Origin of the sequence: Enterococcus pseudoavium NBRC 100491, from assembly GCF_001544295.1 — a bacterium.
Taxonomy (GTDB): Bacteria; Bacillota; Bacilli; order Lactobacillales; family Enterococcaceae; genus Enterococcus_A; species Enterococcus_A pseudoavium.
Map to the genome: position 1 here is coordinate 57,393 of NZ_BCQF01000008.1, position 43,407 is coordinate 100,799.

The window sequence follows — 43,407 nt, forward strand, 5'->3', positions numbered from 1 at the left end:
CAGTGATTTTTATATAAATGATATCTTTCAAACTTCTTGCAATAGCTGTTTAATTTCCTTTGGTTTTGCAACCCGGCCACTAACAACTAATTTATCATCAATAATCAACCCTGGAGTCTTCATCACACCAGCTTTCACGATTTCAGCCATATCTTCGACTTTTGTAATTGTTGGTGTCATACCTAACTCTGATACTGCTGTTTCCACATTTTCTTTTAACTTTTGACAGTTTTTACAACCTGGACCTACAATTTTGATTTCCATAATTATCTAATCCCCTTATTGTTTTATAAAGCTACACTATTGAAAGTAAAGCCAATCAATAAAATACCTACAATACAAATTGTGATAAAGATCCCTAACAATTTAGGTTTAACTACTCTACTTAACATGATTAATGACGGCAAAGACAACGTTGTGACAGACATCATGAATGCCATCAAAGTTCCCACTGGCACCCCTTTTGAGAATAGTGCTTCTGCTATTGGGAGAACACCAAAAATATCTGCATAAATAGGTGCCCCAATTAAGGTCGCAATAATCAGCCCAAACGGATTATTATTACCTAGAATGCTTTGAATAAAACTGGTCGGAATCCAATTATGAATGAGCGCACCAATCCCAACTCCAATTAATACATAAAGCCAGACTTTACTGGCAACCTCTTTCACTTGCCCCCAACCATAAGACATTCTTTTCTTAATGGTATAGGTTTCAACTTGGCTAAGACCTTCCTCCATTTCGCGAATATAATCTTGAACTTCATTCTCTAGGTGTAATTTATCAATGAGTGTACCTCCAATTACAGCTAGCAGTAATCCTAAAAGAACATAAGCTACCGCAAATTTCCAGCCGAAGAAAGACATTAACAAGATAATTGAGGCAATATCAACCATTGGTGAGGAAATAAGGAAGGAGAAGGTTACTCCCAAAGGTAATCCAGCGGTTGTAAACCCAATAAAAATTGGAATGCTAGAACAACTACAAAAAGGCGTAACAGTTCCCAAAAGTGCTCCCAGTAAATTCCCCTTCCAACCTTTTAAGCCACCCAACAATACTTTGGTTCTTTCAGGTGGAAAAAAAGTCTGAATAACCCCCATGACAAAGATTAATATTGTTAATAAAATAAAAATCTTAATTGTATCAAACAAAAAGAATTGAAGACTTGCCCCTATCTTGCTGTCTAGCGAAAGCCCAAAACACTCAATTAATTTCCCCATCAAATCATTTAGCCAAACCATTTTTAATAATTGGTCGCTAATCCAAGTCCACATACCTTCCCCCACCCCTTTTTGAATTACACATTTAACTGCTTCGATAATTCAATCATTCTCTTTTCGATTTCATCTCTTGTGTTTCGGAAGGCACTTCTAATTTCTTCTTCAGATCCTTTTGCTTTAGCGGGGTCTACTAAATCCCAATGAAGGTGAGTGCTTTCCTTTGGAATCATGGGACACTTATCTGCTGCGTCACCGCAAAGAGTGATAATCATGTCGGACTGATTAAAGTAGTCCAAATCAATCAAATCAGATGTTTGATTCGAAATATCGATTCCAGCTTCATCCATTATAGTCACTGCTCTAGGATTCAAGCCGTGAGTTTCAACGCCAGCACTTCGAATCTCCCAAGAATCGTCTAAGTATTTTTTTGCAAATCCTTCCGCTATTTGACTTCGACAGGAATTACCTGTACATAAGAAATAGATTTTTTTCATTCATTTTCTCCTTTTGTCGGGAACCAATCTTTCGTTCCATTGATCAATTTTACTAATAACAACATAACAGGCACTTCTGTCAGAACACCTACTGTTGTCACTAGCACAACTGGTGAATTGACACCGAAAAGCGTAATTGCTACGGCAACCGATAATTCGAAGAAGTCTGAAGCACCAATCAAAGCTGCTGGCGCTGCCACATTATGAGGCTGTTTTGTCCATTTACAAGTAAAATAAGCAAAGTTTGCGGTAATAATATTTTGTAAGACTAAAGGCACGGCAATCATGAGAACGTGAAACGGGTTGTTTAAAATAATATCCCCCTGATAAGTAAAAATGATTACCAATGTCAATAACAAGCCAATCGTTGTAATGGAGTCAAACTTTGGTAAGAAGCGATTATTAAAGTAATCAATTCCCTTACGTTTTATCATGAAGTATCTCGTCAATGCCCCACCAATTAACGGTACTAGCACAAATAGTAGTACAGAAGCAAAAAGAATATTCCATGGTACAAACACATTATTTACTCCTAAAAGGAAGGAAACAATTGGTACAAATAGGACAATGATTAATAAATCGTTAATTGATACTTGAACCAAGGTATGTGCTGGATCACCTTTTGTAAGGTTTGACCAAACAAATACCATAGCGGTACATGGCGCTGCCCCTAACAAAACCGCTCCCGCCACATAGTCTTTTGCTAAGTTTGCTGGGATAAAATTGCTAAAAACAACATAAAAGAAGAAAGAGGCTAAGCCAAACATCAAGAACGGCTTAATTAGCCAGCTTGTAATGCTAGAAATCATAATCCCCTGATATGTTTTTCGGACGTTCAGTATTGATTTAAAATCGATTTTCATCATCATTGGGAAAATCATAACCCAAGTTAAAACGGCAATTGGAATGTTTGTATTTAACACTTGATAGCTTTCTAATCGGTCTGCGACACTAGGTAAAAACTTTCCGATTAGCATGCCTGCTGCCATACATAACAATACCCAAACTGTTAGATACTTCTCGAAAAAATTTATTGCAGGTTTTTCAGTTACTTCCGTAGATACATTGTTCATCCATAAGGCTCCTATCGTTTACTAGCTAATTGATTTTTCTTTGATAAGAAGTTCCTTCAAAATTACTAGGAAATCCTCAACAAAATCTTCCTGTAAAGCGTAATGATGCCATTGACTTTTTTTCGTTACTTTGACAATTCCTGCCTTCTCTAAAAGCTTCATGTGGTGTGATAATGTCGGTTGAGTAAAGTCAAAATGCTCCAACACTTCACATGCACAAAGAGAGTCAGCTGTAGAAAGTAAGTCAACAATTTTCAGCCTTTTTGGATCAGCTAAGGCTTTCATGATGGTAGCAATCTGTTCATAGTTTTCCATGGAGGACCTCCTATTGAATTGTATATAGATAATTATCTATATACAATATAGATGAACGCCTATATACGGTCAAGCGTTTCTGTCTTTTTATTTTCAACATCGTCTGGTAAAAATCTCTATCGCAAAGTTTTTCTAGCAAAGTATCTCTGGTAGAAAAACGTGGTAGAAAAAATAAAATAACACAAAAAAAGCGGCTTTTCAGCCGCTTTTGGTAGAAGATTGGAAAACTCAGATAGAAAAAGAAGGATTTTTAGCTCTTTAGAACGTTGATAAATCCCCATTCTCGCTGAGTTTTGCCATTATCTCCTATACATCTTAAATTCCAAATACAAATCATTATAGATTCCTAGATATTCTGGTCCTAGATCTTTATAGACTTCTAAATGACTGATCGTAGCATCATCCGGATAAAATTGTTTATCACCGGAGATACTTTTCGGCAACATCGCCAACGCTTTTTTATTAGGTGTCGAGTAACCAATGTATTCAGCATTTTGTTTGGCTGATTCAGGTTTCAGCATGAAATTTATAAAATCATAGGCACCAGTTTTATTTTTGGCGGTCTTGGGCATCACGATATTATCAAACCAGAGATTAGAGCCTTCTGGTGGAATCACATAATGCAAGTGTTGATTTTCTGCCATCATATCAGCGGCTTCACCGGAAAAGGTCACGGCCACGGCACTTTCTTCGTTGGCCATGTACATCTTGATCTCATCGGCGACAATCGCTTTAACATTGGGTGTCATCCCATTCAATTTCTTTATGGCTTGATTTAATTGGGAGCGATCTTTGCTGTTGATGGAATAACCGAGACTGGTCAATGACAAGCCCATGACTTCACGTGCACCATCGATCAACATGATATTATTTTTTAATTCTGGACGCCATAGATCATCCCAGTGTTGGATTTTTTCTCCTGAGACAAATTTGTCATTATAAACAATTCCTAACGTGCCCCAGAAATAAGGGATCGAGTATTTATTCTCTCGATCAAAATCCAAGTCTAAAAAGCGTTGATCAATGTTTTCCAGCCCTTTGATTTTTGTATGATCCAATGGCAGCAATAATTTTTCTTTTTTCATTTTTTGAATCATGTATTCACTAGGAATGGCGATATCGTAGGCCGTTCCCCCTTGTTTGATTTTTGCTTCCATTGCTTCGTTGGAATCAAAGGTCTCATAATTGACTTTATAGCCATATTCTTTTTCAAACTGTTTGATTAAATCAGGATCAATATAATCGCCCCAATTATAAATATTCAGCACTTTGGAACTGGCATTAGAGGAGTGGTTCAAACGAACAACCCACAATGTCAGCAAGAGGATAATAACGATGACACCGATAAACAGTGATTGTAATTTTCTCATTTCAGCACTGCCACCTCCTCAAATTCTCGTTTACGTTTACGAGCCTTCTTCGAGGTATCGCGACTAATAAAGTAATAGCCTACGACTAAGATAAGCGAGAAAATAAAGACCAGCGTCGATAAGGCATTGATTTCTAAACTAATTCCCTGGCGCGCTCGTGAATAGATTTCCACCGACATGGTCGTGAAGCCATTACCAGTCACGAAGAATGTCACGGCAAAATCATCTAATGAATACGTAAAAGCCATGAAATAACCGGCGATGATTCCCGGTGTCAAAAACGGTAAAATAATATTGGACAATACTTGAAAGTTATTTGCTCCCAGATCTCGCGCCGCATCGATCATCGAATCGTTCATTTCTTTCAGCTTTGGCAAGACCATCAATACCACAATCGGAATACTGAAGGCGATATGAGAAAGCAAGACACTGACAAAGCCTAACTGAAAGTTCTTCAAGACACCGCCCAGCATCGTGAATAGAATCAAAAAGCTAGCCCCGATAATGACATCTGGTGAAACCATCAAGATATTGTTCAGACCTAATAAAGTATTGCGAGAACCCCGCTTCTTCGTATAATAGATCCCCATCGCGCCAAACGTTCCAATTATCGTCGCCAGTAACGCGGATAAAAAAGCCAAGATAAAAGTTTGGAGTACGATTCCAATCAAACGGCGATCAGCAAAAAGATTTTGATAATGTTCCCAAGTAAAGCCAGTGAAGTTGCTCATATTACCACCGGCATTAAAAGAATAAAAAATTAAATAAAAGATCGGGATATACAACAAAACAAAAACGAAAATCAAATAAAGATTGGCCCACGAAAATTTTCTTCTCTTCATTTCACCCGACCTCCTTTTCTTTTTTCACCAGTTAGCATCATTACGATGAACATTGCCACGATCAAAATCACACCGATCGTTGAACCCATCCCCCAGTTTTGAGTGACTAAGAAATGTTCTTCGATTGCAGTCCCCAGTGTAATCACACGATTTCCTCCAATCAAACGGGTCAACATGAATAATGAGAGTGACGGGATAAAGACAGCCTGTACGCCACTTTTGACTCCATTCAATGACAAAGGAAAAATTACTCGTCGGAAAGTATCAAAATTATTTGCTCCTAGATCACGACTCGCACTAATCAACGAAGGATTGATTTCCTCCAAAGCATTAAAAATCGGCATAATCATAAAGGGCAGCTCAATATAGGCTGCAACGAACATAAAACTAAAATCAGTAAATAGCAGCTGTTTTTGTCCGATGCCAATGAAGCTTAAAAAGTCATTGACGGAACCATTAGCACTAAAAATCCCAATAAAAGCATAGGCCTTCAGCAATAGATTGATCCACGTCGGCAAGACCACCAATAAAAGCAGCAACTGACGATGCTTCAGCTTGGATAAGAAATACGCTGTGGGATAGCTGATTAAAAGTGTCATCAAAGTAATCAAAAACGCAAACAACACGGAATTGACTGTCATCATCAAATAAGTTTTTGACGTCAAATAAGTGTGATAATTACTCAAAGTAAAATTGCCGTTCATATCAAAGAAGGATTGATAAACAATTAAAATAACTGGTGCGATCACAAAAAATAGCAACCAGAAAAAATATGGAATCGAATATAGCCGACGCATATTTTTCACGATAGTCCCCTCCATTCAAAAAGTCTGGAAAATACCCAGACAGTCTTAATCTTCATAACTTTCTAATCGAGCTTCGAAGTCTTCTTCGCTTTCATTAAAGCGCATCACGTGAATGTCCTCCGGCTCGAAATACAGCCCGACTTTGCTGCCGATCTTGGCTTTCTTCGTTGAGTGGACCATCCACTCATTGCCATCGGAGTCGATCCCGTTCATTTCATAGTGGACCCCCCGGAATAACTGGCTATCAACGGTCACAACTAATTTGCCTTTTTCTGGCGTCGTCAAACTTAGATCTTCCGGCCGTAAAACGACTTCAACCGGTTCGTTGGGGCGCATCCCGCCATCGACACATTCAAATTCCTTGCCGACAAATTTCACTAAGTTATCCTCTAACATCTCACCCGAAACGATATTACTCTCACCAACAAAATCGGCTACAAAATGATTGATTGGTTCATCATAAATATCCACTGGTGTGCCACTTTGCACGATCCGGCCTTTATTCATAACAAAAATCTCATCACTCATCGCCAAGGCTTCTTCTTGATCGTGGGTAACGAAAATAAAAGTAATCCCTAAACGTTTTTGTAATGCACGCAATTCATATTGCATATCTGTTCGTAATTTTAAATCTAATGCCGATAATGGTTCGTCTAACAATAAAATCTTCGGTTCATTGACGATGGCACGAGCAATCGCGACACGTTGCCGTTGCCCTCCAGACATTTCAGTGATCTCACGATTCTCATACCCCGGCAATTGGACCAGCTTCAAGGCTTCTAAGACCTTTTTTTCGATCTCTTGTTTTGATAATTTTTTGATTTTTAAGCCGAAGGCGACATTATCAAAAACATTCATATGAGGAAACAAGGCGTAATCTTGAAAGACCGTATTGACTTGTCGTTTATTGGCTGGGATATCATTCATGCGCTTATCTTCAAAAAAAATATCCCCTTCACTCACATCCGTAAAACCGGCGATGATTCTTAAAATCGTTGTTTTTCCACAACCGGAAGGACCAAGCAGCGTATAAAAACGGCCTTCTTCAATATCAAAATTGATTTTTTTCAATACGGGATCATCATCGTCGTATCGTTTAATAACATTCTTAAATGAAATAATTGTGTTTGCCATGACTTCACGTCCTTCTATTATAAATAAGATTCGGTGGCGACGATCATCACTTTACTGATCCCTTTCGCCTGATTTTGTAAACGATGAGGCTTGGTAGCTTCGTAATAAATACTCTCACCTTGTTCTGCTTCGTACAATTCTTCTCCGAATTGCAACGCAACCTTACCTTCCAACACATAGATAAAAGTCTCTGACAACGAGGGACTAAATTGTTTATATTGGCCCTTTTTATCAAAGTTCAGCAAGATCGGCTCCATTTCCTTTTCGTTTGATTCGGGAATCAACCACTTAATATGATAACCGTGTTCCTCGTCACTGTAAAAAGTTGTGTCTTTCTCTTTGTAAACGATCTTTTGATCTCCCTTTTTCTGCCTAAAAAAATCCTCCGGTGTAATGCCTAAGACTTCTAAAATATCGAAAAAGGTCTCCATCGACGGTGAGCTGAGATCTCGTTCTAATTGAGAAATATAGCCCTTCGAAAGATCTGTGCGTTCCCCTAATTCTTCTTGGGTCAAATTTTTTTGAATTCTAAGATTTCGCAATTTATCGCCAATCTTCATCAGCTCAGCCCCACTTTCTTGTTTGCTAATAGTAAACTTATTGTTTAATAGCACCATTCAAGTATACGAACTTTTAATTAAAAATCAAGCATTCTAAAAAAAATCTTTTCATTGATATTTCGCAAATAATTCGGAAAAGAAAGTTGCTTTTTCTTTCATTTTCGCTAAGATAGTAGTAACAATTTGTTTAAATATAAGGAGGTACCAAAATTATGACTTATCGTCAGTTTCGTGTAATAAATCAGGATACTTTCCATACTGCAATTGAAACATTTACTAAACCAGAGATCGACGAACACGAGGTTTTAATCCAAGTTGATTATTCTGGAATCAACTATAAAGATGCGCTAGCTACGAAAGCGAATACAGGCGTCCTAAGAGATTATCCTATGACACCAGGTATTGACTTGGCGGGAAAAGTACTAGAAACGAAAGATGCGCGTTACGCTATTGGGGATCAAGTGTTAGTGACCGGCTATGGTCTAGGAGTCAAACAAGATGGTGGCTTAAGCGATTTACAAGTCGTTCCAGCTGATTGGATCGTTAAATTACCGCAACAGCTTTCGGCTAAACAAGCAATGACTTTTGGTACGGCCGGATTTACCGCGGCCTTAGCTGTCGATGCTTTATTGACTCACGGGCTAACTGACCAAAGCCGTGTCTTAGTAACCGGCGCGACTGGTGGTGTTGGGGGATTTGCTTTACATTTTCTAAAGCAGATTGGCTGTCAACAAATCATCGCTTTGAGCCGCAAAGAAGATCAAGCCGACTACTTGAAACAATTGGGGGCAACAGAAGTGCTTTCGCCTAATGCCTTGTTCCCTGAAAAAAGTCGACCATTGAACAAACAATTAGTTGATTTTGTAGTAGATACGGTCGGTGGCGACACGCTTTCCCAAGTCATTCCTTTCGTCAATTACGGCGGTAGCTTAGCCATCTGCGGCAATGCTGGCGGCATCAAGTTGACTACAACGGTTCTCCCTTTCATTTTACGCGGAGTAAATATATTGGGAATTGATTCAGTCGAAGCTCCAATGGAAAAACGCCAAAAACTTTGGCATAAAATGGCCAATGAATGGGCCTTATCAGAAACTATTCAAGCCCAAGAAATCACTTTAGATCACGTGCAGGAAACAGCGGACGCGTTACTAGCCGGCAAACATGTCGGACGAACGATCGTTAAGCTAGAGGGAGAAAATTAAATGCGAATCTTAATTACATCCGGTGGTACTTCGGAGAAAATCGATGATGTTCGGGCAATCACCAATCATTCCAGCGGCAAATTAGGAAAAGCAATTGCAGAAAGTTTTCTTAAAGAAGGCGCAGTGATCGACTTGATTACTACTCGTCAGGCCGTTTTACCCGTGGGGGATAATATCCATCCTCATTATATCGAGACGACGGCCGATTTAGCCAAAACATTAAAGGCATTGATGACCACTCATTCCTATACAGCAGTGATCCACAGCATGGCCGTCAGTGATTTTACGCCAGAAAGTTCTGTCACCATCGAAGATTTGGAGACTACGGTGGCTCAAAATCCAGCTGACCTCCCCGCTGCACTGTCAAAAATCGAAGCAGAACGCACGGAAAAGAAAATTTCTTCTGATACTGATCGTTTAGTGATTGTTTTGAAGAAAAATCCTAAAATTATCTCTTTAATTAAAGACTTACAACCGAAAACAATTTTAGTTGGCTTCAAGCTGCTTGTGGATGTACCGATGCTTAAATTGTTGGACGTAGCTGAGAAAAGCTTAGAAAAAAATCGAGCGGATTTTATTTTAGCAAATGATCTAGCAGAAATTCACGGAGAGACGCACCATGGTTATCTGATCGATAAACAGCACCAAGTCAAAGAAGCCCACACTAAGAATGAGATTGCCACTTTAATCAAACAAGAAGTCATGAAGTTGGAGGAAGCGCAATGAAAAATATTTTGTTAGGCGTCAGTGGCAGTATTTCTGCCTACAAAGCAGCCGATATCACAAATGAACTAACTAAAATGGGCTATCACTTGGATGTTGTGATGACTAAAAGCAGCACTAAATTCATTACTCCTTTGACAATCCAATCACTTTCCCATCGTCAAGTGCATCTTGATGTGATGGCTGAACCGGATGCGGCGTTGATCAATCATATCGCTTTAGCCAAAGCGGCTGATCTTTTTTTAGTAGCTCCCGCTTCTGCCAATACCATTGGCAAACTGGCTAACGGCATCGCCGATGATCTATTATCAACCGTTGCCCTTGCGTTATTGCCAGATACACCTAAGATCATCGCACCGGCAATGAACACTTATATGTACCAAAATCCGATCGTCCAAAGAAATTTGGCGACTTTAAAAGAAGTTGGCTATGAAGAAATCGTTCCTAGAGAGGCTCTACTAGCTTGTGGCGATTACGGTCGCGGTGCCTTAGCCAATGTTTCTGATATTGTCCATGTTGTAAATTCAAAACTAAAGGAGTAACTAAATGAAAGAAAACAATGTAAGAAGCTTTACTTTGACCGCCATGTTTTTAGCAATCATGATTATTTTGGCGGTCACCCCGCTTGGGTTTATCCCGATTGGTCCGATCAATGCAACGACGATGCATATTCCCGTGATCATTGCTTCGATCGTCCTAGGCCCACGAATTGGTGCCGGACTAGGAGCCGTCTTTGGAGTGATTAGCTTGACGCGGGCAACCATCTTAATCACACCGATGTCCTTTGTCTTCTCACCTTTTATCGCAAATCCTTTGACGAACCAAGGTGACTGGCGCGCTATTATTGTAGCTATTATTCCTCGTATCTTGATTGGTGTTGTGCCTTATTTTGTTTATAAAGGACTTCATCACTTATTGAAACAAAAAGCGCGACCAGTAAGCTTATTTGTCGCTGGCGTTGCAGGTTCCATGACTAATACGATTTTAGTCATGAATTTAATCTTCTTTTTCTTTAAAGACAGCTATGCCAATGTTTTGCAAATAACAGCTGATGCTGTTTACGGGGTAATCCTAGGTATTATCTTCGGCAGTGGCTTGGTAGAAGCAGCTGTGGCTGGGATCGCCACCATGGGAGTCTGTGCCGTTCTCTTACGACTAATGAAGAAATAAAAAAGACTTGGCAGCACTCGCTAATGAATGCTGCCAAGTCTTTTTTATTTAGGTTCTTCTCCTAAGATTCGAACTTCCGTTTCAAGTGTAACATCAAATTTTTCTTTGATGGTCTGTTGAATATGAGCGATCAGCTCAATATAATCCGTTGCCGTCGCATGATTGATATTCACGATGAAGCCAGCATGTTTTTCAGAAATTTGTGCTCCACCCCAAATCAACCCCTGTAAGCCAGCATCTTGAATTAATTTTCCGGTGAAATGTCCGACTGGGCGTTTAAAGACACTCCCACAAGAAGGGTATTCTAAAGGTTGTTTTAGTTCTCGCAACTCGGTTAACTCAGTCATCCGTTTTTCAATCTGCTGATGATCGCCAGGTGTCAGCTTAAAGCGAGCACTTAAAACGATCGCCGGTTGTTCTTGGATCGCTGAATGACGGTAAGAAAAATCCATTTGATCTTTATACCAAGTTTCAAAAGTACCATCCGCTAATAAGACATCTACTGATTCAAAAACGTCTTCCAATTGACCATCGTAAGCCCCGGCGTTCATGAAGACCGCACCACCAATACTGCCTGGGATACCACAAGCAAATTCAAATCCGGTCAAGGAATGATCCAAAGCAACGTAAGTCGTATCGATCAACTTTGCCCCCGCTTGAGCTGTGACAATATTTTCTTCTACGCGAATCGTAGTCATATCCGTCAACATAATAACTACACCACGAATACCGCCGTCACGCACGATCAAGTTACTAGAATTCCCTAAAACAATCCAAGGAACCTCATTTTGACGACAGTAATCGACTAAAGCTTTTACTTCTTGATTGTCTTTCGGAAATGCTAGAGCGTCCACCGGGCCGCCAGTCTTTGTAAACGTATAATTCATTAATGGTTCGTCCAAAAGGATTCTTAAATTCGGCAAGGCATTTATTAAGTCTGTTGTTTTCAATTTCTCATACCTCTCTGACCCCAAATGGGGGATTTTAACATCCTTGCTATTTTATCACGCAAGAAAAAATCTTTCCACCCTTTAAAGCTGGTGACGAATATGCTGTTTCAGCATCCCTTCACAGAGTTCATGGCTTAACAAAACATCCTTTTGGCGCAAGTTCACCGTTTCATTTGAAACTGCCGCGATAAATGCTTTTACCAATTGTTCAAAACCGCGTTTTTCCAATGTCGTCACCCAATCGCCAAAGCGTTGGAGTTCTTCGACTTGTCCCCGCTTAATCGTCAAATCAGTCAATTGATCTAAAAATAGCGTTTGTTGCGGCGCGCTAACTTGATAGCGTTCCAGCTTTCCTCCACTCATTAGATCCATCGACAGGATACATTCGGTGGTTGCTGTTGACAGCTGCATTTGCGCAAAAGTCATCTGTCCGGCTTCCTCACGAATCTTGGAATGGACAGACATAATCTCGTCGTCTAATAAATATACCGCCGTATCGACCAAATGAATAAACAAGTCATAAATGCCGTATTGAGTGTTCATGGCATGATCCGGTTCATTTTTTTGCAGCTGAATCACCCGTTTATTTGGTAGTTGCTTTAACTGATCTACCATCGGTGCAAACCGGCGATTGAAGCCCACCATGAACAACAACCCTTTTTCTTCAGCGAGTTTCTGCAGTTGACGAACCTCCTGAAAGTCTTCACTAACTGGTTTGTCGATAAATACTGCTATACCAGCATTCAAACATTTTTGAGCCGTCTCAAAATGAGCTTTCGTTGCCACATGAATAAAACAAGCTTCGATTTTTTCAGCTAATAATTCATCAATGGTCGTAACAGTGTGGGAAAAGCCATATTCTGCTGCAATCTTTTGCCGCACTGCGTTATTACGAGTGGCAAAAATAAATTCTGCTTTCTGCCGCAGTTTAGCATAGGTTGGCAAGTAAGCTTTTTGGGCGATTCCGCCAATACCGATAACTCCGATTTTCATAAGTAGGACCCCTTCTTTAAATAAATTTTTTCAAAGCAGAAAACACTCAGCTGAGATTCTTTGCTTTCCCGCTTTTTTTCGTTACAATTAGTCCATGAATAACTCATCATTCAAGGAGGAATGTACGGTGAAATTAATTTCTTGGAACGTCAATGGCTTACGCGCCGTGATGAAAAAGAATTTTATGGATGTTTTTAACGAATTAGATGCAGATTTTTTCTGTCTACAGGAAACCAAACTGCAGGCTGGACAAATCGAGATGGATTTACCCGGTTACTATGAATATTGGAATTACGCGGAGAAAAAAGGTTACTCCGGCACTGCAATTTTTACGAAACACAAACCAATGAATGTCACTTACGGCCTTGGGATCGAAGAACATGACCAAGAAGGTCGTGTGATCACGCTAGAGTATCCCGAATACTATGTGATTACCTGTTATACACCTAATTCCCAAAATGAATTGAAACGGCTAGACTATCGCATGACCTGGGAAGAAGCCTTCTTAAATTATTTAAATGACTTGAAAGAAAAGAAATCCGTCATTTTCTGCGGAGATCTCAATGTTGCCCATGAAAAGATCGATTTAAAAAATTGGAAAACCAATCAAAAAAATGCCGGCTTTACGCCACAAGAACGAGAAAAATTCAGTATCTTATTAGAAAACGGCTATCTTGATACCTTCCGCTATTTTTATCCAGACCAAGAAGGGATCTATTCTTGGTGGAGCTATCGCTTCAATGCTCGGAAAAACAATGCTGGTTGGCGGATCGACTACTTTGTTGTTTCCGAAGACTTAAAAGAAAAATTACAAGACGCTAAAATCCACACCGAGATTTTTGGCAGCGATCATTGCCCCGTTGAACTTGATATCAATCTTTAAAAAGTTTGAAACTTTTGGTTTTGGACTTTCGCCGCTGAAAAAAATATGGTAAAACAAAGGCGAAGAGGTGAATCTGTTGAATTTTATCGCGATGGACTTTGAAACAGCCAACTACCAAGCACATAGCGCCTGCTCGTTGGCCTTAGTCATGGTCAAAAATAGCCGAATCGTTGGTGAATACTACTCCTTAATCAAACCAGAAACCGATTTTTTCTGGAAAAATATCCAAATCCATGGGATTCACCCAGAAGATGTGGCCGATGCGCCTAAATTTCCGGAAGTCTGGCAAGAGATCCAAAAATATTATCAGGAGAATCGTTTGATTGTCGCCCATAACGCTGGTTTTGATACAAAAGTTTTAGCGGGCTGTCTCGATTATTATGACTTAAAGCAACCCTCTTATCTTTCTCTTTGTACTGTGCGAACCAGTCGAAGGTTATTCCCTGAAATGCCAAATCATCGCCTGAACACGGTTTGCGAAAAACTAGCGATTCCCTTGGAGCATCATCATGATGCGCTAGAGGACAGTCGGGCCTGTGCCAAGATCCTACTTTATCAAGAGGATCACTTTGGAGTTGATCCTTTGAAAAAATTAGTTTTACCCATGTAAAAAACGTTAAACGGCTGTTTCGACTGAAGCAGTCGTTTTTTAATTGATTAATTTACTCATCAATAAAACGTCTAAGAAGTTTCCCTCGACATCCCGCGCGCCGCGGACCAGCTTGGCTTCTGTCGCAAATCCAAATTTTTGATACAAGTGAATGGCTCGTTGATTTCTTGTTTGAACAGTTAACTCCAAACGCCGCAATGGCGAAGCCTGCTCACTCCAATCAATCACTTCATCTAATAATGCCGTTCCTAGACCGATCCCCCAGTATTCTTTTAAGATACTGATCCCGATCTCACCGATATGTGCAACCGTATATTCGGAAGCCGCTTTAACAGAAGCCATTCCGAGAATCTTTTCATCCGCAAAGGCTAAGAGCAGCAAATTATTTTCACTTTCATAAAGGTCGGCTAATTGCAGACTTAATAAATCTTCTGGCAAACCTAGACCCACTTCATCCATAATCAAAAAATCTGTTTCCGCGGCAATTTGCTGACTGACTCGTAACACTTCCGCCGCATCAGCTGGGATTGCTTCTCTCAATGTGATCTCAACTTCACTCATCAGCTGCCCACGCTTTCAAAATTCGCCCTTCAAATTGTTTAGCTTGCTCACCCTTCGCAATTAAATCCACTCGCCGTAAATTTTCATCCTGACCATCTTTGGCTAAAATCAATTCTAAATAGTCTTCTGGCAAATAATCACCTAACTGTTGTCCCCATTCGATGACCGAAAGACCCTCCCCTTCAAAATAATCATCTAACCCTAAATCATCGGCACCCGCTTCGATCCGGTAAACATCCATGTGATAAAGCGGTAAACGGCCTTGTTGATACTCGCGAATGATCGTATAGGTAGGGCTTTTAATCATTTGATCAATTCCTAAACCTAAGGCAATCCCCTTTGTTAGAGTCGTTTTTCCAGCTCCAAGATTGCCAGTTAAAACTAAATTATCGCTGGGCTCTGCCACTGTGCCAATAATTTTTCCTAATTTTTCAGTTGCTGTCGTATCTGCTAACGTTATCACGCTGTTCTCCCCTCATTTCTTACTACCAATTTAGTATAACGATTTAGGCATTAGGAGAAAAGAAAAAGATTCTTCTGTAAATTAATAACGACAAAAAAACAGACTAAGCGACTGGCTTAGCCTGTTTTTTGTCATTAATTTATCCATAAATTACGTTCTTTTCCTGAATTTATGAGATCTTTTTCCCAAGTAATAACTCCACGTTATGTGACCCTTTTTTTATAATCCAGCCTAAAATCAAGACCGCAACAAGCGAGATAACAATCAGTACAAAACCGATTATCCTAAGTGTTTGATGAAAGTTTGCTCCAAATAGAATCAGGGTTAAAGCTATCGAAGATAGAATCAGCATATTCCGTACCCAACGTTTCAAATTCTGGAGCATCTTCATTTGAAATTTGACTTCTTCTATATAAGCTTCTTTTGTTCGTTGATCCATTATCTGACAGCTCCTTGCTAAACTCGATTATTGATAGACTAGTATTGCAAGCCAGGGTTAAAGAAGCCGATCAATACACCGACAAAAGCAATAACTACCAATAATAGCATTACTTTGACTGGCGACAAGCCCTTTTTAGCTAATAAATACCAGCATAAGAAAACAAACACGGCAGTTAGAAATCCTGGATAAACACCATCTAGTGTTTTTTGTAGATCTAAGAAGGGCTCTTTCGCGCCTTCCGCAGTCATTGTAAAGGCTGTTTTAATTGACACCCAACTTGCCGCAACGGATCCGATTACAATTCCACCAATCAACGTGATAGATTCACGAATCGCATCGCCTTTAGCACCTACTAAAAAGTCAACGGCTTTCCCACCAAGATCATAACCTTTGAAATAAATGAATCTCATACCAAAGTATGCAAATAAGTTCCAAGCAATAATGTAGAAGATCGCCCCTAAAGGTGAACCTCCATTTGACATCCCTAATGCAATCCCCAATAAAATTGGAATAACTGTACCGACAACTAGCGAATCGCCGATCCCGGCAATCGGTCCCATTAGACCGGCACGCAACCCATTGATTGCCTCATCATCTACATCCTCAGCACCTGCTGCTCGTGCTTCTTCCAAACCTGCAGTAATACCAACAACTACTGCTCCTAACTGCGGCTCCGTATTAAAGAAGGCAGTGTAAGTCTTAATTGCATTTAACTGATCTTCTTTTTTCTCGTACAGTTCTTCAATGATTGGCAGCATCGAGCATAGATACCCAAACGTCTGCATATGCTCCTGTGAGAAGCAAGTCAAATTTCCATAATACCATTTATGAAAGGACTTGGATAAAGTCTTCTTAGAAATCTTTTTCTCCATCGTTAAATATCCTCCTCATCATCATCGATTGAAACACCCGCAGTAGCTACTTTTCCCATTTGGATTGATTTGATTCGATAATTAATTAGCGCAAACATCCCAGCAATAACGGTTGCAGATACCAAATTGATTCCTAAAGACGCTGCCAAGGTGAATCCGAAGAAAAATGGAATAAAGTCAGTAGGCTTCGTAACAATTTGTTTTAACAAAATCGCAATCCCGACAGCGGGCAATAAAGAACCTACCGTAAATAAAGTTTTCATTGCTAAACCGTCCATTGGAAGATAATCCTTGATTAAATCAACCATTGGTGCGCCCATTCTACACATAACTAGTGTTGGAATAAATGAACAGATTAAATGTGAGATCCATGGCAACCCATAATTGACAAGATTCAATTTTTTCAGGTCACCTTTTTCCACCGCATTCCAACCAATGTGCTGCCACGCCAAGTTAATTGTCGCAGTCCCATAAAATAAGACCGTTCCTAAAGTACCAACCATCGTCCCAAAAGATGTCGCTAATGCTGCTCCATCTGGACTTGCTGCATCAATGCCATAACTTTTCAATGCGATCATTGCTAGAGGAATCCCAATATAACTAACGGCACGAACATCGGCAGAGACTGTTCCTCCAGGAGTTACTAATGCGATATAAACTAACTGCATGGCTGCCCCAACTAAAATTCCGGCTTTTAAATCTCCTAAAACGATTCCGCAAATCAACCCACCGACTAACGGACGTCCAAGTGTATAATTCCCGATTGATGTACCACCCAACCCAGGCATACTTGATAAACAAGCAAACAGCCCTAAAATTGCTGCTTGAATCCAACTAATCTCCATAGTGTGCTATACCCCTTTCCAATTTTAATAACCAAATTTTCCTTTGAATTTACTCCATGAGCCGATTGAAACATCTGGTAGTAACGAGAACTCAATCTCATAGCCTGCCTGACTCAACTTTTCAAAAGCATCCGCCTCTTCTTGTGTGATACTTTGATTGTTTCCTAACTTAACCGCACCCTCACGATCGTTACAGGGACCAACGATAATTTTTCTGATTCCTGGATCAAAACCATCTTCCACAAAAAGTTTACACATATCAATTGGATTTTTAGTAATTAAAAAATAGCGTGAATCACTGTCTAATACTTTTTGTGACTTTTTGATAAATTCATCCATACCCCATACAAACGTTTTTTTCTCACTGGCAGCTTTATAAGCAGCCTTTAGCACATCATTAGAAGCGGCTTTGTCGTTAACAGCAATCAGACCGTCACAGGGATACTCTTTTGCCCAACGAGTCGTTGTCTGCCCATGAATGATCCGATCATCAATTCTTACAAATGAAACTGTCATAATTTATTCCTCTCCTCGTTATATTTCGTCTTCTAGATCTTCTTTGACTAATTGAAATTCTTTAAGTGCTTCCTTGGCCTCACTCGTTACCTGTCTGACTAATTCTTCTCTTGTAAGTGAATCTTTCATCAACGCGGTTGTTACTGCTAAAGGTAAATTCATACCACCAATCACTGACAGTTTCTCTGCCAACCCTTTTTCTGTTAAAAGAGTCATTGCAGTAGTTAAGGGTGAGCCCCCAATAATATCTCCCAATAAAACTACTTCACTATTTTCAGGAATATCATTGATTAATACTGAAAAATTCTCCGCAAATTCATCCACTGACTGACCATCTTGCAACCCGCATGATAAAACTTCCTCTTTTGGTCCAACTAACATCTTTAAAGCATCGGCCAAACCGTCAGCTAATTTCCCATGGGAAACTAGTAACAGATATTTCATTTCCATCCCTCCTTGTCTTTACACGTATAGCTTAACAAGAAAGCCTTTCCATTCCATCTGTTGTCTGTCATATCTTTTTCATGAATTTTTAACAAATTGACTATGACAATTGTCACCTTTTATTTGTAAATTGGTCTACTAGCTACTATTTCAGAAAAAGAGTCCTTCTTATGACATTGCATTTTCGCTACGCATCTCATCAAACTAAACGGTTTGTACTATTTTTTGTTTGATCAACTTAAAACTGCTTCATATGGAATAAACCACGGAAAGTTTGACTGGCAAAAAAACATGACCTTTTTAATAAGGTCATGCAACAAAAGGCTATTCTTTTAGATATTGGTCTACTTCTCGTTGGAGTGTCAATAGCGAAATATCCATGTCTTCGTTCGAGTTGATGAATTGTTGTAAACTCGTATCGATAATCTTCAACGCAGACTGGTATTTTTTAAACTGGCTATGGTTGACGGTCCCTTCCATCACTTCGTTCAAAAGATGGAGATCCACCATACTGTCTTTCGTATCTTCATTAATCAATGAAATCGTCTGATCAGAGCGCGTGACTTTCTTTAAAGGTGACAGTCCTTGCGAATACTCGATCAAGTTTTGTTGAACTTTTTGATCATAGCACAACGTTTTCAAAAATTCCCAAGCCAGTCGAGTATGTTTTGTATTGGCTGACATTCCCATGAGTAGCGTAGAAGTTTGACTATTTCCTTCACTCCCGCTAAGTGTCGGCATTTTTACACAGTCCCACTCAAAATTTGAATATTTCTTTACCCGCCAAGGATAAGGTTTATAGGTTCGATACTGTGCTAACGGCATCGGGGAAAATGCAATATCTCCTCTATCAAAATCATCCGCATTTACCGGGTACCCTTGATTGAGCTTTTGAAGTTTTCGAACAAAGTTAATGGCCTGTTTGAAAGAATCTTGGCTAAGATAACTGTTGTAGCCCTCTTCATCAAACACTTTACTTCCATGAGCAAAAACAGAGTCTAACCAATCGTAATCATAATAACCATATTGATCAATGACCCCATCTTGATTGCTATCTTTTGTGACTGCTTTAGATATTTTATAAAAATCATCCAAAGTCCAATCATTACTAGGAAGCGGTATCCCCTCTTTTTCTAACAATGTTTTATTCACAAACATTAACGTGGGGTTGCTCTCATAGGGTAATGCGTATTGGCTTTTTTGAAAAACACCAGATTGAATCGCACTCTTGTAGTACTCTTTTTTATCAAAGTCTTGGTCCCGTGCCATTAAGCTGTCCAAATCCTTCATCGCTCCTAGTGAACTAAGCGTATTGAAGTCTTCGCTCGGTACTAAAAAAACATCTGGTTCTTTCCCAGCAACGATCTTTTCCGATAACCAAAGAGAGTAATCTTCTTTTTGCACACCGCTATCATAGACAATCTTAACATTCGGATGTTCCTTTTTGAATTGCGCGATCGCATCATCAATCACTTGGTAACTATTGCCATTCGGAACATCCCAATTACTGCCAGCAAATACGCCTACCGTAATCGTTACTGGTCTGCGAGAATAACTTACTCCAAGAATGGCTGCTAAAACGGCTCCCAAACCGATCATTATTCCAATAATCTTTTTATTCATTATCAAAACCCTTTGCCGTTTGTCCAGATTGAACCGCCCAAATAGCTAATTGCGTTCGATCGCGTAAATTTAGTTTCGTGAGGATCGAACTCAAATAATTTCGGACAGTCCCTTCTGATAGGAACAATTTCTCAGCGATTTCTTTATTAGATAAGCCATAACCAACCTGTTGCAAGACTCGCCATTCTGGTTTGCTAATCGCTTCGGTATCTTTTTTGTCAACTTTGATCGTGTAGTTATTTTGATTCATCTTGGAAAAGGAACTAAAAACTTTCATCGCAATATCCGGATTGATCATCGCGCCTCCTTGATCCACAGTCAAAATCGCATGATACAGTTCATCCATCCCGACTCCCTTGAGTAGATAGCCGCTGGCACCATATCTCAAGGCACTAAAGACAAAATCATCATCATCAAAGGTAGTCAAAATAATAATTTTGGTTTCCGGATAGGTTTCCTTGACTGCTTTCGTACATAAAACACCGTCCATATTAGGCATCCGAATATCCATCAAGATAATATCGACAGGCTGCTGCTTCAAACAATTCAATACCTCAACACCATCGGCGGCTACACCTACGACAGACAGGTCAGAATGACTTGATAACACAACTTTCAATGACTCTCGGATCAACTCCTGATCATCGGCAATAAGAACTCTAATCATATTGTTCTCCTTTCTGAATAGGTATTTTCACTACAGTATGGAAACCAGCCTTTCCGTCAAAATGGACCTCACCGTTGATTACAGAAACACGCTCAACCATCTGCTTCAGTCCAAATCCGTAATGGAGGTCAGTCGTTCCCACACCATTGTCCTTAATATCCAAATAAATTAAGTCTTCTTCTTGGTAAAAACGGATGATCAGGCTTGTTGCGCCGCCATGTCGCATCGAATTGGTCATACTTTCCTGGATTACCCGAAACAAGACATCTTCTTTGATCGATTCAAAATCAAGATTACGCAATTGATAGTCCAATTCAACTTTCAAATGTGACACGCTAGTGAATTCAGAGATTAATTTCAGCAACGCACCTTTGAACCCCTGTTCTTCAAGTGCTCCGGGACGCAGTTTATTCAAGGAATTTCGGACTTCACCGATTCCTTGCCGAATTACTTTTGCCACAATCTTCAATTGTTTCTTTGTTTCTGGAACATCCTTATCAATCATCACGATACACGCATCTACGCCAGCAGCTATACCGGTGAGGGCGTGTCCTAACGTGTCATGGATCTCCCGAGCAAGCCGTTTGCGTTCGTTCCGCTCACCCATTTTTTCGATCGCTACTGAATAATTTTTCAATTCGCGATTGACTTGGTTGATCATGTCTAACTCTTTAGCAATTTTTTCATTTTCTTCCAGTTGATTAGTAATATATATAATAATAAATCCAATAAAAATCAGAATATTCAGTGTCACCAGGACACTTTGGATCGCAAACAGGACACTCCGCGTATCCATGTCGTAAATCTCAAAGAAGGTCTGGGGATTATTCATCGGGATCACAGCCGACGACACCTCATAGCTGGATAATAAGTATAAAATGATCAGTGCTACCAAGATCCAGCGCGAGGTAGAGTCCTTCCAATGGTAAATACTATCGCAAAATACTAAGAGGACAATCCCGTTATAGCCCATATTGAAGAGGTACATTAGCCCAAAACAAATTGCGAGTTGCGAAACTGTAAATACTACATCTAATAATTTATGATTGCGCGCAATGATTGTTCGATAATACATTAAAACAATCAACAAAATGAAAAGTAAAATCGAGGCAAAATAGACAATCTCAGGATTGAGGGGAACGTGATTGACTCTATCTAAAAAATTGCGTGCCATTCGATGATCGATAACATATTTCGTACCTACCAAGTAAACGGTCCCAAAAAAAAGCACAATGATAAAATTTAATGCCGTCATAATATTCTTGATGTTCGTCAATGAAATGTTATATTTTCTGCTCATCATTGCCACCCGTTTCCGTCATAATCCTCAACGTTCTTTGATGTTATTAGCTTCACTTTTACGACTACTTCGGATCTTCCATTGCCTTTTAGTAATTGGTACATCTCATCAGCAGCGATTCGTCCCATTGAAATCGGTGACTGAGCCACTGTTCCGACCACATTGGAACTGCTAGTGATTAAAGATTTTAATTCAGGCGTACCGTCCACTCCATAGACCTTTACTTCGGGGCGATCCACTTCTTCTAATGCTGCAATCGCTCCTAAAGCACTCGGATCGTTCAAAGCCATGACAACATCCACATCTGGCGTTTTCTTGAGCATTTCCTCCATCAAGGGCATCGCCTTTTCCAACTGACCTTGGCACTCTCCTTGATTAACAACTTGATACTGCTCATGTCCTTTGATTGTCGCTAAAAAACCATCGATGCGATCTTTAGCTGATTTTCTGGCTGTATGTTTTAATAAAATTATCTTCGCTTGCTCAAAGCGCGCCATCATATCCTTGGCACACTGGACCCCTGCATCATAATTATCTGAGACCACAGTCACATTGACTAACTCAGAATTTTTAACTGGCGCATCCACGGCAATAATTGGAATACCTGCCTTTTTCGCTTTTTCTAAAGCCGGTTTGACCGCTTCCGAATCAATTGGGTTAATAAAAATTCCATCCACCTTTTTATCAATAAAATACTGAATTTGTTCATTTTGCTTTTTAATATCCAAAACAGGATCCAAAGTAATTAAGGCATCACCACTGTTTTCAATTACTTTCCATAATTCATTATTAATTACTTCATAAAAAGGATTATTCATGGTCATAAAAGACACGCCAAAAACACGATTTTGTCTGCTTGGATTCTTATAGCCTAAAGAGTAAATGCCAATCACACTTATAAAAATTAGAATAGCTGCACCAACCTTGATACTCCAATGTCTTTTCATCAGCGCCTCCTATAAAGTAAGTAATAGAAAAAACTATGCCTCATTATTATCATACACTATTATAGAAGGCGTATCCTAGTGACATATGTAAGATTTTTTAGGAGATTCAATTTATCTTTCCTCCCTGAAGTAGAGCAGATAAAAATGGCATAAACTAACCCTCTTTCCTTTTATTATTCAGACTGATGTGCAAGCTCAATCGTAATGTTTTCCCCAAATATTCGATGGATTTCAGAGGACCAACCCGATCATCCAACGAAACTGCGTACTCCTTATTTGGATTGAACAACTTTCATTTGCCGCATACTTTGTTAAATTACGCAAAGTAGACTAACAAAAAAACAAGAATTCAAAAAATGAATTCTTGCTCGCTATCTCTTTACTATTTGAACGTGATTTCTTCTGATGCTTCTACTGATTGTGATTGAATCGAATAAGTATCTGTCACACTTGGAAACAGAACCATGATCGTGCTCTTTTTCCCTTGCGACTTCAAATACTCTCGATCAACGACAGCCAGCTTCGTCTTTGGCGTGACCTTATTGGTTTCACTAACAAGAATCTCAAATCCTTGACCTTGTAACTCAACCGTATCAATACCAATATGGATCAGAACCTCTTTCCCATCACTCGTTTCAAGCCCAATCGCATGCTTGGTTGGAAAGATACTGGTCACTGTTCCTGTAATAGGAGAAAAAATCTCATTGGATGTAGGTTCAACCGCAAAACCTGGTCCCATCATCCCCTGAGAAAAAACCGGATCGCTTACTTCGGATAATGGTATCAATTGTCCATCTGCCGGACTGCAAATGGTTGATTGACTCTTCTTTTTAAACATAGAGAACATTTTTATACTCCTTTCATCCTCAGCGCAATAAATAGGATAATTGCCGTAATTAAACTAATAAATCCAATCGCAAAATAGAAAATAACCCTTATATTGCTTGAAATGGGACGATTTTCTGCGAACGTGTTTCTATTATAAAAATAGCATAAAGCAGCACCAATAATATTTCCGGTCAGTACTTGCTGAAACAAACTAAAAGTTAGAAACCGTTTCTCAAAAAAAGTGTGTGTATCACTTTGAGAACCAATAAAATAAAGACAAGCTGCTTGAAAGAGCATTAAAAATGAGAGTAATAATGCTAGCGTCAATCCTGGAAGCTGAAAAATCAGCTGCTGGATGGTCACCTGCTGATTGAAACTTACTAAAAATAAATAGAAATAGAAGAGCACCGGCATAAGTATCCAGTAGCCAAGCAACACATTTCTTCTGATTCTCAAAGATTTAAGCGCTATCATTTTGAATTCTCCTTTTTTATAATAAATTCTGAATTATTTTTAGATCGGTGAATCTGTACTTTTACCAAGTGTATAAATGCCATATGACCGAAGCAAATAGTCCATTAAACAGCTTAGTCCAATCAAGGATTGAGATTGCAGTCTTCTTCTGCCGATAACGAAAAAGTCACAATAGAAATTTAGATGATGCGTACTGTGACGCGCAAAATAGTTGTCCCCGACTGCCGTGACCGCCAATACCGGAATTTTACGAACCTCAAATGATGTCAGATTTTCTTTAACCTCGTCCGTTTCTCCACTTAATGAAGCAATCACTACACAGTCATTTTGAGTAATCATCGGCATTACCATGTCTAATTCTGTTTTGTTTGGTAAAACCAGCGCACGTTTGTCAACCGCTAACAGCATTTTATAAAACTCATCGATGATATTTTTTTGAGAAAAGCCAGTCGCATAACAATAAATCGTTTGGCTTCGATCAAACATCTCGTTGATTGGTTCCAAGTTGACTGACTGCATATAGTCCAATGTTTTTCTAATATCATCGAATTGCTTTTCGAAAATATCTTTTTCACCGTGCTCCGCTTGGTTATTCGCTTCAGAATGTCTTAAGAAATATTTCAATTCCGAATAACCAGAAAAACCTAATTTCTTAGTCGTTCGCAGGACAGATGATTTAGATGCGTGAACCAAATCCGCCAACTCCATGATTCCTAAGGATCGAACCTTCTCAGGATTGGCAAGCATAAATTGTAAGATATCTTTATCTAATTCACTCAGTTCTGCAAAATGCTGATGAATCAACTGTTCTAATGTCATAATGATCCTCCTCCTACACTATTATACGTGAAGGAGGAGGAAAAAATGAATTTTTTCACAATAACTAGTTTAATTCTGGCCAAAATTCTTTATTCGCTTCAATCAGATCATCCAATAGTTCTTTGGCTATTCGTGCATTTGGTACGATTTTTGACAGTGCTAAAGCTTGGTATAGTTTTTGATAAGATTTTTCTGCCCAGGCTTCGACGACTAATTTTTCAACGGCCACCTGTTGTTCCATCAAGCCTTTTTGGAAACGCGGAATCTTACCTTGAGTCAATGGTTCTGGTCCATTACTGCCCACGACACATGGTACTTCGACCATCGCTGTTTCATCAAAATTGACGATTGCCCCTTCATTTGGCACGATCAGCAACATTCTTTCATGGGTGTTATAAGCGATTGCCCGTGCTAAGTCAACGATGTAACTTGCATGTTCATCGACTTCCAATGAGGATCCTTCAGCCGTTCCCGCTTCTGAAATCCGATCACATTCGCTAAATACATGCTGTTCCCGACCTGCCATAACTTCATTTGCCCGGGTAAATTCAGGATTGGTATGAGCAACTTCATCTTGTGGATAGAAATAATATTTCAAATAGGTATTCGGTAACGTATCTGGATCTAGCGCGTAAACCTCTTTTGCTTTCGCAAATGTATGCATCCAGCTGGCATCTGTATGCTGAGAGTCTTCAATCTCTTCTGGTAATGAATAGCCGTGATCTTTGACATGTGCTTTGATTTGCGGCATCAAGTCATTGCCTTCTTTGTCGCGAATATCTGTCCACCAGCCAAAATGATTCAAGCCATAGTAACGGATAACCATTTCTTTACGTGACTTCAACCCAATCGAATGTGCCATCCGTTCTTCGATTCCTACTGGCATATCACAGATATTGATGATTTTTGATTCTGGTCTTAATTTTCTAGTTGCCTCAGCCACGATTGCCGCTGGGTTAGAATAGTTCAACATCCAAGCATCAGGTGAATATTTTTCCATATAATCTACTAACTCTAATACTCCGCCAATTGAACGCATACCATAAGCAATTCCACCAGGTCCGCAAGTTTCTTGACCAACTACTCCATATTTCAATGGGATTTTTTCATCTTTTTCACGCATAGCATACAATCCAACACGAATGTGGGCCATCACAAAATCTACATCTGTAAACGCTGTTTCTGGATCCGTTGTAGCGACGAACTTGATTTCTGGTGCGCGTTCCTTTAATAAAATTTCACAGGCATTTGCCACATGATCTTGACGTTCTTCCAGATTATCGTAAAACTTGATTTGTCTAATTGGAAATTTATCCAAGTTATCTAAAAGCATCAATACAATCCCTGGTGTAAATGTACTTCCTCCGCCTGCAATGACAATTGAAAATTTCTTCATTTCTAAAATCTCTCCTTTAATTTCTTAGTTTTCTGTATCCATCAGCGTTTCAAACTGCTCTCTGACTTGCGGCACATCTAGCCCGACGATGACCTGAAATGCATTGCCGTTTCGGACAACACCATGGGCTCCACCTGAACGAAAGACATCATCTGGTTGAACAAGCTTTTCGTCTTTAACGGTAATTCTCAAGCGAGTCGCACAGTTATTAACCTTATCAATATTCTCTGCTCCGCCAAATCCGTCCAGATAAACAGCTGCTTGTTCTGTATATTGATTCGCACCTTCGAGTACAGGTGCGTTGCCGCCTTGTTTTTCTTTGTAATCTTTTTTCGAATAGAGCTTGATATCCTGCGTGTTCTCTTCCCGACCCGGTGTTGCTAGATTGAATTTTAGGATCAAAAAGCGGAATACGAAGAAGTAAATAGCAATAAAAGCTAGCCCAATGAAAAGCTGGATAAATATCATACTCTTATGATTTTGAAATAATGGAATCCAAACTTTTGCCAATAAATCGATGAAGCCGCCGCCCATATCACCTACAACTCCGAAACCATACATCGTCGCGGCCATCGTTGCAGCTAAGAACGCATGAACAGCAAATAGTGGCGGCGATACGAATAAGAAGGTGAATTCCAGCGGTTCCGTAATCCCAGCCAAAACTGCTGTCAAAGTTGCGGGAATGAGGATTGCCAAGACTTTTTTCCTATTTTCTGGTTTAGCAGTGAAGTAGAAGGCCGCCGCAATCCCAGGAGATGCAAAGATTTTTGAATTGCCATGTAAGGCAAAACCACCCTCTGGGAATAATTGTTTCAATGGCGTCGTCGTTTGCGCAAACTCTTGCAAGTGACCCATCCAGTATTTGGTGATTCCTTCTTCCACAACAGCAGGACCATAAACAAATGGTGTGTATATGAAATGATGTAGGCCTGTCGGTATCAAGATTCGCTCCAAGAAAGTATAAAGCCAAACCCCGAAGATTCCTGCACTAGCTAAAAATCCTTGTAGTGATCCGATTCCTTGCTGAACTTTCGGCCAGATCAAACAAATTAGAAAAGCGATCGGTAGCATCGCGAAGAAGCCTAAAATAACAATGAATGATGATCCTTGAAAGATCCCTAGAAAATCGGGCAGTTTCTTTTCAAAATAACGATTGTGTAGAAAAACAACAATTGCTGAAATAAAAATCGCGCCTATAATGCCGGTATCTAATGTTTTGATTCCACCAATTAATTTCATTCCGCTGCCGCCTCCAGGATCAGCTGCGAAATCTACACCGAAGAAATCACCAAAGTACTCCAACATCGATGAGATAAAATAATTACAGGTGGTGTACACTACAAAGGCCTCCATCGCTGCTCGAGCATTGGCCTTTTTTGCTAAACCGATCGATAACCCAATCACGAATAGCAGTTCCATCTGATTAAAGACTGTCCACGCACCGTTCTCAACTATACTCCAAATGGAATACCACGTTGTTCCTTCACTTGCGATGCTGCCAACAAGCATGGGATTTTTGAAAATGATACAAAGTGCCACCATTATCCCGGAAAATGAAAATAATAGTACAGGGGTAAACATGGCCCCTCCAAAGCGCTGAATCTTTTCCATCATGACAAAAATACATCTCCTTCCAATAATTTCTTCTTCCTGTTTACACGTTTGACTATACAGGCTACAAAAAGCGTTTACAATACTATGGGGAAAGCTTGGGAATTGTGTCCCTTTGTAGAACTTAAGTGGCTGAGGCTGGGAAATTTCCCAGCTACCTAATACTTTATAATCAACTGCTTACTAGCTATAATTGACTGACTTTGAGCCTTCGGTCTTGGAAAAACAGAAATGACAAAAAAAGCAAGAATCCGAATAAACTCGAATTCTTGCTTTGTTATCTTTATAATTTGAGGAACAAGGTTTAATTCATCAATGCTTGTGCTGCTGTGATAATTGAAAGTTTATAGACATCTTCTTCATTAGAACCACGAGAAAGGTCAGAAATTGGTTTGTTCAAACCTTGTAAGATTGGTCCAATTGCTTCAAAACCGCCGAAACGTTGGGCAATCTTATAGCCAATGTTTCCTGATTGTAATTCAGGGAAGACAAAGACTGTTGCTTGTCCGGCTACTTTTGAATCAGGCGCTTTTAATTGGGCAACGCCTGGAATATAAGCTGCATCAAACTGTAATTCACCATCAATCAAATAATCAGGTGCTAATTCTTGCGCGATTTTAGTTGCTTCGGCTACTTTTTCAACTTCAGGAGCTTTGGCAGATCCCTTAGTAGAGAAGCTCATCATGGCAACTTTAGGTTCGATATCGAATAATTCAGCTGTTTTAGCTGATTCAACAGCAATTTCTGCTAATTCTTGTGCGCTAGGGTTTACGTTGATGGCACAGTCAGAGAATAGATATTTCTCTTGATCACGGCCGCGAACCATTAAGAAAGCTCCGCTTGTCCGGCTAACGCCTGGTTTAGTTTTGATGATTTGTAAGGCTGGACGAACAGTATCACCTGTTGAGTGAATCGCTCCTGAAACCATGCCTTCAGTAACGCCCATATAAGTTAACATTGTGCCAAAATAGTTTTCGTCTTTAAGCATTTTTTCAGCATCTTCTTTGCTGACTTTGCCTTTACGACGTTCGACAAATGCTTCTACCATTTCATCCCAACGATCGTAGTGATCTGGATCAATGATCGTGAAGTTCTCTAAAGCGATTCCACGAGCGACCGCTGCTTTTTCAATTTCAGCAAGATTCCCAATCAAAACTGGTTCAAGTAACTCTTCTGCTTTCAAACGAGATGCGGCTCCTAAAATCCGTGCATCAGTTGCTTCAGGAAAGGCCACTTTAATGTTGCGACGAATAATCTTAAATTTCAAACTATCAAATAGTTCCACGATAAAACCTCCAGATATTTATTTCCTATTCATAATACACCACTTCACTTAAAATGAAAAGGACAGAATAAAACATCTGTATCACTAATTAGAATCAAGTAAACGTGTATTAAGAACATTTTCACAAACTGTCTCTATAACAGAAAACGGTGTCATATCACACTGTTTCAGGCAATTGCCAATCAATCGGTGTCTCACCCCACGCCTGCAAAAGTTGATTGGTTTTTGAAAATGGTTTAGAGCCTATAAAGCCGCGATGCGCTGATAAGGGCGAGGGATGAACCGACTTGATAATGGCGTGTTTACTGGTGTCGATCATCTTGCTTTTTTCTTGTGCGGATTTGCCCCACAAAATAAAAACGATTGGCCTTTCTCGTTCGTTTAACCGTTCAATGATCGCATCGGTCAATTGTTCCCAACCTTGCCCCCGATGGGAGTACGCCTGCCCTTCTCGAACGGTCAGGACAGTATTCAGCAGCAGAACACCTTGCTTGGCCCAACTCACGAGATTGCCATGGGAAACTGGTGGAATTCCTAAATCATTTTGCAATTCTTGATAGATATTGCGTAGTGAGGGTGGAATTTTGACGCCCGGTTGAACCGAAAAGGACAATCCGTGGGCCTGATCAACACCGTGATAAGGATCTTGTCCTAGAATGACGACTTTGACTTGCTCATAGGGCGTCAATTCTAGAGCTTCAAAGATATGATACATGTCGGGATGAATCCGTTGCGTGCTGTATTCCTGTTTCAAAAACTCGCGCAATTTCAAATAATATGGTGCTTGAAATTGATCTGCCAAAACTGTTTGCCAATCGTTATGAATAATTTCCTTCATACTACACCTTCTATTTTTTATTTGTTTATCAATTCCATACTAATTCTCTTGATTTAACTGAAAGCCCCTGCCAAAAATGAGCCCACTAATTCTTTTTAAAGAATCGCTCCGGCATGGTTATCCACTCTGGTATTATGGTACACTATCGATGTATGATAGGAAAGCTAGGTGAATAATTTTGATAAAACTTATTGCCTCTGATATGGACGGTACCTTGTTAAATGATCAAATGAGCGTCTCTGAAGCAACCATTACTGCCATTCGGAAAGCACAAGCCAAAGGAATTGAATTTATTACAGCAACAGGCCGTGGTATAAGTCACGCGAAAATTTCATTAGATGAAGCCGATATCCACGTACCGATGATTTTATTAAATGGTGCGCAGGTCGTAAATGCGAAACGTGAAACCCTCTTCACTGTTCCCATCAGCGCAGAAAAAACTTTTAAAATCATGGATACTCTAGATGATGCTGGAATCTACTACGAGATTTTTACAGCTGATCACGTCTATTCAGAAAACCATCCGATGCGAATAGAATTTGTCTCCCAACACTTACTGGAAAAAGCTCCTGGAATGACCAAAAAAATGGCCATCGCGGCGTCTTCTGAACACTTGTCATTGATCCCCGTGACTTATGTTGAAAATATTCGCCAACTATTGATTGATAAAAAAGAAGAAGTTTTAAAAGTAATTGCTTTTGATAAAACTGGCCCTGAAAAACTCAAAGCTGTTTCTGAAAAACTGGAACAAATTGGCGAGCTGGCTTTAGCAGCCTCGGAAGTTACTAATATTGAAATCAATCATGTGGATGCTCAAAAAGGGATTGCTTTAAAACACTTTGCAGAACAACGGGGATTTACTGCCGAGCAGGTAATGGCGATTGGCGATAATTATAACGATGTGAGTATGTTAACATATGCTGGCACCAGTTTTGCGATGGGCAACGCCGCTCCCGGTGTTAAAAAAATCGCTAAACACATCACTGACACCAATGAAGAAAATGGCGTAGCAACGGCAATCGATCGGATCCTTTCTGAATAATTAGAATCAAAGGTGTGAGTAGCATGACTGAATTTTTTATTCAAGAAAAACAACTAAGTTCCACGACACGAACGATCGTCAAAGACAATAAAGGAGTCCCTCTTTATTTAATGGTTGGTCATTGGGGGCGTAAGGGCAATGTGCTCTCACTCTATGCGATGGACGGTCAGATCGTGGCCTACATAAAACAAGCCAGTGTCATTTTTGGGCGTAAATTTGAGATCTATTACGAACAAACAAAAGTGGGCGTACTCCATAAAATTTTTAATTGGCCGGGTGATTTTTATTATATCCAGCAGTTACATTGGGCCGTTTATGGTGATATCTACAATCACAAATATAAAATCAACCATTTTAATCAACCGATTATGACGATGGATAAGGCCACGTTGCTGACTGGTGACTATTACGTCCTTAACGTCACCAAACCATCCGATGCACCGGTCTGTATTTGTGTCGCTGCCATCATGGATTATTGGCTATATAATCGAAATAAAAATAAAGAACCTGAAATGAATTTAAAAGTCACTTTTTCCCAAAATTAAGAAGCTATGCCCTAGGCACAGCTTCTTTTTTCTATAAAATACAGAATCAGCTACGATCAAACGCTCGTACTTCACGCTGCATATGATCATATAGGTGACCACTAAGAGTCATCTCACCGACATCCTTAAAGCCATCTCGCAAATATAAGCGTTTGGCATTCGGATTGGCTTTATCGACATTCAAACCGATCACTTTTTCCCCGGAATGAGTCGCTAGCCGATCAACTGCCGTTAACAACTTTGAGCCAATTCCTTGTCCACGAAATTTTTCAGCCACTGCGATCGAGTCCAAATACCATTCATTGGGAAACGCCTCTGGATCAATAAACATTTGGATATCTCCATCGATTCCTTGCTCTTGGAAATATTTTTTTAAAGGTAGATCAATCAGCGGTTCTTGATTCGCTGGATAGCCAAATACTGCCCCGGCGACCTCTCCATCAATTTCATCGACTAAACCACGAGCATAGCCAAAACGATAGGTCGGATCTTCAAAGCAAGCGGCGATCGCTTTAAGTACCCACTCTTCGCCAAATTCTGTTAAGAAATCCAACTCCATATCTTTTAAAATAACCAGTATTAACTTAGCAACAGCAGCTCCATCTTCTTTTTTTGCAAATCGAATCATTTTAAAACCTCTCTTTTAATAACAATTAAAACTCCTTTCTCAGTGTAACATGAAGACCCCATTTGGGAAAGTGACGACGCTTTGGTTTCGCTCAAAAGTCTGCTATGATATTTTTGGAATGACTTATAGGCTTAAAATTTTTGGGGGACTACCTTCATTCCTACGATTAGGGGGCACACTATGAAAAAAATACTAAAGTTTCTTTTAGGCATCATCCTCGTTATTGTCGTCATTTTGGGCGGCTATTTGATTTATCTATTTGCCAGCTATGATCGTTTGCCTGACAATCTTTCTTTAAAACCAACGAACCAACACGATCAAACTTTAGAAACAAATACAACCTATCGCGCGATGAGCCACAATATTGGTTATGGTGCATATCCGCCAAGTTATAGTTTCTTTATGGACGGCGGCAAGTATTCCCGCGCCTATGACCAAAAAACGGTCAAAAAAAATATGCAGGGAATCGTGACTACTACCAAGGAACTGGCGCCGACTTTAGCGTTTTATCAAGAGGTTGACCAAGAAGGTGATCGCTCACAACATGTTGATGAAGTCGCTTTTCTAAAAAAACATCTAGCCGACTACAATAGTATCTATGGACAAAACTACGATTCGTCTTACTTATTTTACCCTTTTACTGATCCAATCGGGCAAGCCAAATCAGGGCTTGTGACGTTAAGCCAAGCGAAAATCGCTAGCAGTAAACGCTATTCGCTACCTATTGAAACGAACTTCAATAAATTTTTTGATTTAGATCGAGCTTTTACTGTAAGCCGCCTGCCAGTCAAAGGTGGTCATGAATTGATTGCCATCAACACCCATTTATCAGCTTTCACAAAAGACCGTTCGATTCAAGCGGCCCAATTAAATAAGCTTTTTGCCGTAATGGAACACGAGTATCAAAAAGGCAACTATGTGATGGTCGCCGGTGATTACAATCACGATGTGCTCGGTAATAGTCCGGAAGTCTTCGATACTACAAAAAAGCGTGAAACTTGGACCCACCCTTTTCCGAAAGATCAATTACCAGCTGGGTTTCATTTACCCACAGCCAACCTAGCCGAAGAGAAAAGCCCTTCAGCCCGGGCCTTAAATGAACCCTACCAAAAAGGCCAAACCTATACAACATTGATTGACGGTTTTCTGCTTTCAGACAATATCACGGTAAAAGATCTACACGTTAAAGATATGGCATTTCGCTACTCTGACCACAATCCAGTCTATTTAGATTTCCGCTTGAAATAATTGAAAAAGCCAAAAACTTCCATCTAAAAGTTTTTGGCTTTTTATCATTAATTCCTTACTAAGACAAATTGTAATTCTCCATTTCCCTTGCTAAAATGAAACAAATGCTTAGCTTGGGAGGAAAAAATCTTGGAGATTAAAGAAATTTTCACGGATAAAAAAGACTTTTTAGAGTTGCTGCTGTTAGCAGATGAACAAGAAGATATGGTTGATCGCTATTTGGCTGACGGTCGGATGTTCGTGCTCTATGATCCAGATTTAAAAAGTGAAGCGGTTGTCACTAGACTGAATGAACAAGAATGCGAATTAAAAAATCTCGCGACCCTTCCGAGTCAACAAGGCCAAGGTTATGGTAAAGCACTAGTCCAGTTTCTTTTGCATAAGTTTTTGGCTGATTATCAGACAATCTACGTAGGTACTGGCGATACCCCGGCAACGTTGAATTTCTACAAAAGTTGCGGCTTTCATGAGTCTCATCGTGTAAAAAATTTCTTTCTCGACAATTATCGTGAACCTATCATTGATCAAGGCGTCCGGCTTGTAGATATGATCTATCTGCGGGCTGATGCTGAAGACTTGCAAAACTTTCGTTAAACCCGCAAAAGGTCCTTCCAAGACTGATTTTTTTCTCAGTCAGGAAGGACCTTTTTAAGATCTTTTTCTTGCATGTAAAAAAGGGTTAACGATACGCTTTTTTTATTCGTCTTGTACTATCAGCCAAGACGAATAGTTTTAATAATTTCCTCGGCGGTTGCTAAGTTCATCCGTTCTGCTTTTCTGAGCCTTTTTGAAACCACTGGAATTTCCTTGGTGGTCGCTCCTGCTGTAATAGCTAGCGAACGACTCTGCATCGCCATATGACCTTTTTGAATACCATCGGTTACTAAGGCCCGCAAGGCCGCAAAATTTTGCGCTAGCCCCAAGGCTACGATCATTTCTCCCAACTCAGCAGCTGTGGAGACCTCTAATAATTTCAAGTTTAGCTGTGCTTTAGGTAACACTTTGGTAGCACCCCCAGCAATTCCAACTTTGATTGGTAAAATCAATTTACCGATCAATTGATCTTCTTGAATAAACCAATCGGTCATCCCTTCATAACGACCCTTTCTAGCCGCATAAGCATGACAAGCGGCTGCCACTGCCCGCGTGTCGTTGCCAGTAGCTAAAACTAAGGCATCAATGCCGTTCATAATCCCTTTATTATGAGTCGCTGCCCGATAAGGGTCTAATTTGCTGTATTCACTAGCGGCCGCAATTTTTTCAGCAATCGCCGGAGCTACTTGATTGAGTGGCAGTTCACACTGGGCTTCAATCAAAGCCTCCGTTGCATAATTACTTAAAATACTAAATAAAATTTCGACATCAGGCAGTAATTCACGAATTTCTTGTGCAACAGCCTCCAACATGGTGTTCAAGATATTGGCTCCCATCGCATCTTTAGTATCCACGGTCAAATCAACTGAGAGGTAGCCGGCTTCAAAAGTCCGAATAGTGATGCTCTGCAAGCCACCGCCGCGCTGATAAATCGAAGGATAACTATTTTGCGCTGTTGCAAAAAGAAGTGATTCATTTTCCTTAATCGTCTTTTTGATGCTGTCAAAGTCCGCCACATTACGTAACACGATTTGGCCAATCATATTTTGATTGATCACGCGAGTCTTGATTCCGCCAGCTTTTGCGATTATTTTTCCAGCATTACTCGCGGCCGCAATCACAGAGGGTTCCTCTGTCGCCATCGGAATTAATTTTGTTTGTCCATTGATCACAAAATTCTGAGCTACCCCCAAAGGAGTCGAATATTCGCTAATCTGATTTTCAATCAAGTTTTCAGCAATTTTTTCAGGTAAAACCGTTTCAGTCGCTAATTGAGCGGCCTCTTTTGTCGATAATTTGTTTTCTTTGACTAATTTGGCTAAACGCTCCGTTTGGCTCATTTGATAAAATTTCTTTTCACCAATTTCTTGCGCTTCCGCTTTACTAATCATCAACGCTAAACCTAAACCGCCACCGATACATAGGCTGGCAATCCCCTGCTGCTTTTCTTCTTGAATCAGTTCCGAAACTAAGGTAGCGACAATCCGTGCCCCACTCGCGCCAATCGGATGGCCTAAGGCAATCGCTCCGCCATATTGATTGACCTTTTCAGCTGGCAGATTCAATTCTTTTTGGACCGCCACCGAAGCGGCCGCAAAGGCTTCATTTATTTGAAAAACATCTATTTCATCAATGCTGCGCTTCACTTTAGTTAACAGCTTGTTAATGGCAGCAACCGGCGCCATGCCCATGATACTTGGATCAATTCCCACCTCGCTGTAGCCGTCGATAACTGCCAAATAGGCCAATCCATGTTCAAGCGCGTAGGACTTTGAAGTTAGGACCAAAGCTGAGGCACCATCATTTAAGGTTGAAGCATTTGCGGCTGTGACAACACCATTTTCTTTAAAGGCCGGTTTCAACGAACGGATTTTCTCCAACGTCGAATCAAAACGGATTCCTTCATCGTTGCTTAACGTGCTACCATCTGGCAATCGGACAGGAACGATTTCGGCGGTAAATTTACCAGCATTACTAGCTTGGGCGGCTTTTTGCTGTGATTCATAAGCAAATTGGTCCTGTTGTTCACGAGTAACATGATATTCCTCGGCGACTTTTTCAGCGGTTAACCCCATGTGCTCCCCGCTAAACGCATCGGTTAACCCATCGTAGATCATGCTAGATCTAGGTGCTTGCCACTCTTGGGCTGAATAATCGAAACGGCTGACTTTCGGCGCTTGAGACATGTTTTCTGTTCCACCGGCCACCACGACCTGAGCTTCACCGAGTAAAATCTGCTGCATCGCAAAAATGATTGCTTTCATTCCGGAACCACAAACCTCGTTGATGGTCGTTGCCGGAACAGTATATGGTACCCCGGCTTTTATGGCAGACTGACGCGCCACATTTTGCCCATTTCCGGCTTGCAAAACATTGCCCATAAAGACCTTTTCCACTTGCTTCGCTTCAAGCTGTGCTCGCTTAATCGCTTCTTTTACCGCAATTGCACCAAGATCAACAGCGGATACCGTTGCCAGTTTTCCTTTATATTTACCAATTGGTGTTCGTACAGCGCTTAAAATAACTACTTCTTCCAAGGGTGCACCTCCAATAATTTCATTTAAAATCAGGCGTAAGTATAGCATAGATAGTTTTATAATTTCTTAAGATTCAAACTCAACCAATTTTGACCTTTCTATGATATATTTACTTTTGGAAGAAAGGTGAGCAATTCCACGAAGCTTTGATTGATAAGCATTGCACCCCCGTGGGAAATGCCCTTAACAACTAGCAGGCTTTAACGTTTTTTTATTCAAAACTAGGAGGAACAATATGAATATAGGAATTGATAAGATTAGTTTTCACGTACCAAATTACTATCTTGATATGACAGATTTGGCAAATGCTCGTGAGACTGACCCTAACAAATTTCACATTGGTCTTGGCCAAGACCAAATGGCAATTATTCCTGCAACACAAGACATCGTAACATTAGGTGCCTGTGCCGCAGCTAAAATACTAACTACCGAGGATAAACAGGCCATCGATATGGTGATTGTTGGAACTGAATCCAGCACTGATTTTTCAAAATCGGCTGCGGTGATTATCCATCGCTTATTAGATATCCAGCCTTTTGCTCGTTCATTTGAGGTAAAACAGGCTTGTTATGGCGGAACAGCAGCATTGCAACAAGCTCACGATTATGTTGCCTTACACCCTGAGCGGAAAGTCTTAGTGATTGCCACTGACATCGCAAAATACGGCCTAAATTCGGGTGGCGAACCGACTCAAGGCTGCGGAGCGGTAGCGATGTTAGTAACCAAAGATCCGCATATTTTAGCCTTTAATAATGACAGTGTCTTTTATTCTGAAGATGTTTATGATTTTTGGCGTCCAGCTGGACATGACTATCCACTAGTTGACGGACATATGTCTAACCAAATCTATATCGATTCATTCACTCGTGTTTGGGAGCAAAATAAAAAAGTTAACCAGACTGACAGTACCGATTACGCTGCGCTGACTTTCCATTTACCATATACAAAAATGGGCCGTAAAGCCTTGCGGGCGATTTATCCCGAAATGTCTGAAGCAGAACAGCAACGCTTAGAAGCGCGTTACGATGAAGCCATCAGTTACAGTCGCCAAGTAGGGAATCTCTACACCGGTTCCTTATATCTTGGACTAGCTTCACTATTGGATAATAGTGACTTAGCTGCTGGGGAAAAAATCGGGTTGTTCAGTTATGGCTCAGGAGCAGTCAGTGAATTTTTCTCGATGACTTTAATGGAGGATTACAAAAAATCGCTTACTGTAGAAGCCAACTATGCTCTATTAGCAGATCGTCAAGCGCTAAGTATTGCAGAATATGAAAAAATGTTTAGTGAAAAATTACCGACTGATGGAGGAACTTATTCTTTCTCCGATTCCAGCGACTTTGCTATTAATAAAATCAGTGAAGATATTCGTTACTATAATAAATAATTCCTAAAAAGAGAAAAGGGAAAGCGACAAATAATTTTGTCCCTTTCCCTTTTTTGGGCAAAAAAAATAAATCTAGCAGGTCTAATGGTTAAGTGTTTGTTCTTCATTCCAGATTTCTAGAATATTTACACCCTTGTAATAGGTCTTAAACGCTTTTTGTGGTTGAATTCCGTTTAAGCCTCACCATTAAGTGGAGAAATGGTTCTACTGTCTACATTTCTCTTCCCCGCTAGAATAGAAATACTTGGTAAGGAGATTTCAAATCCCTACTTCCTTTCTGCCATTTCGGCATTCACTTTGAAATGAACACTGCTTCCGTTCATTTCTGTTGTTTTATTAACAACACTAGGGATCTATCCCTTACACCATATTTATATCATATTTCACGGCTTTATGCAAGCGTTTACATTTAGATGCTTCTATTTTTTTCGTGTTATAATTCTTAAAATAGGAGGAATTCAACCATGAACATTTTATATATATCGATCTCGGGAAATACTCGTGCTTTTGTTGAGCGACTAACTGCTTATGCGGAGGAACAGCATCAACTTGATTCGACCAATCCATTGATTAAAGCAAAAGAAATCTCAGAAAACAGCCCCTTTAATGTTGAAACGAAGCACTTCTTTACCTTTGTTCCGACCTACTTAGAAGGCGGCAATGGGGTTGATAATGGGGATACCGAAATTCTGACTGAGGTCATGCGTGAATATTTAGAATATGAAGACAATTACAAACAATGTCTCGGTGTCGTTGGCAGTGGAAATAAAAATTTCAACTATCAATATTGCCTTACAGCTAAACAATATAGTGAAGCGTTTGGCTTCCCTTTTATCGCTGATTACGAGCTGCGGGGAACTGTTGCTGATTGTCAAAGAATCTACCAAATTTTAAAAGATAAATCAGCAGATTAATCATTTACTAATTATTCTATTGACTTTTTCTCATCTTAGAGGCATTCTTTTTAAAATAAGAAATTCTACGAAAGTGATGTGTTGCAAATGAGAAAAGTCGCAATTATTGGTGTTGGTCATGTGGGTAGTACCACTGCTTACACGCTAATTTTAAAAAATATCGTCGATGAATTAGTTCTTTTTGACTCCAAAGAAGCGATTCTTGAAGCCGAATTGAATGATCTTATGGATGGACAGATGGAACAAGAACAACAAGTTCGTTTAATTGAAGGAAACTTAACCGAGTTAGCAGATACCGATGTGCTTATTTTTTGTGCTGGTGAGATTTCAATGCTTGAAAGAAATTCCGATCGTTTTGCCGAATTAAACCGGACAAAAACAATCGTTGAAGAATGGGCCCCTAAAATTAAAGCATCTGGCTTTAACGGAATCCTGTTAAGTATCACTAACCCCTGTGATGTAATTACTCAATATTTACAAGAGCTGACCGGTCTTCCACGTCAACGTGTCTTGGGGACTGGAACTTCTTTGGATACCGGACGGATGAAACATGCTGTTAGTACTTATCTGAATATCCATCCTTCAACTATCGAAGGCTATGTAATTGGTGAACATGGTGAGAGCCAATTTGTCGCTTGGTCTAGTGTCAAGATCAATCAACAGCCCATCACCGAATGCTTAACTCCTGATGAGTTAGAAAAGCTGAATGATGCCGCCCGCCGTGGGGGGTGGATCACTTTTACTGGCAAAGGCTATACTTCCTTTGGAATTGCCACCCAAACTGCTCGGATCGTTGAAGTTTTACTAGGAGATCAAACGCTTGTCGTTCCCATCAGCTACTATCAAGAGTCTGACAACTGTTATGCTGGTTTTCCAGCTAAGATTTCCCGAGATGGGTTCATTGAACCATTTCCATTGATGCTTTCCGCCTCAGAACAACTTAAGTGGCAACAGACCATCCAAAGAATCCACGCCATGTATGCTACGATTGCCCATGACTAACCAATAAAAGCCTTTCTTCGTAAATTTAGCTAAACTTACGAAGAAAGGCTTTTTATGCACTCTTACTAATCGATACAATTTTTTTCCAATCAAATCCAATTAATTTGGCATTTGGAGTACGATAGTCAAAGACTTTTTCATTTTCTAGAGGTTCAAAATAATTCTTGATCGCACGAATTACAGAATTATGACAAACTAATAAATAAATGTTTTCAGAATCCTGTTCCAATTCTGTCAAAAGCGGAACGACTCGTGCATAAACGTCCATTAAAGATTCACCATGCGGGTAGCGAACTGCAAATTGTGTTCTGGTTTTTAGGTACCCCTCTTGCTGATCACTTGTTCCATCATAATCTCCGTAATCTAACTCAAGCAAACGTTCATCCATATTCAGGGAAAGCTGATTTTTATCAGCCACAATTCGGGCGGTTTCCCGAGCTCTTTCTAACGGAGAATGAATGATCTGAGTAATTGGGGTTGAAAGATTGGCAACTTCCTCTGCTAATAAAGCCGCTTGTTCGTACCCTTTCTCAGACAAAGCAATATCACTTCTTCCTGAAATGATCCCTTTTTGATTCCATTCCGTTTCTCCATGTCTCGCTACATAAAGCAACTTAAACAATCCTCTCTATCCTAAAAATAAAAATCATAGGTATGCACCATGATTGATTTTTATATTAAGCTTCCTGATAAACTGGTAGTAGCCAGTATTGTTACTACTTTATCATTAGATTGAAAGAACGTCCACTTTTTTACTGAAAATATTTGCTACTTTTTCACGCCATAAGCTTTAGGAATAATCAGATGATCAATTAACGGAACCAAACAATTCATGATTAATAGGATAAACGTCAATCCTTCAGACATTGAACTATACGTTCGCCAAACCATCAGAAAGCCCCCACAACAAATCCCATAAATAATTCGCCCTTTAGAAGTTGTTGGGGACGTACTGTAATCCGTCGCCATAAAAAAGGCACCCAACATTGTGGCTCCGCTAAAAACGTGTGCAAAAACGAAAGTCAACTCCCCTTTTCCGATAAAGAGTGCAGCAACAATAATGCTTGCTATCATACAAAATGGAATTTCCCAGGTAATCACGCCCTTATATAATAGAAACAAACCGCCAAAAAGCAGTAAGATTGCAGTAGTCTCACCATTTTTCCCTGCTATTAATCCCGTTAGACTATCCAATAGTTGATTGGAATTTAGACTTCCACCTGCTTTCACTTCCATCAATGGGGTAGCTGAAGTAACCACCGCCAGCCCATCAGTAGAAAAGAAGGGTTTAGGTAAAACATTCACAGCCATTTCTTTGGCAAAGACTAATCTTAAAACAGCTCGACCAGTTAATGCCGGATTTAACAGGTTACGACCAATTCCGCCAAATAATTCCTTTGCCACAATAATCCCAATTACTCCACCCAATGCTGGAAACCATAATGGAACACTTGCGGGTAGACTCATTGCCAATAAAACCCCAGTAACAGCCGCTGAGTAATCTTTAGGTCGGCTTTGTCTACGGAATTTAAACCACAAAAATTCAGCAAGTAAACAACTTCCCACAGCTATGATATATAAAAGTAAAGAATGCAGACCAAAGAAGAAAATCGAGGCCAGTCCACTCGGAAACAAAGCCCATAAAACTAATTGCATAATTCGATCCGTCTGCACGCTGGATAACAAATGCGGCGAAGCTTCGATCATAGGATAACGGTTACTCCTAATCTGTTCAAAAGAACTTTTAGTCATAACTATCCCCGCCTTTCTTTGATTACTTTTTGTCCGGCAATGATGTGTTCAGCTAAATGACGTCGAGCTGGACAGATATACGTACAGCAACCGCAATTGATACAACTGGTCACATATAATTTTTCTAAACGCTGCCAATTCTCTTTTAGATAACTTTTCTCAAGCTGATGAGGTAACAATCCGATGGGACAGGCTTCAACACAGCGGGCACATAAAATACAAGGACTCGGTGTACTATCTTGATCATGAAACTCATTAATGACAATTAAACCATTAGCCGATTTTGTTAAAGAAGCAGCCAGTGTATCGACTGTTTTTCCCATCATAAATCCGCCAGTAATTATTTTAGAGGGTTTACCATCAAAACCGCCACAAAAATCAATCATCTCTTCTATCGACGTTCCGATTGGAAAATAAACATTTTTTTGTTCTTTCACATCCCCCACAACGGAGCAAATTCTATGACTCAATGGGATCCCTGGATCAATCGCTTCAAAAACAGCAACAGTAGTGGCGACATTGATAATCAAGTATCCTAGATCTCTTGTCGAACCATCTGCTGGAGCTTCTTTGCCAGTGATTGCTTTAAAAAGTAGCTCCGTACTTCCTTGAGGGTATATCGAGGGAACTTCCATCACTGTAATTTTAGGGTTGTTCTGGCACAGAGCTTGCATGACTTCAATTGCCTCTTGTTTGTCATCCTCGATTGCAATAATTCCCATTTTTGCTGTCACGGCTTTTAAAACCAATTCACAACCTTTAAGTAATTTTTCACCCTCCGTTACCATCAAGGCCGCATCTGCCATCAACAGAGGTTCACATTCAGCTCCATTAAAAATACACGTATGAATGACTTCTCTAGGATTCAATTTTACATGACTTGGGAAAGTCGCTCCTCCTAATCCAACTACACCTGCCGCTTCGACTCGTTCAACAATCATTGCTGACGTCAACTCTTCAATCGTTTCATGATGAATCTCACGCGGCTGTTCCCTAAAATCATTTTCAATAATTACACAAGTCATTTCATCCCCTTGGCCTTGATCGATCTCTTCAATACCAATGATCTCTCCAGAAATACTTGCATGGACATTTGCACCTAATCCCTCTTCCATCCGGGCAATTGGTTGTCCTAAAAAGACCCTTTCCCCTAAAGAAACAATCACTTCTGCTGGTTCACCAATGTGTTGCTGAACTGGGATATAAACCTTTTTGGGGTGGATATACTCGACATTCTTATAATCAACAAGTCCTCTTAAAGATAAGGCCCGATCTTTATGGAGATCAATTCCACCTTTAAACCGCTTCTTTTTCATACTACCAACTCCAATATTCTTCATATTTTCAGTATAGCATGAATATTTTTTATAAAAAAAGACCAACAGTATCTTCAAATAATAAATCCTAAAAAAACATATTTAAATAGTCCCGCACTTTTTTAATTACAAAAAAAGACCATTCACAATGTGAATGGTCTTAACT

The 43,407-nt window shown here is 39.9% G+C and carries 48 protein-coding genes; 13 read left to right on the top strand and 35 right to left on the bottom strand.

Annotated elements, in window-relative coordinates; genetic code table 11:
• Positions 1 to 27: 27 nt before the first annotated feature.
• The 10 genes from EP1_RS05535 to EP1_RS05580 form a co-directional block, all read right to left on the bottom strand.
• Positions 28 to 264 (bottom strand): thioredoxin family protein, encoded by a 237-nt coding sequence (locus EP1_RS05535; protein ID WP_067624712.1) that lies wholly within the window; start codon positions 262 to 264, stop codon positions 28 to 30.
• Between the two features lie 23 nt (positions 265 to 287).
• Complete coding sequence (locus EP1_RS05540; protein ID WP_067624715.1) at positions 288 to 1,274, bottom strand: permease; 987 nt, start codon at positions 1,272 to 1,274, stop codon at positions 288 to 290.
• Between the two features lie 23 nt (positions 1,275 to 1,297).
• Positions 1,298 to 1,714: an arsenate reductase (thioredoxin) gene (gene arsC / locus EP1_RS05545; RefSeq protein ID WP_067624718.1), complete on the bottom strand. Its 417-nt coding sequence runs from the start codon at positions 1,712 to 1,714 to the stop codon at positions 1,298 to 1,300.
• Positions 1,711 to 2,787 carry an ACR3 family arsenite efflux transporter gene (arsB, locus tag EP1_RS05550; RefSeq protein ID WP_067624721.1) on the bottom strand — a complete coding sequence of 359 codons (1,077 nt, stop codon included), beginning with the start codon at positions 2,785 to 2,787 and terminating at the stop codon, positions 1,711 to 1,713. Before arsB ends, arsC begins: the two co-directional genes overlap by 4 nt.
• Positions 2,788 to 2,808: 21 nt before the next feature.
• A complete protein-coding gene (locus EP1_RS05555) occupies positions 2,809 to 3,102 on the bottom strand; it encodes an ArsR/SmtB family transcription factor (protein ID WP_005471753.1) in 294 nt (97 codons plus the stop codon).
• 299 nt (positions 3,103 to 3,401) lie between these two features.
• Complete coding sequence (locus EP1_RS05560; protein WP_067624725.1) at positions 3,402 to 4,472, bottom strand: ABC transporter substrate-binding protein; 1,071 nt, start codon at positions 4,470 to 4,472, stop codon at positions 3,402 to 3,404.
• Entirely contained in the window at positions 4,469 to 5,314 is an 846-nt protein-coding gene (locus EP1_RS05565; RefSeq protein ID WP_067624728.1) for an ABC transporter permease, read from the bottom strand. The genes EP1_RS05560 and EP1_RS05565 overlap by 4 nt, the downstream gene beginning before the upstream one ends.
• The gene (locus tag EP1_RS05570) at positions 5,311 to 6,120 is read right to left on the bottom strand and encodes an ABC transporter permease (protein WP_067624731.1); all 810 of its coding nucleotides are present in this window, start codon (positions 6,118 to 6,120) and stop codon (positions 5,311 to 5,313) included. The genes EP1_RS05565 and EP1_RS05570 overlap by 4 nt, the downstream gene beginning before the upstream one ends.
• Positions 6,121 to 6,165: 45 nt before the next feature.
• Positions 6,166 to 7,254 (bottom strand): ABC transporter ATP-binding protein, encoded by a 1,089-nt coding sequence (locus EP1_RS05575; protein WP_067624734.1) that lies wholly within the window; start codon positions 7,252 to 7,254, stop codon positions 6,166 to 6,168.
• A 17-nt stretch (positions 7,255 to 7,271) separates the two neighbouring features.
• Positions 7,272 to 7,814, bottom strand: a complete 543-nt coding sequence (locus EP1_RS05580; protein WP_067624736.1) for a helix-turn-helix domain-containing protein — start codon at positions 7,812 to 7,814, stop codon at positions 7,272 to 7,274.
• Positions 7,815 to 8,026: 212 nt separating this feature from the next.
• On the opposite strand from EP1_RS05580, the gene EP1_RS05585 reads away from it, so the two are divergent.
• From EP1_RS05585 to EP1_RS05600, 4 genes are read left to right on the top strand one after another with little or no spacing between them, the layout of a single operon-like run.
• Positions 8,027 to 9,016, top strand: coding sequence for a YhdH/YhfP family quinone oxidoreductase (locus EP1_RS05585; RefSeq protein WP_083507500.1), 990 nt, complete (start codon positions 8,027 to 8,029; stop codon positions 9,014 to 9,016).
• Positions 9,017 to 9,742: a phosphopantothenate--cysteine ligase gene (locus EP1_RS05590; RefSeq protein WP_067624742.1), complete on the top strand. Its 726-nt coding sequence runs from the start codon at positions 9,017 to 9,019 to the stop codon at positions 9,740 to 9,742.
• Positions 9,739 to 10,281 (top strand): phosphopantothenoylcysteine decarboxylase, encoded by a 543-nt coding sequence (coaC, locus tag EP1_RS05595; RefSeq protein ID WP_067624745.1) that lies wholly within the window; start codon positions 9,739 to 9,741, stop codon positions 10,279 to 10,281. Before EP1_RS05590 ends, coaC begins: the two co-directional genes overlap by 4 nt.
• A gap of 4 nt (positions 10,282 to 10,285) precedes the next feature.
• Positions 10,286 to 10,909: an ECF transporter S component gene (locus tag EP1_RS05600; RefSeq protein WP_067624749.1), complete on the top strand. Its 624-nt coding sequence runs from the start codon at positions 10,286 to 10,288 to the stop codon at positions 10,907 to 10,909.
• A 44-nt stretch (positions 10,910 to 10,953) separates the two neighbouring features.
• Here EP1_RS05600 and murB read toward each other — a convergent pair whose 3' ends face one another.
• Entirely contained in the window at positions 10,954 to 11,859 is a 906-nt protein-coding gene (gene murB / locus EP1_RS05605) for a UDP-N-acetylmuramate dehydrogenase (RefSeq protein ID WP_067624752.1), read from the bottom strand.
• An 81-nt stretch (positions 11,860 to 11,940) separates the two neighbouring features.
• Positions 11,941 to 12,852, bottom strand: coding sequence for a Gfo/Idh/MocA family protein (locus EP1_RS05610; RefSeq protein ID WP_067624755.1), 912 nt, complete (start codon positions 12,850 to 12,852; stop codon positions 11,941 to 11,943).
• A gap of 127 nt (positions 12,853 to 12,979) precedes the next feature.
• On the opposite strand from EP1_RS05610, the gene EP1_RS05615 reads away from it, so the two are divergent.
• Both EP1_RS05615 and EP1_RS05620 read left to right on the top strand, forming a co-directional pair.
• Entirely contained in the window at positions 12,980 to 13,735 is a 756-nt protein-coding gene (locus EP1_RS05615; RefSeq protein WP_067624758.1) for an exodeoxyribonuclease III, read from the top strand.
• A gap of 76 nt (positions 13,736 to 13,811) precedes the next feature.
• Positions 13,812 to 14,345: a 3'-5' exonuclease gene (locus tag EP1_RS05620; protein ID WP_067624761.1), complete on the top strand. Its 534-nt coding sequence runs from the start codon at positions 13,812 to 13,814 to the stop codon at positions 14,343 to 14,345.
• 39 nt (positions 14,346 to 14,384) lie between these two features.
• Here the strand turns inward: EP1_RS05620 and EP1_RS05625 are convergent, their stop codons facing one another.
• From EP1_RS05625 to EP1_RS05710, 18 genes are all read right to left on the bottom strand, one after another.
• Positions 14,385 to 14,906 carry a GNAT family N-acetyltransferase gene (locus EP1_RS05625; RefSeq protein ID WP_067624764.1) on the bottom strand — a complete coding sequence of 174 codons (522 nt, stop codon included), beginning with the start codon at positions 14,904 to 14,906 and terminating at the stop codon, positions 14,385 to 14,387.
• Positions 14,899 to 15,369: a tRNA (adenosine(37)-N6)-threonylcarbamoyltransferase complex ATPase subunit type 1 TsaE gene (gene tsaE / locus EP1_RS05630; protein ID WP_067624766.1), complete on the bottom strand. Its 471-nt coding sequence runs from the start codon at positions 15,367 to 15,369 to the stop codon at positions 14,899 to 14,901. The genes EP1_RS05625 and tsaE overlap by 8 nt, the downstream gene beginning before the upstream one ends.
• Before the next feature lie 169 nt (positions 15,370 to 15,538).
• Positions 15,539 to 15,808 (bottom strand): hypothetical protein, encoded by a 270-nt coding sequence (locus EP1_RS05635; RefSeq protein WP_067624769.1) that lies wholly within the window; start codon positions 15,806 to 15,808, stop codon positions 15,539 to 15,541.
• Between the two features lie 38 nt (positions 15,809 to 15,846).
• Complete coding sequence (locus EP1_RS05640; protein WP_067624772.1) at positions 15,847 to 16,683, bottom strand: PTS system mannose/fructose/sorbose family transporter subunit IID; 837 nt, start codon at positions 16,681 to 16,683, stop codon at positions 15,847 to 15,849.
• A gap of 2 nt (positions 16,684 to 16,685) precedes the next feature.
• Positions 16,686 to 17,528 carry a PTS mannose/fructose/sorbose/N-acetylgalactosamine transporter subunit IIC gene (locus tag EP1_RS05645; RefSeq protein WP_067624775.1) on the bottom strand — a complete coding sequence of 281 codons (843 nt, stop codon included), beginning with the start codon at positions 17,526 to 17,528 and terminating at the stop codon, positions 16,686 to 16,688.
• Between the two features lie 24 nt (positions 17,529 to 17,552).
• Positions 17,553 to 18,044 carry a PTS sugar transporter subunit IIB gene (locus EP1_RS05650; protein ID WP_067624778.1) on the bottom strand — a complete coding sequence of 164 codons (492 nt, stop codon included), beginning with the start codon at positions 18,042 to 18,044 and terminating at the stop codon, positions 17,553 to 17,555.
• 18 nt (positions 18,045 to 18,062) lie between these two features.
• On the bottom strand, positions 18,063 to 18,488 hold the full coding sequence (locus EP1_RS05655) for a PTS sugar transporter subunit IIA (RefSeq protein WP_067624782.1): 426 nt from the start codon (positions 18,486 to 18,488) through the stop codon (positions 18,063 to 18,065).
• Positions 18,489 to 18,812: 324 nt separating this feature from the next.
• Complete coding sequence (locus tag EP1_RS05660) at positions 18,813 to 20,111, bottom strand: ABC transporter substrate-binding protein (protein ID WP_067624785.1); 1,299 nt, start codon at positions 20,109 to 20,111, stop codon at positions 18,813 to 18,815.
• Positions 20,104 to 20,778, bottom strand: a complete 675-nt coding sequence (locus EP1_RS05665) for a response regulator transcription factor (protein ID WP_067624788.1) — start codon at positions 20,776 to 20,778, stop codon at positions 20,104 to 20,106. The genes EP1_RS05660 and EP1_RS05665 overlap by 8 nt, the downstream gene beginning before the upstream one ends.
• Positions 20,771 to 22,078, bottom strand: coding sequence for a sensor histidine kinase (locus tag EP1_RS05670; protein WP_067624791.1), 1,308 nt, complete (start codon positions 22,076 to 22,078; stop codon positions 20,771 to 20,773). The genes EP1_RS05665 and EP1_RS05670 overlap by 8 nt, the downstream gene beginning before the upstream one ends.
• The gene (locus EP1_RS05675; protein ID WP_067624794.1) at positions 22,078 to 23,025 is read right to left on the bottom strand and encodes a sugar ABC transporter substrate-binding protein; all 948 of its coding nucleotides are present in this window, start codon (positions 23,023 to 23,025) and stop codon (positions 22,078 to 22,080) included. Before EP1_RS05675 ends, EP1_RS05670 begins: the two co-directional genes overlap by 1 nt.
• 382 nt (positions 23,026 to 23,407) lie before the next feature.
• Entirely contained in the window at positions 23,408 to 23,872 is a 465-nt protein-coding gene (locus EP1_RS05680; protein WP_067624798.1) for a PTS sugar transporter subunit IIA, read from the bottom strand.
• A gap of 2 nt (positions 23,873 to 23,874) precedes the next feature.
• Positions 23,875 to 24,327, bottom strand: coding sequence for a hypothetical protein (locus tag EP1_RS05685; protein WP_067624801.1), 453 nt, complete (start codon positions 24,325 to 24,327; stop codon positions 23,875 to 23,877).
• Positions 24,328 to 24,366: 39 nt separating this feature from the next.
• Positions 24,367 to 25,146: a MurR/RpiR family transcriptional regulator gene (locus EP1_RS05690; protein WP_067624804.1), complete on the bottom strand. Its 780-nt coding sequence runs from the start codon at positions 25,144 to 25,146 to the stop codon at positions 24,367 to 24,369.
• Between the two features lie 64 nt (positions 25,147 to 25,210).
• A complete protein-coding gene (locus EP1_RS05695; RefSeq protein WP_067624807.1) occupies positions 25,211 to 26,542 on the bottom strand; it encodes a 6-phospho-alpha-glucosidase in 1,332 nt (443 codons plus the stop codon).
• A gap of 24 nt (positions 26,543 to 26,566) precedes the next feature.
• Positions 26,567 to 28,156, bottom strand: coding sequence for an alpha-glucoside-specific PTS transporter subunit IIBC (locus EP1_RS05700; RefSeq protein WP_067624810.1), 1,590 nt, complete (start codon positions 28,154 to 28,156; stop codon positions 26,567 to 26,569).
• 301 nt (positions 28,157 to 28,457) lie between these two features.
• Entirely contained in the window at positions 28,458 to 29,438 is a 981-nt protein-coding gene (pta, locus tag EP1_RS05705; protein ID WP_067624813.1) for a phosphate acetyltransferase, read from the bottom strand.
• A 157-nt stretch (positions 29,439 to 29,595) separates the two neighbouring features.
• A complete protein-coding gene (locus EP1_RS05710) occupies positions 29,596 to 30,276 on the bottom strand; it encodes a uracil-DNA glycosylase (RefSeq protein ID WP_067624816.1) in 681 nt (226 codons plus the stop codon).
• 178 nt (positions 30,277 to 30,454) lie between these two features.
• Between EP1_RS05710 and EP1_RS05715 the strand changes: the two genes are divergently transcribed.
• Together EP1_RS05715 and EP1_RS05720 are read left to right on the top strand one after the other, a co-directional pair.
• Entirely contained in the window at positions 30,455 to 31,318 is an 864-nt protein-coding gene (locus EP1_RS05715; protein WP_067624819.1) for a Cof-type HAD-IIB family hydrolase, read from the top strand.
• 23 nt (positions 31,319 to 31,341) lie between these two features.
• Positions 31,342 to 31,863 carry an LURP-one-related/scramblase family protein gene (locus EP1_RS05720; protein WP_067624822.1) on the top strand — a complete coding sequence of 174 codons (522 nt, stop codon included), beginning with the start codon at positions 31,342 to 31,344 and terminating at the stop codon, positions 31,861 to 31,863.
• 46 nt (positions 31,864 to 31,909) lie between these two features.
• Here EP1_RS05720 and EP1_RS05725 read toward each other — a convergent pair whose 3' ends face one another.
• Positions 31,910 to 32,491: a GNAT family N-acetyltransferase gene (locus tag EP1_RS05725; RefSeq protein ID WP_067624827.1), complete on the bottom strand. Its 582-nt coding sequence runs from the start codon at positions 32,489 to 32,491 to the stop codon at positions 31,910 to 31,912.
• Between the two features lie 180 nt (positions 32,492 to 32,671).
• On the opposite strand from EP1_RS05725, the gene EP1_RS05730 reads away from it, so the two are divergent.
• Positions 32,672 to 33,739 (top strand): endonuclease/exonuclease/phosphatase family protein, encoded by a 1,068-nt coding sequence (locus EP1_RS05730; protein WP_067624830.1) that lies wholly within the window; start codon positions 32,672 to 32,674, stop codon positions 33,737 to 33,739.
• Between the two features lie 129 nt (positions 33,740 to 33,868).
• A complete protein-coding gene (locus EP1_RS05735; protein WP_067624833.1) occupies positions 33,869 to 34,333 on the top strand; it encodes a GNAT family N-acetyltransferase in 465 nt (154 codons plus the stop codon).
• A gap of 119 nt (positions 34,334 to 34,452) precedes the next feature.
• On the opposite strand, the gene EP1_RS13285 is transcribed toward EP1_RS05735, so the two are convergent.
• Positions 34,453 to 36,870, bottom strand: coding sequence for a hydroxymethylglutaryl-CoA reductase, degradative (locus EP1_RS13285; protein WP_083507501.1), 2,418 nt, complete (start codon positions 36,868 to 36,870; stop codon positions 34,453 to 34,455).
• A 235-nt stretch (positions 36,871 to 37,105) separates the two neighbouring features.
• Here EP1_RS13285 and EP1_RS05745 point away from each other — a divergent pair, with 235 nt between their 5' ends.
• From EP1_RS05745 to EP1_RS05755, 3 genes are all read left to right on the top strand, one after another.
• Positions 37,106 to 38,257, top strand: a complete 1,152-nt coding sequence (locus tag EP1_RS05745; RefSeq protein ID WP_067624836.1) for a hydroxymethylglutaryl-CoA synthase — start codon at positions 37,106 to 37,108, stop codon at positions 38,255 to 38,257.
• Positions 38,258 to 38,721: 464 nt separating this feature from the next.
• Positions 38,722 to 39,171 (top strand): class Ib ribonucleoside-diphosphate reductase assembly flavoprotein NrdI, encoded by a 450-nt coding sequence (nrdI, locus tag EP1_RS05750; RefSeq protein ID WP_067624839.1) that lies wholly within the window; start codon positions 38,722 to 38,724, stop codon positions 39,169 to 39,171.
• Between the two features lie 87 nt (positions 39,172 to 39,258).
• Complete coding sequence (locus EP1_RS05755; RefSeq protein WP_067624842.1) at positions 39,259 to 40,173, top strand: lactate/malate family dehydrogenase; 915 nt, start codon at positions 39,259 to 39,261, stop codon at positions 40,171 to 40,173.
• 52 nt (positions 40,174 to 40,225) lie between these two features.
• Here EP1_RS05755 and EP1_RS05760 read toward each other — a convergent pair whose 3' ends face one another.
• From EP1_RS05760 to rsxC, 3 genes are all read right to left on the bottom strand, one after another.
• The gene (locus EP1_RS05760; RefSeq protein WP_067624845.1) at positions 40,226 to 40,786 is read right to left on the bottom strand and encodes a histidine phosphatase family protein; all 561 of its coding nucleotides are present in this window, start codon (positions 40,784 to 40,786) and stop codon (positions 40,226 to 40,228) included.
• 155 nt (positions 40,787 to 40,941) lie between these two features.
• Entirely contained in the window at positions 40,942 to 41,925 is a 984-nt protein-coding gene (locus tag EP1_RS05765) for an RnfABCDGE type electron transport complex subunit D (protein ID WP_067624848.1), read from the bottom strand.
• Positions 41,926 to 41,927: 2 nt separating this feature from the next.
• On the bottom strand, positions 41,928 to 43,241 hold the full coding sequence (rsxC, locus tag EP1_RS05770) for an electron transport complex subunit RsxC (RefSeq protein ID WP_067624850.1): 1,314 nt from the start codon (positions 43,239 to 43,241) through the stop codon (positions 41,928 to 41,930).
• Between the last annotated feature and the right edge of the window lie 166 nt (positions 43,242 to 43,407).

Bases quoted from the DNA above. Each gene is read 5' to 3' on its own strand.
- EP1_RS05600 (WP_067624749.1), top strand. From the start codon at position 10,286: ATGAAAGAAAACAATGTAAGAAGCTTTACTTTGACCGCCATGTTTTTA.
- EP1_RS05635 (WP_067624769.1), bottom strand. From the start codon at position 15,808: ATGGATCAACGAACAAAAGAAGCTTATATAGAAGAAGTCAAATTTCAA.
- EP1_RS05535 (WP_067624712.1), bottom strand. From the start codon at position 264: ATGGAAATCAAAATTGTAGGTCCAGGTTGTAAAAACTGTCAAAAGTTA.
- EP1_RS05560 (WP_067624725.1), bottom strand. From the start codon at position 4,472: ATGAGAAAATTACAATCACTGTTTATCGGTGTCATCGTTATTATCCTC.
- EP1_RS05710 (WP_067624816.1), bottom strand. From the start codon at position 30,276: ATGAAGGAAATTATTCATAACGATTGGCAAACAGTTTTGGCAGATCAA.
- EP1_RS05730 (WP_067624830.1), top strand. From the start codon at position 32,672: ATGAAAAAAATACTAAAGTTTCTTTTAGGCATCATCCTCGTTATTGTC.
- EP1_RS05695 (WP_067624807.1), bottom strand. From the start codon at position 26,542: ATGAAGAAATTTTCAATTGTCATTGCAGGCGGAGGAAGTACATTTACA.
- EP1_RS05585 (WP_083507500.1), top strand. From the start codon at position 8,027: ATGACTTATCGTCAGTTTCGTGTAATAAATCAGGATACTTTCCATACT.
- EP1_RS05555 (WP_005471753.1), bottom strand. From the start codon at position 3,102: ATGGAAAACTATGAACAGATTGCTACCATCATGAAAGCCTTAGCTGAT.
- EP1_RS05640 (WP_067624772.1), bottom strand. From the start codon at position 16,683: ATGGAGAAAAAGATTTCTAAGAAGACTTTATCCAAGTCCTTTCATAAA.
- EP1_RS05670 (WP_067624791.1), bottom strand. From the start codon at position 22,078: ATGAGCAGAAAATATAACATTTCATTGACGAACATCAAGAATATTATG.
- EP1_RS05590 (WP_067624742.1), top strand. From the start codon at position 9,017: ATGCGAATCTTAATTACATCCGGTGGTACTTCGGAGAAAATCGATGAT.
- EP1_RS05665 (WP_067624788.1), bottom strand. From the start codon at position 20,778: ATGATTAGAGTTCTTATTGCCGATGATCAGGAGTTGATCCGAGAGTCA.
- nrdI (WP_067624839.1), top strand. From the start codon at position 38,722: ATGAACATTTTATATATATCGATCTCGGGAAATACTCGTGCTTTTGTT.
- EP1_RS05685 (WP_067624801.1), bottom strand. From the start codon at position 24,327: ATGATAGCGCTTAAATCTTTGAGAATCAGAAGAAATGTGTTGCTTGGC.
- EP1_RS05655 (WP_067624782.1), bottom strand. From the start codon at position 18,488: ATGAAATATCTGTTACTAGTTTCCCATGGGAAATTAGCTGACGGTTTG.
- EP1_RS05575 (WP_067624734.1), bottom strand. From the start codon at position 7,254: ATGGCAAACACAATTATTTCATTTAAGAATGTTATTAAACGATACGAC.
- EP1_RS05580 (WP_067624736.1), bottom strand. From the start codon at position 7,814: ATGAAGATTGGCGATAAATTGCGAAATCTTAGAATTCAAAAAAATTTG.
- EP1_RS05565 (WP_067624728.1), bottom strand. From the start codon at position 5,314: ATGAAGAGAAGAAAATTTTCGTGGGCCAATCTTTATTTGATTTTCGTT.
- EP1_RS05610 (WP_067624755.1), bottom strand. From the start codon at position 12,852: ATGAAAATCGGAGTTATCGGTATTGGCGGAATCGCCCAAAAAGCTTAC.
- EP1_RS05690 (WP_067624804.1), bottom strand. From the start codon at position 25,146: ATGACATTAGAACAGTTGATTCATCAGCATTTTGCAGAACTGAGTGAA.
- EP1_RS05725 (WP_067624827.1), bottom strand. From the start codon at position 32,491: ATGATTCGATTTGCAAAAAAAGAAGATGGAGCTGCTGTTGCTAAGTTA.
- arsC (WP_067624718.1), bottom strand. From the start codon at position 1,714: ATGAAAAAAATCTATTTCTTATGTACAGGTAATTCCTGTCGAAGTCAA.
- EP1_RS05625 (WP_067624764.1), bottom strand. From the start codon at position 14,906: ATGAGTGAAGTTGAGATCACATTGAGAGAAGCAATCCCAGCTGATGCG.
- rsxC (WP_067624850.1), bottom strand. From the start codon at position 43,241: ATGAAAAAGAAGCGGTTTAAAGGTGGAATTGATCTCCATAAAGATCGG.
- EP1_RS05540 (WP_067624715.1), bottom strand. From the start codon at position 1,274: ATGTGGACTTGGATTAGCGACCAATTATTAAAAATGGTTTGGCTAAAT.
- EP1_RS05700 (WP_067624810.1), bottom strand. From the start codon at position 28,156: ATGATGGAAAAGATTCAGCGCTTTGGAGGGGCCATGTTTACCCCTGTA.
- EP1_RS05765 (WP_067624848.1), bottom strand. From the start codon at position 41,925: ATGACTAAAAGTTCTTTTGAACAGATTAGGAGTAACCGTTATCCTATG.
- EP1_RS05720 (WP_067624822.1), top strand. From the start codon at position 31,342: ATGACTGAATTTTTTATTCAAGAAAAACAACTAAGTTCCACGACACGA.
- EP1_RS05660 (WP_067624785.1), bottom strand. From the start codon at position 20,111: ATGAATAAAAAGATTATTGGAATAATGATCGGTTTGGGAGCCGTTTTA.
- EP1_RS05675 (WP_067624794.1), bottom strand. From the start codon at position 23,025: ATGAAAAGACATTGGAGTATCAAGGTTGGTGCAGCTATTCTAATTTTT.
- EP1_RS05745 (WP_067624836.1), top strand. From the start codon at position 37,106: ATGAATATAGGAATTGATAAGATTAGTTTTCACGTACCAAATTACTAT.
- EP1_RS05755 (WP_067624842.1), top strand. From the start codon at position 39,259: ATGAGAAAAGTCGCAATTATTGGTGTTGGTCATGTGGGTAGTACCACT.
- EP1_RS05650 (WP_067624778.1), bottom strand. From the start codon at position 18,044: ATGACAGTTTCATTTGTAAGAATTGATGATCGGATCATTCATGGGCAG.
- EP1_RS05680 (WP_067624798.1), bottom strand. From the start codon at position 23,872: ATGTTCTCTATGTTTAAAAAGAAGAGTCAATCAACCATTTGCAGTCCG.
- EP1_RS05645 (WP_067624775.1), bottom strand. From the start codon at position 17,528: ATGGAGATTAGTTGGATTCAAGCAGCAATTTTAGGGCTGTTTGCTTGT.
- arsB (WP_067624721.1), bottom strand. From the start codon at position 2,787: ATGAACAATGTATCTACGGAAGTAACTGAAAAACCTGCAATAAATTTT.
- coaC (WP_067624745.1), top strand. From the start codon at position 9,739: ATGAAAAATATTTTGTTAGGCGTCAGTGGCAGTATTTCTGCCTACAAA.